Raw genomic sequence first — 56,010 nt, 5'->3', positions numbered from 1 at the left:
GTAGTATTACCAAGGCTTCAGAATCGTTGTTCTTAACACAACCTGCAGTGTCCATTCAGCTCAAAAAGTTTCAAGATCAATTCCCTTTACCGCTCACAGAAATTATCGGTCGTAAGCTATATGTTACCGATTTTGGGAAAGAAATTGCCGAAGCTGCACAAAAAATACTGGAAGAAGTATCCACTATAGATCATAAAATCAATCAATTCCAGGGAAAGTTAGCCGGTAAACTATCGATATCGGTAGTTTCGACAGGAAAATACGTGATGCCTTATTATCTATCCGATTTTGTAAATGCGCATCCGGGAATTGATTTTAAAATGGATGTGACTAATAAGTTAAAAGTGGTTGAAGATCTGGAGGAGAATAAGGTTGATTTTGCTTTGGTATCAGTCTTACCAGAACATCTCGATTTGGTAAAACTTCCACTGGTAGTCAATAGTTTATATTTGGTTGGTGGTGCAGAACGAGAAAAATTGAGGACGGGAAAAAAGGAACTCATTTTTACCGAGCAACCCCTATTGTACAGAGAACGAGGATCCGCAACACGTAAAGCAATGGAAGCTTTTATAGAAGGAAAAAATTTACCAGTAAAAAAGAAAATAGAACTCACATCTAACGAAGCTCTAAAACAATCTGTAATTGCTGGACTTGGTTATTCTATAATGCCAATGATTGGTATCAAAAATTCATTAAATAATGGAGACATTACCATAATTCCGTTTAAAGGATTACCCATACGCACACAATGGAACTTGGTATGGCTGAAAAGAAAAAACTATCTCCTGTGGCGCAGGCCTATATAGACTTTTTAGAGTCAGAAAAAGAAAATATTACTGCCAAGTACTTTGATTGGATTAAATAAAAAATCATTAGTCCATTATTGTTGACTAATGATTTGACACACTATAAAGCTGTATTGGTGGTTTTAATTTCCCAATACGACATATCAGAAAAATCCGTGCACTTCCGGGCCTTTTGTTGATTTTTCCAACGATCTATTTCGTTTCTTAGTTTTTTGGAGGTTTTGGTTTCTAATGCTATTCCGTTTTTGTAAGACATGGTGTTGCTTATTATTTTTGGCGATCTATTATTTGATTTTGTACTGTTCTTCGTTTTAGTTTTCTTAAAAAGCTTTTGCTTCCGAAATACTTCTTCTGCAATCCTGGCCTTTGTATTTTATTGTTCTTTTTCATTGGATAACTGTTTTAAAGGGTTAGAAATAAGACTACGGTGATAACATACAGGATCATCGAAGCCGCTACCATAATACCAATGGATTCAAACAATCTGTTTTTGAAATTTTTCATAATGTTTTGTATTTAGGTTTTAGGAAATAGTTTGTTTAATGAAATATTGAGGTCGCGTAATCGACCCCAATATTGTTATACTGTTTATAGAATTTGATAAGCCTCTACAGAAATTTTTTCTTTTTGACCATTGCTAAATGTAAGTTGATAGACTCCTTTTTGATCTATTAGTTGTTTGTTTTCTAATTGATTAGGGGTTATTCGATCTATTTTTTCAATTGTAGTATTTCTATGTTGTAAAGAAACTTCAAGTCCTTTTGCAGTAAATTGAAAATCGTAGAAATTGTTCTCTGGGCGATCATAATTCAGTGTAATTATTTGATCATATTGTTTATCCTGGTCGTTATCCAACATGACCACTTTGGTCACCTTTTCTTCGGCGTACACTTGATCCATTTTATTAGAGCTACGATTGTCGTTAGTTAATATCAGTGGTTGCATGGCAGACTCTACTTCAAATTGTTTATAAATAAATTCGTCACCATCCTTGACCACCATCTCCTTTTTTTCTCAGTTTCCAACGAAGTGCTTGTATGTTGGGCCTGTAAAAAGCTAAGAGGAATTGATAGTACTGTAATTAATATATAAGTGAATATTGTGTTCTTATAATCTATATTAAATTTCATTTGTTGTTGTTTTTATAATGTTATTATTGAATACGGTTTTCGTATTACTTTCAGTTTGTAACGAATGCTTCCAATTGGTTTAAGTTTTTTACAGAGTGCTGCGGACTAAAATGTAATGTCCTAATTGGAAAAGGAATAGTAATTCCCGCTGCATCATAAGCTTTCTTAAGTTCAATAATCGCCTTGCTTTTTGCCTTCAATCGATCTAATCCACTTGTACCTTCAATCCAAAACCTACAGAGGTAATTGATAGAACTGTCCTCAAATCCTGTATAATAGAATTCTATCTGTTTATCAATAGACTTCTGATCAAAAAACGTATGAATCGTTTTTGTTGTGAGCTTTTGTACCTCTTCTAGATCGGATTCGTAACCAACACCACATATAATCGATATTCTCATTTTGGTAGTTAGGGAATAATTCTTGAAAGGGTTTTCAAGTATTTGTTTATTAGGAATTACCACTACATTATTATCCGCTTCCTTTAATACAAAGTAGTTGAGATTAATGTCAATTACTTCTCCAGCAAACCCATTAGTTTCTATCCAATTCCCTACTTGTATATTATTTCTAAACGACAATACTATTCCTGATATCGTATTTGATAAAGTTCCTTGTAGTGCTAGACCAACTACTAATCCCGATACTCCAGCACCCGCCAAAATACTGGTCAATGCTTTTCCTAAGTTCAGTGCAGACAACGCTAGTACTAAACCTCCCAATACCACAAATACCGCAGTGCATCGAGCAACTAATTTTGAAATTGACGTTTGTTTTATTCTTTTGTGAGTAAGTTTCAAGGTTACTCGATAAACAAACCTGGATATAATATAGGATAGCAATAGTACAATAATGGCTACCAAAATGTTTGGAAGATTATTAATAAAACTATCTGCCCATGTTTGTAGTTTGTTGGTTACAATTCCTACTGAGGAATTTATTTCTGAATTCATAAGTATTGGTTTTGGTATTTGGATTATTATTAGGATTGTATCATGCTGGTATCCAAGTGTTCTTTGGGCTCTTTATTCCAGGCAGATAACATCCAACTATATTTTTCTAGTTCTCGAATATATCCTCCCATCATGTCCAAAGTACCTTCGTCTCCGGCGTTCTGCGCATGAGAAATTACAACTCGCATTTGGGTTAATATTTTGGAATGGTCTTTTATCAGTTCGCTTACCATTTCCTGATCCGTTTTTAAGGGAGATACCTCTTTTACGGTTGCTATTTGCAAGTAATCACTATACTTAGAGATGGGATGATATCGTAAAGTCAAAACACGCTCAGCAATTTCATCTATTTTGGCTCTGGCGTCTATGTATAACTCTTCAAATTTTTGGTGTAATTCAAAAAAGTTCTTTCCTAAAATATTCCAGTGAAAGTTTCTTAATTTTTGATAATACATATGGTAATCTGCCAACAAGGTGTTTAATTCCATGACAACAGGTAATAGTTTTTCATCATTCATTTTCAAATAATTCATTTGCTATGATTTTAAAGATTAGTAAAAAGATGTATTGAATCTCAACAGTTAAAAACTAATTGCAGGTACGCAATAGAAAAGAAATTGTTTTTTTAAAAGAATTCTGTTGTTCTAACATCAATACACTCTCAATATAAAGGCATAGGGAATTTTGTCAAGGCATTTAACGGGCTTTAACCTCGATTAAGAATCTTTAACATAAGAACTGTTAAACATCGGGGGTAAATGTTAAATATAGCATAATGGCCAATATTCAAAACAAGGTGATTTTACCCAAAAAACACTTAAAAACAAGTTGTTTTGTTGTAAAAAAGCACATTTTTCACCAAAAATGAGTGATTTTTTGTTTTTTCTAAAATGACCAAATTTCATAAAATAGATGTCAATAATGTTCATAATGTTACAGATATTTTAGGAGTACAACAAGTCTTAATAAAGATTTAAAAACGAAAAAATAGCTAACGAATTGATCCATTTTTTGTATACTAAGGTCAACTTATAATCAACAAAACATCCATGAATTCTTTATCCTTGCGACCTATTCGTTTTTTATTGACTTTACTCCTTTGTTACGCTTGTGTAAAACAAAATCCCAATAAAGTAGTTGAACAAGGAATATTGAAAGAAAATAAATTACCTCCTTCAGATGATGGTTTTTCATACCCTGTCCGGAAAGAGGTTTATGTTCCTATCTATTCTGACATATATAATAAGACAAAGGATTTTAGGTTTCAACTGACTGCAACTTTAAGTATTAGAAATACCAGCACCAAAGATTCATTATTTATCAAAAATGTAGATTATTACAATACTTCAGGGCATTTTGTCCGTTCATATATTCAATCTCCTATCTACTTGAAACCTCTTGAGTCTATAGAATATGTTATAGAAGAAGAAGACACTTCTGGGGGAAGCGGTGCTAATTTTTTGATAACCTGGGGAGCACAAAAAAACTTGAAACCTATTTTTCAAGGAGTAATGGTTGGAGTTTCTGGTCAACAAGGTTTTGCATTTACTACCGAAGGAAAAGTAATCTCAGAATAAAGTTCTATTTTTAGGATAAATATGAACTTGAAATGATTTTAAATAAAAGAATTCCTCTTAGCTATACTTTAAAAAAGATTAAATGGGACGTTGTTATAACTGCATTATTTGCTACCATCATTCATTTTTTTCAGTTCATATCATACCTCTTAACTTACCGATAGCTTTAGGTGCTTTTTTGGGAACATCTATTACACTTTTGTTATCGTTCAAATTAGCACAATCCTATGATCGTTGGTGGGAAGCAAGAAAAATATGGGGTAGTATTGTCAATGACTCCAGAACCCTAATCATACAAATACTCAATTTCTCGAAGGCAGATCATAATATACACCGAAAAATAGGCTTGAGGCAGATCGCTTGGTGTTATAGTCTTGGCCAATCTTTAAGAAAACAAGATCCTGCAGAAAATTTAGAACCTTTTATTTCAGAAGACGAATTGTTGCAAGTGAAAGCGTTAAAAAATGTTCCTCTTCATTTGATCAACCTACATGCAATGGATGTCAAATTTTTACTGGATCAAAATTACATCAATAGCTACCAGCAAATACAAATTGATCAAACCATAAGCCATTTAACTGCTGCTATGGGCATGGCAGAAAGGATTAAAAATACCGTTTTTCCTAAATCTTATCGATTGACACTGAAGTTTTTCATTTATCTGTTCTTGGTGCTTTTATCTTTGTCATTAACAGACTTGGCAGGATTTATAGAGGTTCCCCTCCTAGTAGCCATATCGCTTCCATTTTTCATGTTGGAGAAAATTGCTTTCAATATGCAAGACCCTTTTGAAAACAAGCCTACAGATACTGCTATGACCTCAATAGGAAGAACCATCGAAATTAATCTAAAAGAATTATTACGCGAACAGGAAATTCCTGAGCCCTTGACGACTAAAAAATACTACATTCTTTAGTAACAATATTATGTTTCTTCTTCGATGATAATCGGTTTTTTCCCTAATATTTCAATTCCCTTTTGCATCACCAAAGAGTTAGGAATGGTTACATTCTTGCCATCATCAGTTTTTAGGAAAAGATAAAAACCTGTAATATCAATAAGTTCTCCGGTCCAATCAAAATCCTTGTCCAAAATACGTATGCGATCTCCTATGCGTACTGGATGACTAAAAAATAGAATAACGCTGGCCGTTAGACTTGACAAGATAGACCATTGGGCAAAAAAACCAACTCCCAGCACAGCCAAAACTGATGAGATAAAAACAGCAAATTGCTTGTGATCTACCCCCCAAATAATAGCCAGTACCGAAATACTAATGATGTAGATCACCAGGTAACTCAAATTAAAGATCACCTTTCTACGATTAATCTCTATAGCTTTGATAAAACCAAATCGCCTAATCGCCCTTTTGGTTAGAAAAAGAACAATAGCCATGATGGCAACTAAAATAATACTGTAGAATATCTCTAACTTATATGCTAACATATAGAATAAGGTTTATAAATAGGCAAAGGTACTATTCAAATCTTACTACAACCACTTCTTTCGTTTAAAATAGAAAACTAAGCCAAAGAAAATAACAAACATGACCACCCACAAAATGTAATATCCATATTCATAATGAAGTTCTGGGATATTCTCGAAATTCATCCCATAAATACCCGCAATAAAAGTAAGTGGAATAAAAATAGTAGCAATAATAGTAAGCACTTTCATGACTTCATTCATTTTATTGCTAATCGTAGTCATATACATATCCATTAACCCCCAAATCATATCCCGATAAATTTCCACATTTTCATGCACCTGTATAATATGATCATATAAATCTCTTAAATATATCCTGGTCTTTTTATTAATCATTTTATGCTCACTTTTATCAAGCTTATTAACGACTTCTCGTAAAGGAAATATAGCACGACGTATTTTTAGGATTTCCTTTTTTAAACGTTGGATTTCGTGAGTAATATCGTCGTTAGAATGTTCTTCGAACAAATCGTCTTCTAACTCTTCGATTTTATCGCCCATCACCTCTATAATATTGAAATAATTATCCACCACGGCATCCATTAATACATATAACAAATAATCGGCCCCCATAGACCGTATTCTTCCTTTACTGTAGCGAATACGATTACGGATGGATTCAAAAACATCTCCATCCGCTTCTTGAAATGAAATAACGTATCCATCCCCTAGTACAAAACTAATATGCTCAATAAATAATTTATTGTTGTCATCGAAATATAACATTTTGAGTACTACAAAAAGGTAATCCTGATATTCATCAAGCTTAGGTCGCTGCTGTGTATTTGCAATATCTTCCAGGATGAGTGGATGTAGATTACAATGATTCCCCAACTTTTCTATAGCTTCGGTATGGTTTAATCCATTAATATTGATCCAGGTGATAGGTTTAGAATCTATATAGGAATAGGCTTCTTCTATTTGATTTAGTTCTTTTTCTTCAAAGAAATTTAAATCATAATCAAAAACGTCTACATATAAATTTCCGTGGTGTTTTTTACCCACATAGACCACAGATCCAGGAACCATGCCTAAGGTGTTTTGAAATGAGGGTGATTTATTTTCTTCCATTGTAAATTTTACCGTTTAAAAGTACAGACAAAGTATTAATTTTTTTGATCCCTGCAAAGTTCTTAAATCTGTAGTAAGGTTAGAATTTTAACCGAATCATAAAACTATTCAAACAATAGTTAATTTTTGTTTAATGTTCATTGTGATTAATTAAACAAGATGTATATTTATGGTATGAAATTTGAATTAAGATAATTGTTGATTTCAATTTTTTCTGAAACAACAATATTTTTAAAATTTTTTCTAACAATTATAAAAACATTACGAATGGAATTGATACAAGATGCATTGGAATTTGAAAATCGTAAGATGTCAAATATGTCAACCAGCGACAGAGTAGCCGCTTCCAGAGAAGCAAAGTCGCTCATATTAAGTATAAATGAGATTTATAAGAAAACAAAGGATGCAGATCTTATGGATTTGATGAAACGTCTTACAGAAAAAAAGCGAAAAATTGAAAAACGTTTAAAAGGATTGCCTGTGTAACCCAGCAGATATTTATTGTGTTTAGTGATTTTATCAATACCAGCAATGAGGAATGATGAATGCGTTTAGATGTTGGTTTGAATCGAGGAATACCCTGTCTTTTATGATTCTTAACAGGGTATTCTTTTTTAAAATAAAATAGTTATGATTTTAGAAACTACCTATAGCAGCAAGGAGAACAAAAAGATCATCAATGATTTGGTGGGGAAACCCTTTTCATTGATTCAATCATTTAAAATGAATGGTATCGGGTCTAAACGCATGATTATTGATGATGTGAGCCCAAATCTTAGTAAGTATCTAAATTCGGTATCAGATTTGAGTTATGGCAGCATTGAATTGAGACCCAACGGTATTTTACTAGCCATCAACAAAGGATTACGAAACTTTACCTGGATTATTCCTTACTATCAGTTTTATATGTATAAAACCAACGGAGTAAGTATACATGCGCAGGGTAAATTTGTACACTTCAAGAATAATAGAACACATAAAGAAAATAAGTCCTTTTTTGATAAACTTACTCATCTTAAAGCAGACTACGATATTAGATTTCCGCATGTAGATTCTATCTAATACTACAAACTAATTAACCTCTAAGTTATTTAAACTTAAAGGTTAATTAAATAATTATAAATATTTTTGAATCAGTGTTTTATGTTTTTAAATATTGCTTCATAATTCTTTTTCTAATTTGATCCAAAGTATCATCCACTTTTAGTTCTCCGTTGATAAAAACGGTTTGCAATACACCTTCTTTTTCTTCCTCTTTTGAAACTTGATCTTTAAAGTTTATGCTTCCGTTTTGTTGGTACAACTGGATCAAACCTTTTGCAGATTTTTTGGTACCATCATCGGTTACAGGATCTTTGAAGATTTCTCGTCCTTCTCCGTTTACTTCTACATAAGTAGCTTTCATAGCAAATCCAAAAGTATCTCTGGTATTGTATTGATACGTAAAGCTTCCGATACCTAATACCACATTGGTAGATGCAAATCCTTTTTGCTTAAGGCGTTCACAAATTTGAGTTGCTCTTTCTATAGTGATACTATCTCCATATATAGCACCTATTTTTGGATTTAGCACCTTATAACCTTGATCATTGATGGTTCCTCCAAATTCATCCCAAAGTAGTTCTATTACACCTTTGGCAACAATTGGGTTTTCGTGTTCACATCCGCAGATGATATCTACTGGGTCTCCAGAATCGGGACGAATCACTAGTTTCCCTTCGCGATCCAGTACTTCTTGCTTTAGTTCTGGAAGATATTCAGTCAATACTTTCCACAAATCCCAGGTATCCGACACTACTGACAATATCCCTGTTGGATAGGTTTCTAACAATCTTCTAAAGGTTCCAATCTCGTCATCCTTACTACCTGCACACATCACACTGTGTTCTGTTGCATTTACACTACCAATTACCAGTTCTTTGGTTACGTCGGTATTGTAATACGTTTCATATGCCTTAGCAACGGGTAAGGTATCACTACCCGAAAAAGCCAAAGCGTGCCCCATCCCACTCAAAATAGCCGATTCTGTACCCGACATACCACGCATCGAAAAGTCGTGACCTTGCCAAGTAACAAATTCTAAGTTATCCTTGTCGGTATCCAAAGCATATTGATTCAATATTTTTCGGTATTGTTTAGCAATCGTAGCCGAGGTACAAGGCTGCCAAATGATACTAGATAATAAGGTTTCCAGATAGTTTGTTAACCAGAAAAACTCAGGTTTGGTGTTTACCAAAGTAAACATAGGTACTCGAATAGGTACTTCTGTACCCTCAGGTATGGCTTTTATCTCTATAGGTAGATATCCCAGATCGTGTAAGGATTCAACATGCTGGATATCATAATCCACACCCAAGTAGTGATCTACATATTTTTTATATTCTGAAACTACTGCTTGTTTTGGTTGATTAAAGAAGTCTTCATTAAACCTCTTGATCAAATACTCCTTAATGAAGTATTGCAATCCGAAAAACACCACATTATTTACGCCTTCTACTCTACTCTTTCTTGGCGTCCAATTAGAATATACAAGGGTCGTTCCTTGTGGATATTGTTCTCTGTGGCCTAGTTTATATCCGTCTGTCAAAAGTAGTGGGTTCATAATTTATTATTTTGCGTTATATATACGCAAATATAAAACAGAAGTTTAATTCCCGCAAGTATTTTACTACTTTTCTCTCAAAATTATTTCTGAGGTGAGTGAGTGATTAGTTTCTACCCCGTTCTGTTGGATACAAAGTAAATACTGGATCACTCTGCCAAAACTCCTTGGTGTCTACATCAACTATACTCAGTTTACCTTTAAACGCAGCTCCTGTATCGATATTCCATACATTATACGCATTTAGCGGTTTAGTTTTACCATAATTCGTTGTAGGTGTATGGCCAATAAAGATTTCGTTGTAATGCGCAAAACGTTTTGGAGGGCTTTTAATCAGTTCATCAGCATCTACCTTGTCTGCCAATATTGCAGTTTCCCAAAGGGTTCTATCCCAATAATAATTAGAATCATATTCTTCATGCCCTACTCCTTTCATTGATGTGAAGCCTGCATGTACAAATAGTCTATTTTGCGCATCTAAATAATAATCTTGTAATCGATCAAAAAATGTCTTGTGGGCTTCGTCTAAAACGTGCCCGGATCGTATGTAGCTACTCATCGTTTCCTTTCCTCCATGCGCTAGCCAAATAGGATTGGTAGCTCCTTTTTCTAGCCATAATCCACACCACACATCATGATTACCTCTTATAAAAACACAGGTATTCGTTTGGGATAATTCTATTAGTTTTTGAACGGTTTCTGAAGATTCATTCCAACCATCTATATAATCTCCCAAAAAAATTAATGTATCTTTTGGAGTTACTCCTGCTCTATCTAAAACTTGTAACAGCGCTTTGCAACCGCCATGTATGTCACCTATGACTAAAGTTCTCATAATTCAAAATCAATATATTTTACAGGAACATGATCTGTTAACCATACCTGATTGTCCGATTGAAAAAATGGAATACCGTCACTATACATCTCACCAGCTCTCACTGTTAAAATAATAGGTTTGCCTCTACGAGCACCTACAGTTGAAGCCGTATCTAACTCTTCGCTAAGATGCACATGATGTCTATTCATTTTAAGCAATCCTTTTTCTTTGATAGCCCCTATAAATTTGTCCACTGTACCATGATACAACAATTCTGGTGGTTGTTTTGGTGCATAGTTTAAATCGATAGTAACAGAATGCCCTTGACTGGCTCTTATTTTTGTATGATTCTCATTAAAAGCAAATCGTTGCTTATCATTGGATGACACTATTTCTTGCAAAAGATTGAGATCCAGGCCAGAAAACTGCTTCTGTAATTTAGTTAACAAGGTTTGCACATCTGCCCAACCCTGATTATCCAATACTAATCCGATTTTTCCTGGATCATGCCTTAGAATCAAACTTAAAAATTTACTGATCTGTTTATGGTTTGGTTTCATTTCAATTGAAATCATATACATAAACATCTAACTCTTTTTGAATTAGTGTTTCTTGTATTATCGGTTCTATTTTTTCCCATTTACCTCCAGCAAGTCCGCACCCTATCCTTGGCATGTGAATGCTGGCAGAAAGCAGTTGAGCTTCTTTTGAAATCTTTTCTAAACATTCTCTCACCGCTTCATATCGTATAGGCACACCATTACTTCCTGTTTTTATTCCTTGTTGCGCTATCATATTCCCTACATAAATATAATCTGCAACCTGAATTACCTGAATAGCTCCTAATTCAAAATCGTTTTTTGCGCTATTTTGATGCCATTCTCTATACGATTTTTCAGGCTCTGACCATCTTTTGGAAATCGCAAGAACAAATCCTTTTCCCCAACCTCCAATATTGTTACATATATGCACAATGATCTTTGTTCCCTTAGCCTGTGGAACGGTAGCATCTCCTTTTAAATAAGTAATCTCTTTCATTTCAAATTATACTAGTTCATCCCTAACTTCCATCAAAGCAAATCCTAACAAATTCTGTCCTCTCCATAAATTAGGGTTTTCTGCCTTTTCATTATTTTGACTCATTCCTATTCCCCAAATGCGATCTCTTGGGCTAGCTTCCACCAATATTCGATTTTTTGTATTTGTTAGGAACTGTTTTAAATCTTCGTGTTGTGAAAATTTATAAAAGTTCCCTTGTTTCACAATTTCATATTTATGCTGATTCCAGATTTCGGGATCAAAATCTTTTACCTTTCTTCCTAATTTTTTGGCTTCCATAGGATGATTACAAACCAATATTTCTTTCAAAACAGTATTATCTTTAAATAATCTAGCTTTTTCTGCCATCATCCAATGCTCTGCAGTTTTATAAGTAAGGCCTTCAACCTGAAAAGGCGATTCCCACCACTGACTAAAACAGCTTTTACCTATGCTACCATCTTTATTGGGAGTGTGTCCCCAGAAGAATAGATACTTTATACTTTTGTCGGAATTAAATTCTTCTTGTATTTTCTGTAATGAATATTTCATTTCTTTCTCTTTTTAATCTCTTCAATCAATTCTTCTAATCGATCTACCTGTTGTACCCCATACCGTTTGCAAACGATATCTACATTTCCTTTTCTCCAAAAACCCTCTGGACAACATACGATTAGTTTCCCACTTTTGGCAAATAATCCCAATTCTAGTAATGAAATTGGAGACTTCGTCCCTTTATCAAAATACATAACTATCAGATCACATTGCTCCAAAGCATCCAATTCCCAGGTGACTTGCTCGTTAAACTGTGGATTTGTAATTTCTTGCTTCCAGCTAGTGTCCCAATTCAACCTTCGTGGATTAAGCAAGGTAACCTGATCTCCTTCTAACGCTTGAATCACTTTATCCTGCCATTTTTGGGCTGTATCCCCTTCGATACTGCCGGCCAGAAAAACAGAATAATCTTTGATATTTGTTACATCCTCTGGCGCTGTAATGACACGCACTTTATTTTGTATTCCCATAGTGTATTCCTGTATACTTTATATTCAAAAACCAAACTTTTTTTGTAGCTTCCTATCTAGTGTTACCAGATAATCTCTACCATACTTGCCATTTTCTAGCTCATCGTATAAAAAGGATGGTAAATCATTGACTACTCCCTTTTTTACACTCAAAATAGCCATAGACATTTCGGCAACGGTATCCGTATCGCCTCCATAATCTATTCCTTTTTGCAAACATGATCGCATACTAGTCGCTTCAATTACCCATGGAATCACAGCATTGGTAGTAGGATATGAATGCATGTCGATAGGACTAACAATTTGATAATTTCCTTTTTCTTGTATGGTTTCATCCAAAAACTCGATCAAAGAACCTTCATTTACATATAAATAGTAATGAACTGCCAAAGCAATGCGTAATGCCCCGGTAATTCCTTCTTGTGTATTGTGAGAGGTTTTAGCTTGAATTTCAACAAAAGCTTTCAATTGATCAATATCCCGAATATATCCCAAGGTATACGCTCGCATCGCAGCTCCGTTACCAGAACTCTGATCATTGATAGTTTTTAAAAAATCCTTTCCTGTTTTGCTGCTGTAAAGGGCATCATATACACGATTAGAATATCCTCTACGTATATCACGATGAAATACTTCTACAAACTTATCCGCTACCTTTTCTTGAGTCCAATCATCTTCTTCTACTAATAACTCTGCAATGGCAATAGCCATTTGTGTATCATCGGTATACTTTTTATAAATCTCGGTATATAAACCATGAGAATGATATGCGGTGAGTGTATTATTTGTTTTTATAAACGCATCTTTTCGGAACTCAAAACCCGCTCCATATGCGTCTCCTATTGCTGCTTCTATGATCATAATCCTAGTTTTTTAAAGTGGAAATTGATACAGTTTGTCATCATCAAAATCCTTGAATGAATTCGTGGTAAACACATAATCAAATTGCTCTGTCAACACCTCTACTCCTTTACTAAAAATCCCATGACTTACCACCAGACTTAATGCCCCAGCATTCTTTGCTTTAAGTTCCTCGGCAAGGCCTAAAAAAGTTCCTCCTCCGTCGCAAATGTCATCGACTATCATACAGTGCTTTCCTTTTAAATCATCTTCATACACTCTAAAACCGAATAATTGCCCTGTTTTTACATCTCTTTTTTTAGAACACTCAATAACTTCTACTCCACCCAGGTATTCCGAAACTTTATAGATTTTCTTCAACGCTCCTCCATCTGGAGAAATCAATACAACTTCTTCATTGATCTTCTCTATACATGTCTTCACAAATTCATAATTATAAATCACCTTTACATTATTCAATAATGCGGGTGTTACTTCAGAATGTGGATCAAATACGGTTACTTGATTGTATTTTTGCGCATTCATCATATCTGCATATACTTTTACACTCAAGGACTCTCCTGTTACCATCACTCTATCCTGTCTAGCTGCCGGGAAATAAGGAATAAAAGCATTGATATACCTTACTCCCATTCTACGAAGCGCATCTGTAGCAATGAGCAACAATCCCATATCGTTAAACGAAGAAATACGATGCGTAATAGTAACTGTATCCCCAATTTGTTGTTCTTTTATTTTGATATGAGGTTCTCCTCCATTGAAAACAAAAGCATCAAATTCGATAGAATTTTCATAAGGTGTGAACGAAGGGTCTAGATGTAAATACTTCATTATTGTGTTGTTTTTACGCAAATTTAAAACACCATAACGAATCCACCAAATATTTTGCGTAAAAATTACATTAAAAAGCTTTTGAAGTATTGAATAGTTATTTAATATCGAAGAGGAACCCTTCTTTTTGATGTTTGAAGTACTGTTTTTTGTTGAATTGAAATAAGTTAGCTGGTCTACCTCTACCTTCGGATACTTTCTCGTCCAATTCTTCCAAAATATCAAAACTCAGTATTTTCTTTCTGAAGTTACGTCGATCGATTTGTTTCTCGAGTATCGTCATATATAACTTTTCCAGGTCCGAAAACAAGAATTTATCATCCAACAAGTCAAATCCAATGGGTTCGTAGGTGAGTTTGTTCTGCAAGCGTTGTTTAGCTTTTTCCAGAATATGTTGATGATCAAATGCCAAATCTGGCAGCTTCTGGATATCAAACCAAGCCACATCCTGGGCATCTGTATCTGCTTTGATCTCATGATGTTCTGGTTTTACCAAGGCAAAATAAGTAATGCTTACTACCCTATTTCTAGGATCTCTACCAGGTGTACCAAACGAATATAGTTGCTCGAGATAATCTACTTTTACGTTGGTTTCTTCTTTGAGCTCCCGTTCTACTGCTTGCTCTAAACTTTCATTTTCTAACACCAATCCTCCCGGTAAAGCCCAGGAATCCTTAAAAGGAGCTATATCTCTTTTGATCAATAACACATTAAGCGTTTTGTCTTTGTATCCAAAGACCACCGCATCTACAGCTACTTTTATATTTTGGCGTATCATATACGCAAATTTATAAAATTAGAAGGTGTAAGACAATCAATTTATGCTCTTTTACAAAAAAAGCGCTAATCCCCTTGGATCAACGCTTTTCAAAAAAATTACTTATTCACAGAAAATATATCCTTCAATTGCTTGATCATACCTCCGTCTCCAGAGACACTAATCTCACCAATCTTGTCGGCGATCTTCTCTACATACTCCATTTCTTTAAGTTTGTAAAGCATCTCGTTTTCTTCCATAAGTTTTGCAGTGTTTAGCAAGCTACGTGTAGAAGCTGTTTCCTCACGACGTGTAATGATATTAGCTTGAGCTTTCTTTTGTGCAACCAATACTTGGTTCATGATCTCTTTCATATCTCCAGGAAGGATAATATCCCGGATTCCACAATTCAATACTCGCACACCTAGTTTAACTGCCTGGTTTTTTACGCTTTCCAGTACTGAGCTAGCCATACTTTCCTTACGCTCCAACAGTTCATCCAGGGTGTAGTTTCCTACGAAAGTTCTCAATGCTAATTGCATTGCGATATACAATTGCTTTTCGTAATCCTTGTTTTCCAAAAGCGCTTTTTCAATATCAATAACCTTATACTGCGTATAAAAGTTAATACGAACAGCCGCTTTATCTTTGGTCAACAATTCCTGACCAGCAATTTCTAATTGCAACTGACGCAAATCTGCTTTTGCAATCTTAATTGAGGTGTCATTTCTCCAGAAACGATAGGTACCGCTTTCCAAAGTTTTAGCATATACATCATCCACAATCAAGACGGCTTTTTCGTATGCAGCCACTTCAAAAGCTCTAATGTATTTGGTCAATGCATAGTGGTTGAACAATGACTTATCGATTTTTTCGGTAATGTAGATCTTACTTAGATCTGCTTTCTTAAATTCGTAATCCATCAATCCTTTCCAAAAAACGTATCGACCGGCTGCCAATATGTTTTTGAAATTACCATTTTCATACATCAATATGATCTCGTTATCTTTTACTTCAATCACATGTAGCATGGCCTCCAACGCTTTATCTTCTAGCAAGAGTTCTAGCGCTACAGGTGCGGCAAAAGGCTTGGTAAGATCATATTGAAGTGCTCTTTCGTTAAATCCTAACCAATGGATTCCCTTAGTGATTACACGTTGATAATCTCCCTTTTTGAAAACCAAACCTACTTTGCCCGCGTTGATTCTTACTCTTTTCATTTCTTCATTTTTTAATTAGACATTTATTAGATGACAATTCCTGTAACGGAGACCTTGTCTACTTCAATCCAGAGCTACGGGTATGGCGCTATCTCGAAGTATATTTTGGGCGTATCCCTTTGGGTCGGGCTATTCGTTTTATCTTTTTACATACTAGCCTTCGAGAGTCTCAGGCTTCTATATAAAAAGGATGCCACTGCTATCCCTTACGCAATTTTTAATTTCTAAGAAAAACAGTGAGAGCAAATCGTCTTTCCGGTACGGAAATATTGGTGTATTAGATCATCCAACAACCAGTTTTGTGAAAAGAGATCAAAGAAAAATCATCATAAAAGATCATTTGTTTCTAAAACCTGAATCCAAAAAAGTAGCTATTTCAAATACTAACAATTCCAATAGTTCAAAGTACGTTCCAGACTGTTGTTTTGGTATGAATACTTTAACAACTGATTTGCCATCACCATTTTTGTCCTATTTAACAGCAAGACAGCTGGGGCCATTTTTAAAAGTTAGCCTAGCTTTATAACCTACATTATGAGTGTAGTGCTCTAGCCACTGAGCTACGAAACCTAAAAAAGTGGTCTCGACAGGAATCGAACCTGTGCAAATAAAAGAGGCATTAAAGTGCCTGTTTCGCTAGATTTTCAGTCTAGTGCGTTTACCAATTCCGCCATATCCATAAAGGATAGTGGGACTCGAACCCACAGAAACGATCTATTGCTCTAACCAACTGAGCTACAATAGCCACTGAAGATTTACTTCAAGCTAAAGACGGGAATCGAACCCGCGACCCATAGAATGGTGGACTATTTTTGGTGATAGTCGAACCTTCAAGTCAAGTTGCATATGAAGTGATCATACAAATCATGCAATACTTCATACAATGGTGCTATACAGAAACACACAACAAGACCAGCTTGATATTTTTAAATAATTCAATACTTTCTTTTTTCGTTGCGTAATAATTAAATATAGTGCTATGCATATGTTCTGATTTTGATACTTCAATAAATTGAATTGCTGTATTTAAATCATCTAATATTCTATTTGAATCAAAAGATTCAATGATTTCTTTAATAGCTTCTTTAGAGAAATCATATGCGTCTATACCACAACATTCTGCTACACATTCTGTTTCTAATGCCGACCAGAACTCTCTATTGTTTTCCAAAAACTTATCTAGATTATTATCTTCAAGTAATGAATTTGTCATAATTTTTCATTTTAATAATTAAAAGGTAACCATCAGCGCTGAGTCTTGAGCTAAAGAGGCGCTTTGTCCTAGCCCAACTACCTACTCCAAAATGGTAGTAGGGCGATTACAGTAAACTTCTAACGCTTCCCTTAACATTTGTTTTTCCGTTTACATTGATAGGACAAAAATGTACTGATACTACGCAATTATTTTGCGTAGATAATAAAAGTGCTGTTACAACCTTTGTTTTTGGGTGTACCCCGGGACTCGAACCCTGTTCTTCCCATTCACAGTGGGATGCTTTACCAGATAAGCTAGAGATACCATTTGATGACCTGAAAGGATTTGAACCTTTACACCAAAAGTCAAAGTCTTGGATGCTACCATTACATCACAGGTCAATGTACAAGGAGAGAGATTCGAACTCTCAAAATCCTGATTCTAAATCAGGCGCGTATTCCGGTTCCGCCATCCTTGCGTTTGATATTTTGAAGTATTTACAGTACTTCATCTAGCACTCTGTAGGGGAATCGAACCCCTATTTCCTGATAGAAAGTCAGGTGTACTAAACCATTATACGAACAGAGCAATTTGTCTGGGGAACAGGACTCGAACCTATAACCTCCCGCGTCCAAGGCGGGTAAACTACCATTGTTATACCCCCAGATAAGTATCGCATTACCGACGAGATTTCCTTCGATCTAAATTGTCCAAACTTGTTAAGGAACTCAGGATAAACTTCTCATCCCATCGTTATGCTTTGCAGTACCGACGGGATTCGAACCCGCGACCTTCCGAGAGACAGTCGGGTGCACTAGCCGTTGTGCTACGGTACTATATTTCCCAATGGGGAAATCTTTTAAATCGTGGAAGCAGTAGGACTCGAACCTACACGCTCCGAAGAGACCGAATTTACAGTCCGGGGAGCCAACCAATTGCTCAATACTTCCTTTTGAAATAAATGTGATACTATTGATCATTGAGACAAGGATGAAATTGCTACGCTTTCTCATCAAGTCATAAAGTGGATTATCTTAGTACACAAACAAGTTTGATACTATTCTAGTCATTGAGACAAGGATGAGATTCGAACTCATAAATAACAGAGTTGCAGTCTGTAACCTTAACCTTTCAGCCACCTTGTCTTTGCGATACTGGTAGGACTCGAACCTACATCTTGAGAGTTAACAGCTCATCGGCGATAACCATTAAGCTACAGTATCTTTATTTCGGAGGGCAAAGGAATCGAACCTTCATAACGTAATAAACGAAATCCCGCTTAGCAGGCGAGCGTAACAAACCAGTATTTACCTACCCTCCATAATGAGCGGAAGGAGTGGGAATCGAACCCACACGAGTCATTATCTCCTAACAGTTTTCAAGACTGCGGCCACCACCTATTGGCTTGCCCTTCCATTAATGTTGACGTAGTAGGACTTGAACCTACATCACCTCGGTTAAAAGCCGAGTGCTTTCTCCAATTAAGCTACACGTCAATGTGTTTGGTTTTCAATATGTCAATGAACGATATGCATAAAAAAAGGCGCCTTATTTGGGCGCCTCTTTTATATATAAATGTTTTAATAAGCTATATCCTTATTATCATCTTTTCTATAAAATAGACACCTATTCTGTTTGCATCAGAACAATACTCTCTTTTCTCAACAAAGAGTGGATTTAAAATATGTTGCGAACTACTCGGTATCATTTTCTTGTTTTTTAAAATTGTTTTATTGTTAAGCAATCTTACTACTTATTTCTTGTTTTGATTGCGATGCAAAGATGAGAACTTTTTTTATATCTCCAAATATTTTTTAGATTTATTTTATTGATTATCAATTACTTATACTTAAAACAAGGTGTAGAAATCCCTGTCCGTTTTTCAACGGATTTTGGATATTTTTGCAATAGTCTGTCTCCCTGATGCTTACTTTCCAAAGGCTAATTTTTATGTGCTAATTAACTTTTATTCATTTTGCTAAAAAAATTCATAAAAAAAGCGCCCAATTTCTTGGACGCCTGTAGTTATATCTAGTTTTTACTTTAAATCACTTCATAAAAATGGTCAAAATTGGCTACATAACGTCCTGTTTCGAATGGATAATTCATTAATCCTTCGATAATCACACTGACTAAACAGTGATTTCGGTGCGATATGTATGTTATTTTGTGTCATTTTGTGGTGCAAAGAAATGTTTTTTATGGGGTATATTCCAAATTTATTTTCAAACTCCCAACTAAATACAGTCTCTTTCCATCTGAAAAAAATACATGATTCTCCTTATTCAACGTTCTCTTTTCTATAGGCAGAAGGTGTCACACCTTCGAATTTTTTAAAAGCAGCATTAAATGAAGACAAACTACTAAACCCTACATCAAAGGCAATAGAAGCTATTTTAAACAGTTGATTCTTATCCTTTTTCAACAAGCTTTTAGCTTCTTGTACACGATAATAATTAATAAAATCATTAAAATTCTGATTCCCATATTGGTTAATGATTTCTGAAGTTTTCTGAGTGCTCTTCCCTATCGATTTACTTAAAACGGATAATGAAAAATCTGGTTCGAGATACCTTTTTTCTTTCACTACAAATTGTGATAGTTGATCAAATAACTGAATATCCTTGTTTTCTTTAAACACATTTCCGTCTACATCGGTTGTTTTTAACTGAAAAGCTTTATAACTTAAAAAATAGATCACCAAAGAATACATAATAGGTCCAACAATATAAGGAACTGTATTCTCTATGATATTTAAGACATAAGAAATCCAAATAATAACAAAACCAACAATCAATAAAGATAACCATTGAAGTATTGATTTTTGAAATTTAGTGAGTAAAGTATGCTGATGTCTTTTCTTCATTTGCCTTATCAATATAGCCGAAGCAATAATATAAAATGCAAAGTGCAGATAGATACTTATAAGCACACTTCCAAATACGATAACTGCAGTTCTGTTATTTTCATCAAACCAACTATTGGTGACCATAAAGCTAGAAACAAACACCAATACAAACGGAATCAGTTCTAGAAAATAGGCTTTGGGAAGCAAAAAATTGGGACGAGTCATTGCAATTACATACCAACGCAACAAAGGACCTATTAGTAATAAGAAAGCCAGACCGATAAAAATAAATATGGGTTCCAGATCATCTCCAAAATGGAGCAGCACTGATTTTCCGATCCTAAACGCCATAAAAACCAACAACAGCCCAAGTAATAGATTGGCTGTTGTCTTCTTTTTTTGAAAAAGGATAAGTATACGGCAAAGGACAGACCGTGTAAAAGTCCTGCACTGCTAATGATGATAAGGAGAATATCTAAGAAATCCAATAGATCGTTTTTATCAAATGTACTTATATTTTGTTAGTTTTTGCTTCACATTTTTTAGCATACGATACCAAATTCAATAGGTTATAAAAATTCCCTACCTCTCCTTTCATAGCTGCCAAAATGCTATGCTTAGCAATCAAAACTCGATTTACAGGCTTCTGTTTTGACACTATAAGCGTGTTTATTTTTTCCTTAGCCTTTTGTTTTCCATTTGTATGATAAGCTAATAATACCTGGACCGCATATTCTTCATCTGTAATTTGTCTGTACTTTGGGGTATATCCCATTTGTTGAATCATAGTTTCTGCAAGTGTCCAGGTAGACCATGGATTCTGTCCTGTAATCAAATTACCTGAATGACTAACGTTATCCAAATACATAACTCCTTCTTCAAAATTTGCTCCTTGTTCCTCAATTTTATCTTGTAGAAGAAATGGAAAAATAGTTTTTGCATCAGAAATCAATAGTAATTCTTCATCGTTGGTAAACCCACTTACCTCTTTACCTTTCAATAAGGATTCACCATTATCCAGGGTAACATTTACCAATGCTGCTGGTCCGTGGCACACGGCTCCAACCACTTTGTCTGATTGATAATATTCACTAACTATAGATTGGATATAGGGATTATCAGGAAAATCATACATAGCCCCCTTTCCTCCTGCAAAAAAGATGGCTTCATAATCTTCTGGCACCACCCTTTCTATAGGGATCGTATTACTTGTTTTGTACTGTGCGATAGAATCGTTTAGAAAAGCATAATCATATGCTCCCATATCTTCATCGTCTATAATTACCGGAGGTTTCCCTCCTAATGTACTAGCAATGTCCACTTCAAAACCATTCGCAGTAAATACATAATAAGCTCTGGAAAGTTCGCTTAATTCGTATCCAGTTTCTTTTTCAGTAGTTCCCATTTTGTCTATACTGGTAACCACTGCCAAAATCTTCCCTCTTTTTGGGATTACATTTTCTGAAAGGTATGCTAAATCACTAACATTGGTGGTTTTCAAATTTTGATCTCTGGGTGGAATTAGTCCTTTGAACCAGAAACCAAAACTAACCAAAATAATAACTAGACCTAGGATAGTAACTCCTACCCACTTTAATATTTTATACACTTTTTTCATCGTACTTCGTTTTATGATTATTGAGCGAAATACGTTAAAAACTAAGGCAATTAATGTCGAAATGATCATTCCGTCAGACTAAAAAATCAAACGGTATCCTGAAAATGATATAAAATAATTAAGTAATTACAATCTGTTTAAATACTCATTTATTTTGGTAGTTCCTTTTCAATTTTAATTGTATTTTTAAGTACATCTAAAAACCTATCCATGGAACAACCCAACCTTTCTGAAATCCAAAAATTATCTGGTGGTGATCCAGTCTTTGAAGAAAAAATTTTCAGTGTTATCAAAAGAGAATTCCCCGTAGAAAAAGAACAATATTTTCTCAACTTAGCAGCAGGAAACACTACAAAAGCTGCAGAAGATGTGCATAAATTGAAGCATAAAATTGGTTTCTTGGGTTTAGAAAAAGGGTACAACATAGCAACTGATTACGAAAATCATTTAAAGGAAAACAGTTATGAACTACAAGATGACTTTGAAAATATCTTGAAAGTGATCACAGAGTATCTAAAAACTATATAACTTTATTTGTTAGGTAGCGGGAATGATGACCGTTTTTGTTTTAAAATTATAGTAATATGCTATTTGAGCTAATTGCCCAACAATCTTAACAGAATCTTTCATAGATAATTTTGATCCATCCGCATGTATCCATCTTTTTAAAGGTTGCTCGCAGATATATGAAATCGCTTTGTCCTTACCATAGTACTTTCTCATCTTCATAAAGATTTCTACATCAAAAAGCCATTTGGTGATAAATTTTTCCCTAAACATTTCGCTTACGATTTCCCGCTCCATAATCTTGGCTCCACATTGGGTGTCATTAAAAGACATCCCCAAGATATTTCGAATGATCAAATTAATGGTCTTGCTTATGATTTTTCTAGCCGATTCTTTGGTTATATTGGCTCCCATTCTACTCATCCGAGATCCGCTAACAATTTTAAAATCTGAAGTCTCTATCGTTTTTACCAGATCATCAAAATCCTGAAAATCAGTAGATAAATCGGCATCCAAATATCCTATATAATCTAATTGCGTGTCTTGAGAAAGGTGCAATACGCCTTGTCGTACAGCTTCTCCTTTACCCCCATTCTTTTCACAGTTATATACACTGATATGATCCTCTCTACCTTTTGCCAAATTTTGAAGTACTTCTAGGGTATTATCTGTACTTCCATCGTTCACAAAACAAAGGTGATATCCTAAATTACTATGTACAAAGTCGGTAAACTCCTTACTCAAAATACGAGTTTCTTCGTTATAACAAGGAATTACCACACCAACGCATCTTCTTTGTAACATTTTCCCTTTAGCATGTGATTCTGATTTTTTCTGAAGTTTTATACCAAGGATTCTCGAAATTCTAGCCGACATTTCGTTGAGAGATAATGGTTTTTTCATGTAATCATCAATACCTAAATCAAATCCATCTATAATCGTATCTTCATTGGTATTACCAGAAAGTACTAGTACTTTAACATCTGAGTTTTTATCGTGCCTTATATTTTTGATCACCTCCAAACCAGACATTCCATCCATATTAATGTCTACAATGACCATATCAGGGTCGAAAGTATCAAAAATTTGTAAGCCTTCTTCACCACTGCTTGCGCACTGAATGCTAAAACCTAAATCGGTCAAATGTTTCTCAAGGGATAATAAAATAAGTTGCTGATCGTCAATAGCTAAAATCTTCTTCATATATAAGTAGGTTTAAAAACTTTAAAAAACTTAATTGGGGTAATTTTAAGCTTGACGATATGAAGTTTGAACTCAAAATGAGGGGCTTAAGATTCACTTATATTGTTCAATATGTACTAAAAATAGTAAATTATTAATAAATCTGGCATAATTATACCTAAAAACCTCTAGATCAATTTTACAACTCCCAATAACTTTTTCGTTTTTTTAAAGGAATAATTATGAGGATTTTGGCAATAATGCAATGTTAATTATGATGAGTTTAAGAAAGTTTATTGTACTTTATATCAACAATTTAACACATGTTTCAGCACATCAAAATATCATTCCTTTTTTGCTTTCTTAGTTTGTTTCTTCTACATAGATGTATTCGAGATATGAATACAGCTGATACAGAACCAGTTTTGGTTACTATTCCTGCAAAAACTGAGACTATCGAGACCAACAACGGTTCTTTCGAAGAGTGTTCAGAAGTCACTCGTAAGGTTTTAATTACCTTTTGTGGTAGTTGTCATCAAAGTTCACTCGAAACTCATAAACCAGCAGCAATTGCTATTTTTGATCTAGACAAAGGGGAAGATTGGCATAAAACATTAGTTAAGCATCACATAAAAGGGATTGAGAATAGAATACAAAACAAGAACCCAATAACAGAAGAGCAACAAAAAGCTATTATTGCATTTCTTGAATTAAAAGAATCTCAATTATAACTACACTTTTCTATCATTTTGATATTTTTCCATTCTACACCTATTTGTTAACCGTAAATAGTTGGCTATTACACTATAAACTAATATATTACAATGCGTAAACACAACGTCTCATTTTTATTAATTCACACACCAAGAGCTATGAAAAAAATTAATGGAGACGTTTTAAAAATCATTACTACCGTAATTTTCGTTTTGTTTTTTATCGCCCTGTATCTTTTAGAAGAAATGGGTTGAAACCAAATCGAATGATTTTAGTAAAATAAATGGATGAAGAGGTAACTCATACGTTTTCATCCATTTTATTTGCGCTCTTTAGAAATATAGCAGACATCTTCTCGTAGCTATATAATAAGAATAGCTTAAGAATAAAACAATATTCGTACATTTAACACCAATGACTATACAAGATCTTATTAATTGGTTTTCTGATAATCCCAACTTAGTATTGGGTTATTTTATCACTCTTATTGCACTTTCTCTTATTGGTTCACTTTTTGTAAATCGACAAAACTTTAAACCTCCTGTGAATTACATCTATGGAGGACTTGTATATCTAGTAACCATACCAGGACTTTTATCTCTTGTCTTATTATTGTATAGCTTTTTCTTTTTAAGAACGAATGTACTCCAATTAGACTTGGTTTCGTATTTCGTACCGTTAATAGGGATGATTCTTACGCTAGTTATTATTCATAAAACGGTCCCTATGTCCTCAATACCTGGATTTGGTCGACTCTCCGGGCTTTTTATTATCATTGTTATCACTTTTGTGATCACCTATATATTACAAAGGATGTTTTTTGGTGTTTTCTTTGTGGGGAAATTCCAATATTTAATCATGTTTTTCCTGGTCTTACTCATAGGGTTAAAGATTGCATGGGATAAAATTGTCAAATAGATGGTGTGTAACGTTTTTATACCATAAGACACATATAATATAAAAGGTGTTAAGGTTTAATTTCACCTTACTATGAGATACAATACTTATTTTTTTAAATTTGTTCAAATTCACTAACCATGCTAAAAAATCTGAAGTCTTTATTTATAGTTGAAGATACCGAAGAGGGGAAACCAAAAGAGGTAGAATCAAAACAAGAAAAGGGCACAAAAACAAATAGTGCTAGTTCTGCGGATACTCCTCCTCCACTTCCAAAAAAACCAACCAATGCAGAAGGCGTTGTAGATTCTAAAATCATTGAGAAATTACTAGAGGCCATTGAAAAAAACAACCTTGAAGGTTTTGACTATTTAGAGTATAAAAAATCCTTAAAGGCACTTGAGAAAATGCCAATGGATGAAGCGACCAAGTATAGATCTGCTTTTGCTACAGCTTCTACTTTGGGAGTTACTCTAGATAAACTCATGCAAACCACTAATTTTTATATTGGTGTTCTGGATAAAGAGAATGAGCAGTTTTTGGGAGCTTTTAAATCTCAATTTGATGATAAAGTTTCCGGAAGAGAAAGAGAGATCGCTCAGTTTGAAACTATCATCAAGGAAAAATCTGCTGAAATAAAGAAACTTACCGATGAGATTACCAAACATCAAAATCAAATTGCAGATCTAAAAGGTAAAATAGAAGAAAGTAATGCTAAGATTAGCAAGACTCAAAATGATTTTAAAATATCCTATACACATTTAAAAAATCAGTTTGAGGAAGATAAAGTAAAAATGGAAAAATATTTAAAATAGATGGAGAACTCGATAAAACCAAAATCTTTCTGGAAAAAACCCGAAGGTAAAACCGGGATGCTATTTATGGGCCTTCTGGGTGCTGGTGGGCTATATGGCTTATATAAAGTCCTTCCGTTTTTGATTACTATAGTAGAAAATACATTATATCTAGGGGTATTATTAGCTGTATTAGGTGCTTTGATCTATATCGTTTTGGACCCAAAGATGCGAAACCTGATTTTCTATATGTATAAGTCTTTTATGCGTTGGCTTACCGGGTTATTCATTCAAATAGATCCTATTGGGATTCTTAAAAGTTATATCGATGACTTAAAAGATAATCTCAAAAAAATGAATAAGCAGATTGCTGTACTTAAAGGTCAAATGAAACGCTTACAACAAATTATGTATGATAACAAGAAGAGTATCAACAATAATTTGAAGTTGGCCAGTGCTGCAAAAGAAAAAGATAAGAAGGGAATTATGATTCTGAAGTCTCGAAAAGCTGGAAGACTTAAGGAATCCAATATGAAACTCGATGAACTCTACAAAAAAATGGAAATTTTGTATCGAGTTCTGGTAAAAATGTATGAGAACTCTGAAATATTGTTAGAGGATATTGAAGATCAGGTAATGGTCAAAGAGCAGGAAAGAAAAGCGGTTCGAGCGGGTCACTCAGCAATGAAATCGGCGATGAATATTATTGCTGGTAACAACGATAAAAAAGAAATGTTTGATCGCGCATTAGAAGCTATCGCTGATGATGTGAGCATGAAAATTGGAGAAATGGAACGCTTTATGGAAATGTCTACCAACTTCATGGATTCTATCGATCTTCAAAATGGAATTTTTGAAGAAGAAGGCCTTGAATTACTCGAAAAATGGGAAAATGAAGGTGTTTCCTTAATATTAGGAAATCAAAAAGATTTATTGGTACATGATCAGCATAGTGTAGATCTTGATGCTCCTATTGCAAAATCAAAACCACACAACAATCAATACTCAGATTTATTCAATTTTGAGGACTAAAAAATAAAACCAATCAATTATTATGGCAAAGAGAAGATTAACACCGTTTTCAAAAATTCTAATTGTAGTAGTCATCATCGGTGGGCTATACTTTTTATTAAATAAACTTAGAGATCCTGCTGTAAAGGACAAGATTGAAGAGGTTACAGCGACCGACAAAACTAAAGATGGGTATAAGGATGTGATTAATGTTGGTGTGGTTACCTGGGGTGGATACGCTGGAGGACAGTATTTTAATGAAGGTTTTAAAGCGAATACTGAGTCGAGATTCTACAAAGACTATGGATTTAAAGTAAATTTTGAAGTGATCGACGATTTTGATGCTTCCAGAGATGCTTTTAAAAATGGTTCAATTGACCTAATGTGGGCTACTATTGATGCATTCCCAACAGAGGTTGAAGGTTTATCGCAATACCAACCACAAGTTGTATTTCAGGCCGACTGGAGCCGTGGTGGAGATGCAATAGTGGCACGAAGAGGAATTAATAAAGTAAGTGATCTAAGAGGAAAGAAAATCGCTGTCGCTCCTATGACACCTTCTCACTCTTTCTTGATCTGGTTATTAGAAGCTGGAGATATGAGTACAAAAGATGTACAAATTGTAGAAGTTCCCAGTGCAATAGATGCAGCAGATGCTTTCAAAAGTAATACAGTAGACGCAGCGGTTGTATGGAGTCCAGACGATGCAGATTGTGTGAGCAAAGTAGCTGGATCCAAAGTATTGGAAAGTACCAAAAATGCAACACATATCATTGCAGATGTTTTTGTGGCTAAAAAAGAATTTATCGAAACTCATAAAGATCAGCTTAAAGATCTATATGAAGGATGGATGATTGGAGCTTCAGAATTAAATAACTCTGACAGTAACAAAAGAAAAGCTGCAAAAATTTTGGCAGAAGGATTGGCACAACCAGAAGATTTCTGTTATGATGCGATCAATAATGTAAGATTAGCTACACATGGTGATAATATGAACTTCTTTGGATTGAATTCAGCTTATAATGGAGTTACTGGAGAAGACCTATACAACAAGATGAAGGTAAAATACAATGATCTTGGTTATAGTACAGCTGGAGCAAAAGCTGGAGATTACTATCTACCAAAGACTTAGTATCAAAAACATCATTATCCGGTCCTAGTCATATCGCCGAAAAACAAAAAGAATTTACAGCTGTAGATGAAAGCTTAGCTCAGAAGGAGTCGTTATCTTCAAAGAAAGTAAGTATTAGTTTCAGAACTGGAGAGTTTAAATTGGGTGAGAATGCGAAGCAATTAATTGATATTCAATTTACACCTATTGCAAAAGCTTTTGCTAATGCTCGTATCAGAATTGAAGGAAATACGGATAATGTAGGGAATCGAAATTCAAATATTACACTTTCGCAAAAAAGAGCGCAATCAGTAGCAGATTATCTGATTCAGGAACACAATATGCCAACCAATAGATTTATTATTTTAGGTAATGGTCCAGATAAGCCTGTTCCTGGGTGTGAAAGAAATCAAAATGCCGATTGTAAATCCAAAAACAGAAGAACTGACTTTGAATTAGTAGTTGACTAATGGTAGGGATACAAAAGCTATTTGAATTAAGAGGAAACCTTGAATCCAAAGATAAGGTTGTACTAACCGTTGTTGGAGCGATCATAGTAATTGGGCTATGGTTTCTTCTTGCTGAATTTTTATCCAAATCAGTGATTACTCAGGACGAATCTGTTAACCTTACTTCGCTCCCACAAGAGCAAAGGGTGTATTACGAAAGTGACTCTTTGTTAATTGCTAATTACGATAAGCTGGAACAATTAAGTATAGAAGAATTGCAATCCTTCGGATTGAAGAAAAACAAGGTGTTCCCACTTCTACCCTCACCGATCAAAGTGGTAAAAGCATTTCCTGATTTGAATCAACAGGATGATGTAATTGGTAATACCTTCTATTCTATTAAGCTCAATTTCCTAGGGTATATTTTAGCTATTTTAGTTTCTATTCCGATTGGGTTTATCCTTGGGCTTATTCCTCTGTTTAGAGGGCTTTTTAGTCAGATCATCAACTCCTATCGTTTTATACCGCTAACTGCTGTTACCGGAATTTTTATCATGTGGTTGGGCTTAGGCAGCGAAATGAAAGTTTCTTTTCTTGCTTTTGGTATCATTGTTTATCTCATACCTGTAGTTATCCAAAGGATTGATGAAGTGCAAAATGTATATCTCAATACAGTATTTACTTTGGGAGCAACTTCATGGCAAACGATACGAACGGTTTATATGCCTTATGTATTCTCAAAAATCATAGATGATATAAGAGTGTTAACCGCAATTTCCTGGACCTACATCACTATTGTTGAAATGCTTAACAAAGGTGGTGGTATAGGAGAATTGATTTGGACTGCAAAACGACAAAGCCGAATAGATAAAGCATTTGCTATACTTATTATCATTGTAGTGATAGGAATTTTGCAAGACCGACTTTTTGTAATGATCGATAGGATACTATATCCATATAAGCATATTAATAAAGGCAATAAACATTGATATGGTAGAATTTAGTGATAACACTAGTGCTGAGAATATAATAGAATTACGTGGTATATCTCAATCTTATGATGGAGGAAAAACCAATATTATTGAAAATCTGGATTTATTGATAGAAGATAAACCCATGCAAGGACAGTTTACTGTCATTTTAGGAATGTCTGGATGTGGTAAATCTACTTTATTAAGATATATTGCTGGATTACAATCGCCTACTTCAGGTACAGTGCTGGTTAAAGGACAACCGGTTAGTAAGGCCAATAGAGTGAGCATGGTATTTCAACAATATTCTTCTTTGCCTTGGATGACGGTATTAGATAATGTTGGACTTGGGCTCCGTTTTAAAGGTGTTTCCAAAAAGGAACGGGATGAAAAAGCCATGGAAATGATCCAATTGGTTGGGCTAGATGGGCATCAAAAAAAATATGCTCAATACCCTACGCTTTCTGGAGGCCAATTACAAAGAGTTGCTATAGCTAGAAGTTTGATGTCTAATCCTGAAATATTATTGATGGATGAGCCATTTGGAGCGTTGGATGTAAAGACTCGTTTACAAATGCAAGATTTATTAATCGGTATTTGGGAGAAATTTAGTCCCACGATCCTATTTGTAACCCACGATATCCAAGAGGCTGTATATCTCGCGGATGATATTTATATCATGAAACATGCGCCTTCGAAGTTCGTGAAACACATTAATATTGATCTTCCGTTTAATAGAACTCGAGAAACTAAGCGATTACCTCATTTTGATGAATTAGTACATGCTGTTGAGGATTCTATGATGGAAATTGATTCGGGAAGCTGAAATTTTCTAACGGATGGAATTAGACAAAGAAGGTTGTAAAAAAACACTGGTATCTATGATCATTTGGTTTTCCAGCGGTTTTGTTAACCTGATCATTTTCAGATTGTTCTCAGATGCTAATATCGTCTTGTTCAATTTCATTTATTTTTTTGCATCTCCTTTGGCACTCTTCGCAACCATGCACTGGATTGGGTTGGGGAATTCATTGCGAAATATCAAAAGTGATTTTAGAAATAAGCCTATTAGTGATAAAGAAATTGCCAAACGCCAAAAACGACATGGGCGATCCGCCATTTGGGTTTCAATAGCTATTTTTTTCTAGTCGGAGTAATTACTTCTTTTTGGTCAAAAAGTTATTCCACCCACCTTCTGTTTTGCATGTTTATTGGCTTGCTTTGGGGAATTTTATGGCGCTATTTAATACGAAAAGAATATTTTACCTCAGATAGTTTTGATGGAGAATATTGATGATATGCAAGCAAAAAATTTAGATCTTCTAAAAAATAAAAAGTACTAATGACGAATCGAAAATACGATAAAGCAGTAACACAGTTTTTTTCCAATTTAAAAAAAGAGGATGCCTCCTTTTTCTTTAAAGGGAAATTTATTAATCCACTGAAAATATTAACAGTATCTGCTGCTTTTCCATCTTTGCGAATCAAGGATGAAGATTTACTACTACTCTACTCTTCCTCAGAAACTTTAGAAAATCTTGATCTCGCCATTACCACAAAAAATGTACATACCAAGACAAGTAAAGTAGCGCTAGGTAAAGATATTTTCAAATCTGATGAATTTAAAACTATCAATGTGCAACACATTGAATTGCTAAACAATTTTGTTGATGATCTTACCTTGCTCAAAAAAGATGAAAAAAAGAGCTTAGAGGATTTTACGAATAAGTTCAAGGATTTTGTCAATCAAAAAGAAGACACAAAACAAGAATTTGACATCGATTATGAATTTCTGAAAATTCTTGAAAAGGAAGGTGATAAAGTATTAGGGTTGGCCGAGGACTTGAACCAAAACAAACAATTCTCAAATACGATTAATGCCATCGTTCACAAAACAGACGATGCGCTAGAGTTTAAAGCTGAACATGTGATTCTTCAGGATATCATCCATGTTTTTAACCTGATTTATCCTCTTAGTGATAAAGAAAACGACATTGCCGATTCAAAAATCAAATTTTTGTTGGCTTTTATGTTCGAGAAGCTTCAGGGCAATGATATTATAGCTTCTATATCTATAGAACGCATCAACACCTTTGTAAAATCTGAAAAATTCGAAGAAAATATAGAGGTCATCAAAACCGCTAGCCTTTTTGATCTGGGTGAAGCGTATAAAAAAGAGTTTTTATTACCTTCAATTTTAAAGCGTTTGGATAGTAAGCATTTTGTGAACTCTGGAGCATTTTTATACCGAATAGCTTCTTTAATTGCAAAGGCCGACGGGACGATTTCAGAACAAGAAAAAGAAATACTCAAAAAGATCAACGATAAATTGTCTAATCCCAAAGAAAAGCTGGAAGGTGTCAAACAAACCGAAATCGATGAAAACGAATCGTTGGATGACGTACTGGATGAATTAAATGAACTTATAGGGTTAACCAATATCAAGACCGCGGTACAGGAATTGTCTAACTTTCTTACCGTTCAAAAGATAAGAGAAGAAAAAGGGCTTAAAAACGTCAATAATTCATTACACTCCGTTTTTATGGGACCGCCTGGAACAGGAAAAACTACAGTAGCTCGTTTGGTTTCACGCATCTATAAACATCTGGGATATCTCGAAAAAGGACATTTGGTAGAGACTGATCGTACTGGTATGGTTGCAGGCTATGTAGGCCAAACTGCGATCAAGGTTGAAGAAGTCGTAAAAACTTCTATAGATGGTGTACTTTTTATTGATGAAGCCTATTCGTTAGCTAAGGATAATAAGAAAGACTTTGGTAACGAAGCCATAGAGGTATTACTAAAGAAAATGGAAGATCACCGCGATCAATTAGTAGTAATTGTAGCAGGTTATCCTGATGAGATGGAAGAATTTATAGAATCCAACCCTGGATTGCAATCCAGATTTAATAGATACTTTACTTTTGACCACTATAAACCCAAAGAACTAATCGCCATTTTTGAATTGTTCTGCAACAAAAATGATTTTGTACTAGCCGAAGATGCTAAAGAAAAAATGCAGTTCATCTTTGAGAAACTCTATGAAAAAAGGCATAAAAGCTTTGGTAATGCTCGCGTTGCACGAAATTTGTTTGAAAAAATCATCGAATACCAAGCAAATCGAATCGTATCGATTACTCCTCTTACCGAAGAACTTTTAAAAACTATCGTAGAAGAAGATATTCCTCCTGTTAACCAAACTGTAGAAGATTATTTGAGGTTTCAGGATGAAGAGGAACAAAACCAGTAACGACTATTTTGTTGTATGCATATAGAAAAAGTACTATCCTACTATCAAGATTGCTATAAGCAAGAATTCAGAGATAACGATATTCTCAATTTTTTAGGCAATAAAGTAGATAAACGGTTTTTCCTAAAAGAGATTGATGCCTTATACCGGGAAACGGATACTCCATTAATGACTACTGATTTTGGAGATGAACTGTACAAATACCTCGAAATTCATAAAAAAGAAAAGACATTTATTGCTTGTAGTTTTTTTGTGACTGGGAAACTTACGTTTTTGGGTAGAAAACGAACTATTTGCGCTCCACTGATGGTAACACCAGTCACTATTAATATCAACGATCAGGCATTGTATCATTTGGAGTATAATTTTTCGGAAAACAGAAGCAATGATGCTTTGCTTAATCTGTTCAAAAAGAATTTTGATCTCGACGATTCTTTTGTTTTAGAAATGAAAGCCCTGATTAATGATCAGGATTTTGCTTCTCAAGATGTATCTGCCATTTGTAAAAAGTTAAAAGCTCATATTGATATTGATGTCAAATCAATGAAGGGGCTATCAACATTAATGCCAGGGGATTTAATTAGAAGTCATGCAAATTCCGCAAAATTAAGACTGCTTCCTGTGATAGCTCTTGGAATTGTTGAAAAATCAAAGTCTAGCAGAGATGTATTACATGAAATTGACGTTATCAAAGAAGGGCACTTGTACAATGATACGCTTCAACATTTCTTTTCTAGAAGAAAGCCAGAGATCAAATCTGAAAAAGATACAACTCATGAAATTTATGTCCCTTCCAATTTAAGTCAGGCCCAACTAGACATTATATATGCAGCAAAATCTAATGACTTAAGTGTTGTGATTGGACCTCCTGGTACAGGTAAATCCTATACCATAGCTTCATTAGCTATTGATCAAATCTATCATAATAAAAGTGTTTTGATTTGTTCCAAATCTGATCAAGCGGTTGATGTACTGCAGCATAAGATCATTAATGACCTTGGCGTAAAAGGGCTCTCTATTAGAGCTGGATCTGGAAGAGGACACCGGGCAAAACTGAGAAAAAAATACAATCGATTACTCGTTTTAGAAAAGCAGGTGGTGATTACTATATCCCAAAAAAGCAAAAGGAAATAGACTATGCTCGAAGTAAAATCCAAGAAATAAACGAGGAGATTAAAGAACGGGAACGCAAGGAAATAAAAAACGCTGAACTCTTCCTTGATCATAACCCCTCATTTTTTAAACGGTTAAAGAGAAACTATGTATCCAGAAAAGTATTAAAAGAATATCCTTTCTGGGAACTGATAGACTTGCTTCAGCATTATATTCATCAAAAGAATAGGCTCATCAAAGAAATTATCTCTTTGCAGTATCAACATCGAGTCGCAGATTTATTAGCCAGGGATAGGACATTTCCAGAACTATTAAAATTAATTGCAACCAAGGATGCTGCAGAACGTGAGTCCTTATTTCAGTCCATAGATTTTTCTTCGGTATTACAGTGTTTACCCATTTGGATTACAAAATCTACAGATGTAAGTGATGTCTTTCCATTAGAGAATGACATTTTTGATATGGTAATTATAGATGAGGCTTCTCAATGTGATATTGCTACAATGATCCCTGTTTTGGCAAGGGCAAAAAAAGTAGTTGTGGTAGGAGACCCCAAGCAATTACGTCATGTCTCATTTTTGTCAAAACATATCATGGAAAAAACAGCCGAAACCCATGGTGTACTTCAGAATATAGATGTTTTTAACTATAGAGAAACGAGTTTTTTGGACTACGCTATGGAACGTTTGCCCAATCCTGGGAGTATTCATTTCCTGGATGAGCACTACCGAAGTGTTCCCGATATCATTCGATACAGTAATCAAAAATTTTATTTCGATAAGTTACTGGTAATGTCTGATTTACAAATACATCACAAATCCCCAGCGATACATTGGATTTTTTGTAAAGGAGAAAAGCAAAAAGATGGAGTGAATCAATTAGAAGCGCACAAAATTCTTGAAGACATCCTAAAAACAATCGAAAAAGAGGAATCAGTTGCTCCGGAAGCCTCCTCCTCTATTGGTATTCTATCTCCATTTCGGGATCAGGTAAATTATCTCAAAAATAAAATTCAGGAATTAGATCTATCTGCCATAAAAAAACATAAGATTGCCGTTGGAACTCCTTTTGAATTTCAGGGAGAAGAACGAGATCAAATGTTTATTACCTTTACTATCGATAATAATACAAGTCCATCAGTATTTCAGTATTTAGACAGAGAAGATGTTTTTAACGTCAGCATTACCCGAGCAAAACAAAAACAGTATTTGTACTATTCTTTTGAGGCTAAAAACTTCAAAAACAAACATTTGCTTATTGATTATCAGTCGGAGACAAAAATAAAGTATACCAAGAGTAGTGAATCTGATTATCAGGATAAATTTGCTAATGAAGTACATGAAGAATTGATCCAATTAGGGATTGCTGAAGAAGACATTCTGATCAATTATCAACTGGCAGGGTACATAAAGGATATTTTGCTTACTCATAATGGTAAAACCATTTGTATTGATCTTGTAGGATATCCGGGAACATTAGAAAAATCATTCTCTGTTGACCAATACAGGACTTTATTTAGAACCAACATTCCTATCATAACTATACCATATTCCTATTGGTTGTTTAATAAGGAAGCTTGTTTACATCAAATTGCCAAAAAAGTAAGAATAAAAAGATGATTACAGAAAAGGACATATCCAAATTAGTAGGACGTACTATCAAATCCCCAATTCGTGTAGGTAGTATTAAAGACTTAGGAATGAAAACTGGATCTTTCTTAAACTTTTTCCAGCCTTTTTTTGAAAACTTGCAGGATGATCAGTATCTGGTTCGCGAGAAACAAATAGGGTTTTTAAAGAAAACATTTCCTGAAGATTTGGAGGTGCTCAAAACACTACATAAGCGTTATTTTGAAGGTGCGATTACTATTGATCATCTAGACCAGTGGGTACAGCGATTATCCGAGGAACAGCAAACTACTTTTAAAGAATTGTCTACGATTACTCGTCAACGCAACATCTCAACATTTGAAGTAGAAATTTGGGATAATGAAATGTTTGTAGAAAGAATACATCAGCAAGGGTTTGAACAAAATGTTGATGATTTTAGGGTGTGGAAACGTGTTTTTGCTCAGGCAAAAAGTGAAGTTGTAGAAAACGAGTTGTTTTTTAGTCTTTTGAAAAAAATAACAGGCCTCGTTCAACGCATTCATCCAGAGATTAGAAAAGTACAAATCACCAGTCATTTTATGCGAACCATTGCCACAACACAAATTAAAGGCGAGAATGCTCCAGAAGGTGTACACGAAGATGGTGCTCAATATATCATGTCTGCCCTGGTAATCAATCGTAGTAATATTACGGGTGCCGAGAGCCAAATTTACGAAAAGACAGCTCAAAACGAATTGATTTACCAAAAGGAACTACAACCAGGAGAGTTTGTTTTTCAGGCAGATACGGGAGAAGAGTTTACCTTTGGTAATGACCTTTGGCACTATGTTACTCCTATACAAGCGATAGAAAAAACATCTCCAGGGATTCGAGATATTATAGGGTTTGATATTGATATTATGCACTAAGAAAGCACACAACTAATATCATCGAGAGAAGATCCATAATCAAAATAAAAATCGATATGCACCAAATCTCCTGCTTTTACCTCCTGCGTATTGGTAGTTTTTAATACGGTAGGAGGCATTAGACTATCCGTTCCGGTAAAATTAGACCCTTCAGTAATCTCTACATAAGATTCTAGATACAAAGCATTTACCGTTCCAGAAAATAGAACTGGTACAGAAAAACTTAATTTAACTCCTTGCTTCTTTTCTTTTAATAGTTCTATTTCATTAACCAGAAACTGCTGAGTTAAAAACATAGGCTGATGTCTTGTGAACATTACCGGATAATGATGTACATCCTCTTCAATTTCAGCTTCGCATAGTCGAGCAAAATTCACAATCCTATTCGGAAAAAGCTTCCCTCCTGGTTTCAAAAAATCTCTCATATGCTGAAAAATCTGTACCTGAAACTCATTGGCACAATAAATACTCATCAATTCTCCAACCACATAATCCACTTTTTCTGGTAATTCTACCGTCAATGCATCTGCATAGATCACTTCTACCTTATGCGCCCAAGGGTATTTTGCTATTTCGGCATCGATAAACGGAATTAAATCCGGATTGTTCTCTATCAAATACGCCTTCTTTACATGGGGCATGTATAACTTGGTAAGCGGCAGTGTACCCACCCCTATCTCACATACAACAGCATCTTTGAAGTTGTTATTTAATTGAAATGCCTTATGAAAAGCATCTACTCGTTGTTTGTCGGTCTCCATTATTTTGTAATAAATCTCAGGAAAACCAAAATGAGACTCATCAAAAGTCTGAGCATGTAACAACTTGTATTTTAACTCATCATAGTTATCAATAATTTCTTCGAATAATTTGTCGTGCATTGGTTAAAGTTTTTTCTAAATATACTAAATACTATTTGTGAATTTAGTCACTAATTCCTTTCCCTTTTTGATTGAGATGTAAAACGAAAATCGCATTAAACCCAAACGTTAAATTTCCATCATTGAAATTGAAGTTATTGGGGGTTTGAGTAATAAATGCTTCTTCAGAAAAGAACCAAGTATTGGTGAGTTTAAATTGTAACATCACATCACTTAATTCCCAGTTGACTCCCAGAGCAAAAGCATCATAAGTAGTGATGGATTCTAAAGGGTTGATCAAATAGTAATATTCTGAAACAATAGAAACATGTCCGCCTATTTTATATCGTCCTCCTACTCCAATCGCAAATTGATTATTTGGATCGTCTGCAAAAGCCGAAGAACTTCTATGGATATAAGTAGGTGATATTTGTGCAGAAAATTGAGGAGTAAATTTTCTGGCTAACAATAATTGTGTTGTAAAGCTTAGTTGGTCCTGAAAATCATCAAAACGATTGATATCAACAAGTGGTGGATTACGTTCACTTCTGTAAGCAATATTCTGAAACAAAGAGAGACTCACTGGTGCTCCTTTGCCATCACTGCGTTGTCTGATCAGTTTGTATTTCAAAAAACTATCAAAAATACCGTCCAACGTACTCCAACCACCACCAAAAGTCAGCTTATCCGAAATACCATACTCTACCCCTATTCGAGCCCCCATTTTGTCAGCTACAAAACTTTGACCGCTAGAGTTTGGGATATTCCAGTATCGTGTAAAAGCCTGCAGCTCTAGCACGCCCTTTTTTCTGGTTTCTACAGAATGTCCAATAGAAATACGACTCGCTTTAAACGTTGCCAATTGATATTGAGGAGTATTCGGATATTCCTGTTCTAGTTTATCCAATAAATCCTGTGCCTGGATAGATACATTCAAACAGAACAGTAAACATATATGGATGGAAAAAAGAACTTTATTTCTCATAATGTTGATATTCAAATTTGAATTTAATGGATATAACTTTTGCTATATTAGGTGCTAAGATTGGAGGAATTTTGATATCAAAATCCTTGACCGTAACTTCAAAATCCCCATTCAAAACAAACGAACCGTTAACTTGCTCGATAGTAGTTTTAATTTCTACCTCTTTAGTAATACCATGAATGGTTAATTTCCCTTTAACCATTCTCGTTTGTATATCAGTTGCAGAGGGATCAAAGTCTATGATATTTCCTTCAAAAGTAGCTTTAGGATACAAATCTGATTCGATATAGCTCTCGTTAAAATGTTCATGCATCAGTGATTTTTTAAATACGAATGCATTCATCAGCATACTAACTGCTATTTCATTTTTAGAAATATCAATTATACTCAGTACCTGGTTGTTCTTTGCTTCTATATCTTCTACGGAAGTATAGGAGAAAAAAGAAACCTGCCCCTGTCTTGTTATAAATTGATCAGACTTGGTGTCATCGTCTGTAAAGTTGATCAATAAGAATATCAGAATGATCAGTTTATTCATTGATTTGTTGTGTTAATCAGCATACAATTAAGTAAAATAGCATCTTTCAGAAATCCCTTGCAAACTCCCTTTATTTTTATTTTTTGCCCCTTTTTTAAATCTTTAATTTCATTTTCTTGATTCGGAAACATATCACAAATAACACTAGAATACTTATTGTCCCCGTACAAAAAAACTGTATTTCGATTATTTAGAAACGTAACATCTTTTACAATCCCCTCTACTTCTATTACTTTTCCTCTATACATTGAATTTGCCGAACGTTCATCAACCATGAAGGATGAAACTAATTCTTCTGAGCTTATCGTTATATCCGCAGAAACAGCATTCATCTCCATATAAGAGTCTTTCGAGTTTGCAAAAACCAGATACAATATCAGTAACAAGAGAAGTCCTGAAATAAAACCAATAATACTTAGCTTTCTATTCATCGAAGGATATAAGGTCGATTCTACCAGTAAAATTACGATAATGTACTACTAAAATATAATTTAGCAGCATATAAATTAAGGAAGGGTAACAAAGAGGTGTGGATTTCATACGATTAGCTTATAATTAAAAATTCTACTTTGAGTACAAAGGAACAATCCAGAACGTATGGTGGTGTTATAAACTTTTGTCAAGTAGAAAAAATCCTTTTAAAAAAGGAAAAAAGGTCATTAAGCCAAATACAATTATTTGACGTTTAGAAAAAACACCTGAAAAATTATACTATTTTAGTTACCTGAATAAAAAGCTAAACCGGACCGTCAGGATATTACCCCTGATTAGCAAACCTGACAGATGAGAAAAGATAAATTATATTTTTTAACCTTTGTATCGATATCGGTCATTTTCCTGATCATTGCTTCGTTAAGCATCAAATACTTTATAAAAGTAAGTGCAAATCAATTGATAGAAGTTCAATTAGAGTCCAGTAAACGGGAAGCAAACGAAATTTCAAAATTGATCAACTATCAACTTGCAGGTGGTATTGATCAAAATGTGGTGATCAACAATATTCAAAACACTATAGAAAACACTCATACCGAAGCTTCTTTTATATGTGTTTTTAATTGGTCTGGTAAAGAAGTATGTAATCCTGATAAAACCAGGGTTGGACAAAAAGTAAACTCGGATCAGTCACTTTTGAATTCATTGAATGAAGAAAATAGTTCTGATAAGCTATATGAGTTACTTACCAATATTAAAAACGACAATAAAGAAGCTGGGAATAGCTTTAATTCTGAAATCGTATATATTTCTCCGGTAAAAGATTCTGATTTAATAGTGGCGGCACATGTAAATCTTAACGAGATCTCTACGCAAATAAAAAAACTCAAAACCAGTTTCTATACCATATTTGCTATTATGGGGGGACTGATTATCTTATCTTCCTTCTTTGCTGTCCGTATGATTGGTAGTTATTATGAAAAGCAGTTGGAGGAGAAAAACACCAATTTAGAAAGTGAGTTGGTGAATCTTTCTAAGCTGAATAGTGATCTGGTAGCCTACCAACGTAAAATAGAAGAAACCGATGATGACACTCAGGAATCGCCTGATATCACATTGGAAACGGGTAAAAAGAGAATCCTAACCTATTTAAGAAATGAACTGATCCCGACAGCTATCAATGAAATCTCTTATATCTATACCGAAAATACCATTACCTATGTAATTTGCTTTGACGGGAAAAAATCTACCAGCAATACAAGTTTGGATGATATGTTTTCCAGCCTTGATGCTTCTTTATTTTTTAGAGCTAACCGACAATTTATTATCAGCATTGCTGCCATCGAAAAGATTATTAAATACGGTAATAGTCAACTCAAAATTTTGATCCGAGATGCAGATGTAGAAATTGTGATTAGCAAAAACAAAGCAGCAGAATTTAGACAATGGTTAAGTATCTAACCAAATTTCTTTTCGGGTTCTCTTTTTCTTTATTTCAATTTTAATCAATTCCCTTCATTTATTACAAAAAGGAAAAAACAGCATTTTATTCAACCTTTTTTTTCCTTTTTCAACGCCAAATTTTCCCTTTCGCATATATTATTTTGAATATAGGGCCAGTGTTTACGGTACTTTGCTGAACAAAATCTTTAAAACTCGAATAAAAATGAAAAATCGTATTTTAGTATTGTTCACTTCAATTTCTGTACTATTTAGTTGTACCAGTGATGACTCTGATGAGCAACCAAATCCACCTGCACAACAAAATGCAGTACGACTTGCAACCGATGCAACTTTTGGAAACATTCTTACCGATTCTGAAGGTATGTCATTATACTTCTTCTCCAGAGATGTAAAAGGAGATTCCAGATGTTTGGATGGTTGTTTGGCAGCATGGCCAATTTTTTATGCAGCGGATTTAACTCTTGATGATGGTCTGGAAGCTTCAGACTTTGGGGAAATCACCAGAGAAGATGGAGAAAAGCAAACTACGTTCAAAGGGTGGCCATTATACTATTTTGCAAATGATAATGCCGCCGGAGATACCAACGGAGATCAAGTAGGTAACAATTGGTATATCGCAAAACCTGATTATTCTCTGATGTACGCCGAAGCTCAATTGGTAGGAAGAGATAGTGATGGGAATTTGATCAACTTCACAAGTGACTATACTCCTGGTGATGGACTTACCTTTTACATGACCAATTTCACAGGAAGAACAATATATACATTTATGAATGACACCAATGGTGTTAATAATTTCACGGCCCAAGATTTTTCAAACAATGCTGTATGGCCGATCATTAACATCGACATTGATAGATTACCAAGTATTCTAAATGCTGACGATTTTGGAACCATAGATGTTCACGGTTCTCAGCAAATAACATATAAAGGATGGCCATTATACTACTTTGGGCAGGATGTGACCAGGGGGGATAATTTTGGAATCAATTTTCCTGCCCCAGGGGTATGGCCTATCGCAAACACGGATACTCCTACCGCACCAGCAAATTAAGAAGAGTTCATATTTAGTTTAGTAGTTAGTTAGTTGATTAGAAAGAGGAAGAACGAGTTTTTTTCTTCCTCTTTTTCTTAAATCTTAATCATGAAAAATTATTTACAAATAAATAGACTGCTATTGGCAGTACTCACTAGTCTTATTCTAGTTTCCTGTGATAATAATGTAGAAGAGGAAATTACAGAAACAATAGTTGAATGTAATCCAGATACATCATTTGCTACGCAGGTAAAACCAATAATAGATAACAACTGTATTGAATGCCATAACGGAAATCAATTTCCTGATCTACGCAACTTTGAAGGTATTAGAAATAATGCTTCACGAGTAAGAGCACAAGTAGTGAGCAGACGAATGCCCATCGGCGGTTCTTTAAGTAATGAGGAAATAGAAATTATTAGATGCTGGATTGATAGCGGTGCATTAAACAATTAAAAGAAATCAATATGATAAGTAAGGGAAAAGTTCTTTTAGGTGTAACTCTTTTTATAACCGCGATTGGAATTGTTGTCAGCATCTCTATGTTTTCCAAGCCTCACTTGGATATTAGTAATGTGGATGCACAAATTGTAATCGACTCTAATGATTTGTTCAAAGATTATTTGACCAATGAAACCGAAGCCAATACCAAATATTTGGAGCAAGTTATTCAGGTAACCGGTACTATAGAAGATATAAACATCGTAAAAGACAAAAGTATAATAGCACTAACCAGTGAAGATACTTTTGGTAGTGTCCTTTGTCATTTGGACGCTGATAAAGATCATAAAATTGCACAATTACAAAAAGGACAATCCATACAAATCAAAGGTGTTTGTACCGGATTTTTGATGGACGTCATTCTTGTCAAAAGTGTCATTATTAATTAAAACCAACATTCACAACAAATGAAATCAATTATAACAACCATAGCATGCCTTATCCTTTCAGTAATGAGTTACGGGCAAGAAAAGTTCCTTACAAAAAGTGGACATGTTTCTTTCTTCTCCCACTCTCCTATAGAAGATATCGAGGCAGAAAACGACCAGGTACTTAGTATTATAGACACCAATAATGGAGCAATCGCTATCTCCATACTAATGAAATCTTTCCTGTTCGAGAAGGCATTAATGCAAGAACACTTTAATGAAAACTATGTAGAATCTGATAGATATCCTAAAGCTACTTTCAAAGGAGAGATTCTAAATTTCAATGCTCTTGAAAATAGTACAGAAGTCACTATCAAAGGGAATTTAACCATTCATGGCGTGACCAAACCGATAGAAACCAAGGCGAAAATTAAAAGAACAGAAGGAAATATTTCTCTGGAGGGTGATTTTCCTGTAAAAGTAGCAGATTTCAATATTGAAATTCCATCGGTTGTAGTGAACAACATTGCAAAAACAATAAAAGTAAGCTTCAATCTAGATCATCAACCGTATACCAAATAATATGAAAAAACTAATTATATTTTTTACCATTCTAAGTATTGGTAATACGATGTATTCACAGGACCTCTTTGACATACTTGATGAAGAGACTCCGCAAACCAAAGAGTATGTTACCGCCACATTTAAAGGCACTAGAATACTTAACGGACATTCTGTTGAGAATAGAAAGAAAGGTGTTCTAGAATTCATCATATCTCACCGTTTTGGAAGAGTAAATTCAGGTTTTGATGAATTGTTTGGTTTGGATCAATCTAATATACGCTTTGGCTTTGAGTATGGTCTTACAGACGATTTAATGATAGGAGTTGGTAGAAGCAGTTTTGAAAAGGCTTATGATGCATTTTTCAAATACAAACTCCTTAAGCAAGGAATTGGTAAAAACGCTTTCCCGCTTTCGGTATCTGTATTTGGGAGTGTTGTATACAGAAGTGTAGACGATTTTGAACCAGGAAACGAACCTAGCGAGACTGATCGTTTGTTTTATACCTCTCAGCTTCTTTTTGCAAGAAAATTTAGTCCTGAATTTTCTTTACAAATTATGCCAAGCTTCATCTATAGAAACTCAGTAGCTATACAAGAAGATCCTCATGGTATTTTTGCAGTCGGAATTGGCGGACGTGTTAAGTTAACCAAAAGAATTTCTCTAAATGGTGAATATCACTATACTGTTAATCCTCTGGAGTCTATCGATGCCACTAATTCATTGGCATTTGGAATAGATATAGAGACTGGTGGACACGTATTTCAAATCATTCTCTCCAATTCTATTACTATGATCGAGAAAAGTTTTATTACCGAATCTACAGATGATTTTTTTGAGGGAGATGTGCATCTAGGTTTTAATATTTCCAGAGCTTTTCAGTTCGGAAAAAACAAGAAAAAGAAACTGAAAGCAATCCAAGAATCTAATGAGTAAAACCATCTATTATGATCAGAAAAAAATACAAAGTAACGGGAAAAGATGTAGACGATTTTATGATCATGCATGGTGGTGCTTATCAAGCTTATATATATGCTATTCTGGATAGCTTTCTATTCGAAAAAGGATATTCTAAAAGAAAACTAGATCATCTGAAAGTCAGACTTCAAAAATGTAAAGAAGAATTTACCTATCAAAAACATCTCATGTTTACTCAGGACTTTTTCTAAATATGGAATTTTTGAGTACTGCTGAAGATCTATCAAAAATTTATGTAAGGAGTCGCTTTTTTAATTCGAACAACGAACTATGTGCTGTATCGAATACAGAATTGTACTGGTTTGATTACCATCAAAAGATGGCTGTAGCTCCACCAAAAGATATATTTGGGAGATCCTAGAAGTAAGGGCTTGTTTGCCCCTTTACCTGTACGGATATGTGCTAGTGATCTTAAATATCCGTGCTGAACCATAAAGCCTCGACAATGTCGAGGCTTTATTTCGTTAATATTTTGAGGAGGATTCTATTGTATCTATGATTGAGAAAATTAATTCACCACAACACCAGAAGGATCAGTAAACTTACCGGTTACCAGCCAACCTCCAAAATCTTCGGAAACTGCCAGTAGAAGAATATTTTTTCCTTTTTTTAGGTTTAGATATACTGCATCAAAAAGACCAATAGTTCCTAGATATCGGTAATCTCTTGAACGCCATCTGTTGTTTCCTTTATAAATAGGTTGATCGTTGAGTATGACCACTGCCCTATCACTATATCCAAATTCGAATAGTTTGGTTTGCTCTTTATCTGAGTCGATCACCAGTTTTGCAAAAACTGTATTCTTTTTGGTCCCATCTCTCAGTAATACTTTTCTTGCGATGTTGGCAGCGGTACCCTCTTCAATTTGTACTTTTCCTAACCACTTTCGAGAAGTTATCAATCCCTTTATGTTAGCTAAATTGCGCAACTGTGTTTCTTCAAACTTATCCGAAATTTCCCATGCCGATACCAATCCATCTATAGGTTTTCTTTCATGTACTTTAAAATCCACTAGTTGAGTAGCGGTCTTGTCAATAGTAAAATTGGCATAATGCATAGGATTCGGCCCACCTCCACTGATAGCTATCCTTCCTTCTTTGGGTTCTCTGACCAAATTCCAGCATAAATGAGGTTTTTCTGAATAGTCAAAAAACACTTGTGCTCTTTTTCCATTAACTACCAATTTTACATGAGTCCAATCGTCATAATTATAATCGTAGGGTACAGAATAACTCGGACCAAAATACAATTGCCAGGGAGAAAGCCCATTTATTACAGGAGTTCCCTGATTAGCATCTGGTTTACCAGGTAGGTGCGCTCGTATATAAAAAGACTCCATATTATTGGCATCCACCGCTCGAAATCGAACTCCCGGAAAACCTTGACGTTCGTTGAGAAACACGTCAAATTCTATTGTACCATTCAAAAAAGTAACATCCTTCAGTGCAGCCATACCCCGTTGCATGTATAATGCATCTTTTCCTTTATAGCTTTCTAGCACATAAGATTGAGCATTAATTTCCCATTGTACAGTATCCAAAGGAAATTTCTGCTGTGCATATATGTTGAAAGAAAAGAAAGTACTTAAAATCAAAATTGAAATTGCTCGTATCATCATTTTTTGTTGTTTGTTGATCTCAAAATTCGAAGATTAGATGTAGACCACGAAAACAAGTTCATACAAGTTCATACAAGTTCGTTCAATGTTGTTCAAGTCATAAATTTTGATCAATTTTGTTAGTGTCTATGAATAGGTATCCAGAATATCATTTAGTACAGCAATGTCTGCTAGAGATTGAGAATCGTCTTGATTGGGGATCTTCAGATTCTTGGCATAATGATGTATTTATTGAATTGAGTGAGCATATTCAAAAAGAGACTCAGGTTAACCTTAGCACAACCACTTTAAAGCGGGTTTGGGGTAAAGTAAAGTACCAAAATGCTCCTAGTATTAGTACACTTAATACCTTATCTAAGTTTGCGGGTTATGAAAACTGGAGAGACTTTAAAAACAAGAAAGAGCCAAAGAAGAAATCCTCCTTGATAAAAGATAAGGTGTTTCAAAATATGGGAATTATTGTTGCAGCTGCAGGGATTATGACCTTTGCCTTCATTTCGTTCTTCTCCATGGTGAGTACCAAAAATGATAATATCCAACCATTAGACCTTTCAAAAATTCAATTCAAAAGCAGACCTATTTCCAAAGGGCTGCCTAATTCTGTGGTATTTGATCTGAATTTGGATAAAATCACATCGGATAGTATTTATATTCAACAGTTTTGGGATAGAACCAAAACTGTAAAAATAAAACCTAAACAAAAACAAGCCACAGGGATCTATTATTATCCAGGGTATTTTAGAGCGAAATTACTAGTCGATGGAAAAATTATTAAAGAACATGATTTGTTCATCGCTTCGGATGAATGGATGGGGACGATTGATTACGAACCCATTCCTAAATATATCAATGTTAACGATACAATGAATGGTCCTTTATCATTTTCAGATACTTTTATTAATGAAATAAGGGGAAATAAGGATCCAATCGTCTCTACCTTCCACCTGGTTAAAGATTTTAATATGTCAGGAGATGATATGACTATTGAAACTACAGTAAAAAATATTTACAACGAAAAGTGGGCCGTTTGTCAAACTCTTCGAATTGTAGTCTTAGGAAGTTCTGGCGCTATGATAATTCCTTTTTCAATACCTGGTTGTGTGTCTGATATTAATCTTATGCTCAACGATGTTTATGTAACAGGAAAAGAACATGATTTATCTTCGTTAGGAACAGATTTATCCGATTTCAAAAAACTAAAAATAAACGTTGAAAATAATAAGGTAACTGTATACATTGAAGATCAGGAAGTATATAGTAATAACTATCATCAGTCTATAGGGAAATTTGTGGGTATCCGATATCGTTTTTTAGGAGCGGGATCGATAAAAGGACTTACGATAACCGATCGAAAAACCAATCAAATCGTTTTAAAAGATCATTTTTCTAAAATATAAGTCATCTGATTTCTAAATTTTTATACTGTAAATCCACAAAAGATTGGCGGTTTCTACTCTTTTATTTTTCCTGTTAAAATCGTAAATTTGCAACATAAAATTTAGAACAAATGTATCCATTATTTCTTGATTCTATTTTGTTCCATCCTTTCTTCAGGGCATAGTTCCAAAGTGCCCATTTTTAGAAGGGTACGATCAAAATTCATTGCTATAAATTATCTAAAAAACCAATTGTTTTGTATGCTCTATAGTGAGCAAAAAAGTACGATTCACAAGTTGATATTAGATAAACCATTCAAAATTAAGAAATTAACAATTTACACCCCTAAATAAATTGTGATTTTCGGCACAAGATTTGCTCTAAAAAAAGGAATATTAATTTTTAAAAGTTTAATCATGTACAAACCAATCTTACATACTAAACTAGGTGATGATCCTGGGACGTTGGCAGTACATCAGTCATTGACTGTTTCAATTTACCGTACCGTCTGGCGAAGGATTATTAATACCCTTATGACAGAAAAGTTTACAGATTTGGTAAAGAGAAGTTTAATGACCATTGGTGGCCACGTAAGTTTGTATTTGAGTTGGTTTGCTTTATGTTCCGTCTCGCTCAGGACGTAAAACAGGAGTAATTAAGGCGAGCCAACCAAGTATTGTAAACAAGACTCAAATAGTATAGTATTCTTTTATAAAAGTAGTGCCAAAATCGGTTATTTTATAATACGAGAGTTGTTCTACCTTAGTTTTGGTAAGGATACCTAAGGCTTCCAATTCATGGATAACACGTACAACATTTTTTCTTCGTTCTATTTTAGAGCGTTCGTATACTTGTTTAATAGTTAATCCTAATTCTTCAGTATGCATTCTAAAAACAGAAATAACACTGGCTCTTACTAGTGCTGCTTGATATTCTTCTAATGAAGGAAGATTATCAACGATCGGAGAAGAAGAATCATTTGTAGGAAGTGACAATACTCTTTTTACTTCTTGAGTTACCTTTACAAAAAGTGCATCTCTTTGACCATCATCCATAGCAACCAAAGGTTCTGTTGGAGGATTAACGGTCTGAAATTTTGATATAGCATCTATATCAGAAAACATACAATGACTAATAATGATGGGAAATATATAAGCCCCCTCCTGCTCTGCTGCAGTCAGTAATGCAGGAAGCTCTTCATTATTTATAAAATCGGAAGCAATAAAATTAGCGCTTACCATAAGTATGGCTATTTTGGTATTGCTAAGTGCTTTGTATATTTCATCCCGCCAATCCGCACCAACTTCAATTTTGGAATCTTCCCAAATCGTAAATTGATACTCTCGTTCCAGATAACTAAGATGTACCCTAAGTAGGTCGAGCCATTTTGCATCTTTTTTGCTGTAACTAATAAAAACACCTTGCCTATTGCTCATTATGATTTTGTATGGTTAATAATTTGGACACTATACAGTATCCATAAATATTTAAAAGTTATTACAATGACTGACGATATGAGTAGTTAAAAGTAACTAGATTTCTGTTAAAATAAAACAAAACAAATCATCGATAATAACCTTATATTTATATTTTAATTTTTCTTAAAAACAAACCTCTTAAAACCTAGATATGAACCAAGAAGAATATATTGAACAACGAATTGATAATCAATTGCATTGGTATAGCGCAAAAAGCATGATCAATAAAAAAATGCATTTAGGAACTCGTGGATTGGTTATCATTTTTTCTGCATTTATTCCTTTTGCAGCAGGTTTTTCTGAAACGCATCCGGATCACCTGTATTTGAATTATCTGATTGGAGTATTAGGAATGTTGGTGGCTATTATTGCGGGAGTATCTGCTTTAATGAAATATCAGGAAAAGTGGGTCAAATACCGTTCTACAGCTGAAGCACTGAACCGCGAAAAATATATGTTTATGACCTTATCCGGAAATTATCGTGATGAGAAAGATCCTTTTCATCTATTGGTGACCAGAGTCGAAAACATAATTGCTTTGGAAAACACCATGTGGAGTGAATTTATGAACGAAGATGAAAAAATATAATTATCGAGCCAGTGTGATCCCAAAACTTATTGCATTGTTACGCCTAAATAATGGTTCTTCCTGACCATTAAAGTAGGTAACATTCAACCCTATATTCGGAGTTACATACACGTCAAATTTACTACTAAAATAGAAATACGTATCATCTTCTGAAGCCAGTAAATCATCAGCATATACGTGATTAAATTTAAAAGTACTGATCCAACTGATCCTTTTGTATTTTCGATCTTTTGGTGAAACTGCATTCCAAAAATTAGCCCTCAAAAATAAGGGTAAAGTTATCCTGCCATACTGTTCACTATCTACCTCTATTTGATTTCTAAATCCATTCGCATTGGTAACTCCAGCCAGGAAATTGATCAAAATAGCATCATTTAGAAATTCATATTTGACATATGCATTTAAGGAAAGATAATGCAAATTGTTTTTAAAGCTCTTGTCGGCTATCATTTCTGGCGCTCCTTCAAGATATAATGAAAACAAACCAATTGCAGTTTTTTTGAAATCATACACCAAACCTACCGGGATTCCCAAAGAAACATTATTTGGAGCACTAGAGATACCACTTCCGATATTTACATCTATAGAAGGTTTGATATAATATCCCCAGCCTTTTTCACCTAAAACTTCGTTTACAAAATAATACCCTCCTGCTCTTTCACTTTGACCAGGAATTCTATTTAGGTCTAGTGTTAAACTCACCGTAGTAGAATCATTAGACACAAAAGTTTTACCATACCCTAAGGAAAAAAGGCGTTCTTGTCCATAGGTGCTCGCAATACATCCAAGTGCAAACAATATCAAAATCGATTTTATGATTTTCATAATTAATTAGAGTATGCGTTAATTCTGGTTACTATATCCTGTATTCTTTTCAGAACAGTAAATAAATCATTGGTGAGTTCTGTAGTTTTTACTTGCGTAAACTTTCGTTTTAACTCTCTAGCTAAACGATCTGCCATAAATGAAGAAATAAACTTATCGATTGGATCCGTTAATTCTATCTCATCAAAAGCATATCGGCTATTTTGGGCAATAACTTCTTTTACTCCTTTCTCTACGATATCCATGGTTAATAAATAATATGTGTGAACTTATATTGATCATTTCTTAGTTACCTAAAAGTATCAATTCATTAATGCTTCAGCAAATTAATTAGCATAAAAAAAAGGAAAACAACGGGGAGTCATTTTCCTTAGAATATAGGTTAGTTCAGGGTATTAATTATATTGTTAGTTCCCAGCTAATAACACATAAGAATCGGTTACAGGTGAGATCGTATAGTCTTTTACCTTTCTTTCTTTTTTCAAATACTTATCAGCCTCTTCAAAAGCTGCTTCTAAAGCACTTATCTCAGAGTTTTCATCTACAGAAATCGTTTTCGAGATCACTCCTCCATTAGTATACTCAATACTTATTTTCCACTTTTTAACAGAGTGTGCATTTTTCTTTCTGTAGCTATCTTCTCCTTCATTCTTTTTACGTTCCGTCTTCTCTTTCTCATTTTCAGTATTTGATGCAAATACATTTCCAAAAGTCAAGCAAAATAGCGCAATAGTTAGTACAAGTTTCATAGTTGTGATGATTTGAATTTCTATGTTTCAAATATACAAATATTATTTGAATAATCAAATATTTTTTTAATAAAAATTTATTTGTATATTTGATTCCTTTTATCATATATAATAATGGCTAACAAAAAATTAAATAAACTGCTTAAAAGAAGTAAGGGTTCAAAAACTGTTTACGGAATTTCGAAGGCACTTGGTGTAAGTCCTCAAGCTGGAGACTATGTTGTAAAGCGAAAAGACCTAGCCAAAGATTTTGCTCGTCTTAAAAGAATTGCAGATTATATGGAGGTAGATATTAAAGACATTATAGATTTTAAAGAGCAATAGATCTCTTCGGTATTTCTTCTCTAATTTGATCTATATTTTACTGTACCGTACTCCTATTCATACAGTAACCTGTTGGTTTTAAGATATATTTAATACTACTGCAAAGCGTTTTTTGGTATTTCTTTAACTCTAGCCACAATTCATTTTATATACTTTTAGAGAAATTCGTCACTCTCTAATTACTATATCATGAAAACATTACTCGTCATTATTATCTCCTTATTACTTTCTATTACTTCTATTTTTGCAAATGAAACCTCTCCTTTAAAAGTTGGTTTCACAGCGGGAAATCCAGAAGTAACTTCTATCAATGCCATGACTTTTGGTCCTGAAGGAATTTTATTTATTGGAGATAGTAAATCTGCTCAGGTAGTCGCTATAGATCTTAGCGCACACGCAATGACAGATAATTCTAAAGTAAGAATAGACAAACTTGATAAGCAAATAGCAGACATGCTGGGTGCGGCTATAGATCAGGTACAAATCACCGATATGGTGGTTAATCCAGAAAACAACAACATTTACATTTCTGTAATGCATGGATCAGGAAACCCTCTACTTCTAAAAGTTGAAAACAATGAATTAAAAGCGGTTGCTTTGGACAATGTGTCTTTTACCAAATCTGAAATTACAGATCCTGTATCTAATGAAGCAAAAGATCGTCGCGGACGGCAACTTCGCAGATGGGCAGTAGCCGATATCAAGTATACCAACGGAAAAGTATTGTTATCCGGACTAAGCAACAAGGAATTTGCTTCTACGTTTCGCTCTATTGATTTTCCTTTTAACAAAAAGCAGAACTACGGTTCTTTAGAAATTTATCACGCAGCACATGGAAAGTATGAAACCCACGCTCCTATCAAAACATTTTTGACTGCTGATATTGCTGGAGTTCCACATATCGTTGCAGCTTACACTTGCACACCTCTTGTAGTTTTCCCTATGAGTGATGTTAAGCCAGGACAACACACCAAAGGAAGAACAATTGCCGAATTAGGTAGCGGAAACTCTCCTTTAGATATTGTTGAAGTAAAAAGTGATAATGCCCATTATCTATTGATCTCTAATTCGAATAGACCTTTAATGCGGTTAGATTTTGATGATTTAGAATCTTTTAAGGCTTCTTTGACAGAGCCAGTAACCATAAAAGGAGCTGCAGTAGGTGTAGATTATGTAAATATGCCGTTTGTTAATGTACAGCAATTAGATGCCTACGATAAGGGATTTGTTATGATTCAAAGAGAGTCTTCGGGCAACTTAGCGCTAAAACATGGGAGTCCTTGGTGGTTATCAAAATAAAAACGCCAATGAGAACTCATTTTAAAAAAGCATTACTTCTATTGTTATTTATAATCTGTTCTATTCCGGAGATGTTTTCTCAAGCATCTCCGGAATTTAGTTTTAGCAGAGATCATATTATCATAAAGGAAATTGATGAACCCAACAAAGTGCTAAAAGTATATCGCGGTCATCTTCTAGGAGATGAAATAACGAAGACCAGGACAACTATTTTGGGCAAAACTATCCAAGAAAAAGGTCAAATTCGCTTTACTCCTTTTGTGCCATTCAATTGGGAACAAGATTACACCCTTGTATATAATGGAATCTGTGCATATTTTCATCTGAAAATCCCGGATGACTATCAATTTCTATCTGTAAAAGGTGTTTATCCATCAGCCGATGAAGTACCTGCTAATCTTTTGAAATGGTACGTTCAGTTTTCAAAACCCATTAATGAAACCGCTATCTATGATCATATTCATTTTTTAAATAGATCTGGAGATACGATACCAAGAGCGGTATTAGGGTTTACCAATGCGTTGATAAGTGAAGATAGTAAACTTCTTACCGTTTGGATAGAGCCAGGCAGGCAAAAACGAGATCTAATCCCTAATCAAGAATTGGGTCCTGTCTTTGTAGAGGGCAAAACGTACACACTAGTCATTTCCGGAATAAAAGATCAAGCTGGAGTACAAATGAAAGATCATTTTACTAAACAATTTCAAGTTGTTAAAGCGGATCGCCAACAACCTGATATTCATAGCTGGAAAATTACTCCTCCAAAGCGCAACACGCGGTCGCAATTAATCATTGATTGTAAAGAATCTCTTGATTACCGAAGTACCATAGAAAGCATGCAAATTGTAGATAGCAACAATAATCAAATCGAAGGAAATTGGGAATTTTCAAACAAAGAATCCACATTATCTTTCAATCCTTTAAAAAATTGGAATAAAGAAAGTTACACTGTTTTATTCAATCCTAAACTAGAAGATCTTGCAGGAAATAATTTGGATCGATTATTTGATCGAAAAGTAGGAGAATTATCTTCTTCGGCAGTTAACGAATACTCGTTGAATTTTAAGGTTCAATAAAAAACGAGCTTTGAAGAATTATCAAAGCCCGTTTTCTACATGATTATATTGCTCGTTACATTTTAATAAATCGATTCGTCCATTTATTTTTTTCCTTATTGATTTCGATAACGTATAATCCATTAGGCAATGTGGATACGTCTATCTGTTTCACTTCCATCATTCGACCTTGTAGTACATTTTGCCCCACATAATTAAATATTTGATAATTCGCATCCTTTAACTGCTGTAAACCTCCAATATGTAGAGTATTACCATAGATTGGGTTTGGGTAAAGATTAACCTTATTTGATAAAGGTATTTGCGCGATGTCATTTTCTTTAGACACCACACCACCAATATTTACGGTGTAATCCTCTACTTCTCCATAAGTAAAGGTTTCGCATGGCCCTTGTGCTGAATTGTATTTCATAGACACACGCATCCTGGTATTACCCGATAATGCCGTTGTTGGTACTGAGAACGTATAGGTTTGATCAGCGCTGCTATTAGTAGATTCTGATACTACTTGTTCTGCAGCATCAAAGGTGCCATCTTTATTATAGTCAATCCAAACACTCCAAAACTCAGTGTAGGCAGTATTCACAAAATCAACACTCAAAGTAATTGAATTAGAACCATAGGGTACATCTGCTATTTGAGCAGTGAAATCCGCATATCCTCCATTTGCTCCCGTAGGATTATTAATTTGATTTAAGGCCACCAAATCTATATATTCATAGTTTACATTATTCCCTTGTGAGTTACAATATGTAATTCCACCATCGATCGTGGTCGCGTTAATGACATTACTCGAAGGAGAACTATTTCCTGCTCCATCTTTGGCAATAACAGAAAAGCTATAAGCAGTATTTGGGGTCAATCCACTGGCAATATGAACAAGACCATCCACGGTAGCGATTAAATTGGCTCCCTGATATACTTCGTAGGCGGTAACACCAATATTATCTGTAGCTGCCTCCCAAGATAAGGTAACACTATTGGAAGTGATATTGGAAGAAACTAGGTTTGTTGGTGCAGTTGGTGCTTCGGTATCCACTGTAGAAGATATAACACGAATATTATCGATAGCCATATCACTACGCCAACTTGATCCTGTTACTCCTTTAAACTGAACCTTTACCACAGATCCCGTATATGATGAAATATCTAATGAAGCCTGGTTCCATGAATTACCTAAATTTCCATTTTGGGACCATAATGAGGTATAATTTGCTCCGTCATCATTGCTAATCAATACTTCAAGACTTCCCATGGTCGCTCCATACATATGATATCCAAATTCTAAAGTCGCTCCCGATAAGCTGGATAAATCTATACAGGGGCTATTCAAAATTGCTGTTTTATTAGGGCTTCCTGGCGGAGATACATTGGTAGAGGCCTCCAGATACAAATAAAAACTACCATCCTGAGCAGAAGACGGTCCTGTGGTTTGAGAAGGTGTTCCTCCAGAATCTCTGGTCCAATTAATATCATCTCCAGTTGCATTGGTCCACACCCCTAGGTCGGTTTCAAAGCTTTCTGTATAAGGAAAAACACTAACCCCAGCACAGGTTGGAACATCGGTAGTAGTAAATGTAACAGAAGCACTGTAAGGTGAACTCACTCCTCCAGAACAATTACTTCGTACCTGAGCCTCATAATCTGTAATTGCATTCAAATTAGTTAAAGCCAAACTATTTGTAGCTGTAGCAACTGTAGTCCAGTTTGTGGTTCCTACTTCTCGATATCTTACATCGTAGGTAGCACCAGTGCTAGAATTCCAGTTTAAAGTTGCTGTAGAAGTTTGGATACTGGTTGCTTGTAAACCATCTGGAGCTTGCCCCGCAATAGGATTCAATTGTACATCTTGCACTACAGTTGCAAAATCGGCTATAGTAACCCCAGTAACGGTAAGAGGCTCATAACAATCTGCTTCGTATTTAATATCATAAGTCCCTGCTTTTATAGGTCGATAATAATCTCCTTCTGGCATTTCTGTAGGAACCCAAGATTCGAAACCTTCCTTTCCGATTACCGTCACCTTAGCATCTACAGGTTGGTTGGTAATCGCATCGGTGACTACTCCACGAATTCCGTAGGTAACCTGTTTTAAGTATGCAATAAGTGCGTCTTCATTATAATTCCAAAAGTTCACCAGTTGACTGGCTGGAGGGGTCTTGGCATTGGATAACTCGACCGTCACCTCTCTACCTTTTTTAAAATAAATTTGATAATCTTGTCGGCCTCCTTGCACCTCGTACCAATCATATCCATTGGTAATTCCATTATTTAGCGCATCAAAATATCCTGCAGGGCTATTTGCTTGGCATAAATCTCTATACTCTTCTGAAATATGCACAAAATAATCCTCATCTGGATGTGCTCCTGCAAAAGTATCCCAAGGATAATTTACCAGTTCTATTCCTCCATGAAAATTAGCGGACAAGACAAAATGCTTAGCGTCTGCTAAATTCATAAACGCCAAGGTTTCGACTTGATAGGCGTTCCCATCCGGATTCGGACCATCATCCGGATCTGGATAATTCCTATTAAGGTCTACATTATTTGCATTACCTCTGGTAGCATTGGCAACAGACGTATTGGTTGGACTATTA

General features: G+C 34.7%; 63 protein-coding genes and 13 tRNA genes (2 of these 76 running past the window's edge). 32 read left to right on the top strand and 44 right to left on the bottom strand.

The window, feature by feature from the left end; genetic code table 11:
• Nucleotides 1–806 carry the 3' portion of a LysR substrate-binding domain-containing protein gene (locus tag AC0L3Q_RS12835; protein ID WP_473279780.1) on the top strand. 52 nt of this gene lie to the left of the window's left edge, so 806 of the gene's 858 nt are visible here — the last part of the coding sequence; its start codon lies off the left edge, out of view; its stop codon occupies nt 804–806.
• A gap of 100 nt (nt 807–906) precedes the next feature.
• Here the strand turns inward: AC0L3Q_RS12835 and AC0L3Q_RS12830 are convergent, their stop codons facing one another.
• From AC0L3Q_RS12830 to AC0L3Q_RS12810, 5 genes are all read right to left on the bottom strand, one after another.
• Entirely contained in the window at nt 907–1,062 is a 156-nt protein-coding gene (locus tag AC0L3Q_RS12830; RefSeq protein ID WP_170864535.1) for a hypothetical protein, read from the bottom strand.
• Nucleotides 1,063–1,073: 11 nt separating this feature from the next.
• A complete protein-coding gene (locus AC0L3Q_RS12825; protein WP_280174014.1) occupies nt 1,074–1,196 on the bottom strand; it encodes a hypothetical protein in 123 nt (40 codons plus the stop codon).
• Nucleotides 1,197–1,394: 198 nt separating this feature from the next.
• A complete protein-coding gene (locus AC0L3Q_RS12820) occupies nt 1,395–1,808 on the bottom strand; it encodes a hypothetical protein (RefSeq protein ID WP_473279778.1) in 414 nt (137 codons plus the stop codon).
• 178 nt (nt 1,809–1,986) lie between these two features.
• A complete protein-coding gene (locus AC0L3Q_RS12815) occupies nt 1,987–2,889 on the bottom strand; it encodes a mechanosensitive ion channel family protein (protein ID WP_473279776.1) in 903 nt (300 codons plus the stop codon).
• 29 nt (nt 2,890–2,918) lie between these two features.
• Nucleotides 2,919–3,422: a Dps family protein gene (locus AC0L3Q_RS12810; protein ID WP_473279774.1), complete on the bottom strand. Its 504-nt coding sequence runs from the start codon at nt 3,420–3,422 to the stop codon at nt 2,919–2,921.
• Between the two features lie 516 nt (nt 3,423–3,938).
• Here AC0L3Q_RS12810 and AC0L3Q_RS12805 point away from each other — a divergent pair.
• Together AC0L3Q_RS12805 and AC0L3Q_RS12800 are read left to right on the top strand one after the other, a co-directional pair.
• Nucleotides 3,939–4,466, top strand: a complete 528-nt coding sequence (locus AC0L3Q_RS12805) for a DUF3124 domain-containing protein (protein ID WP_473279772.1) — start codon at nt 3,939–3,941, stop codon at nt 4,464–4,466.
• Nucleotides 4,467–4,548: 82 nt separating this feature from the next.
• On the top strand, nt 4,549–5,382 hold the full coding sequence (locus AC0L3Q_RS12800) for a bestrophin family protein (protein WP_473279770.1): 834 nt from the start codon (nt 4,549–4,551) through the stop codon (nt 5,380–5,382).
• Nucleotides 5,383–5,390: 8 nt separating this feature from the next.
• Here AC0L3Q_RS12800 and AC0L3Q_RS12795 read toward each other — a convergent pair whose 3' ends face one another.
• Complete coding sequence (locus AC0L3Q_RS12795; protein WP_473279768.1) at nt 5,391–5,912, bottom strand: mechanosensitive ion channel domain-containing protein; 522 nt, start codon at nt 5,910–5,912, stop codon at nt 5,391–5,393.
• A gap of 45 nt (nt 5,913–5,957) precedes the next feature.
• Complete coding sequence (gene corA / locus AC0L3Q_RS12790) at nt 5,958–7,025, bottom strand: magnesium/cobalt transporter CorA (protein WP_473279766.1); 1,068 nt, start codon at nt 7,023–7,025, stop codon at nt 5,958–5,960.
• Nucleotides 7,026–7,292: 267 nt separating this feature from the next.
• On the opposite strand from corA, the gene AC0L3Q_RS12785 reads away from it, so the two are divergent.
• Nucleotides 7,293–7,511 (top strand): hypothetical protein, encoded by a 219-nt coding sequence (locus AC0L3Q_RS12785; protein ID WP_473279764.1) that lies wholly within the window; start codon nt 7,293–7,295, stop codon nt 7,509–7,511.
• Between the two features lie 144 nt (nt 7,512–7,655).
• The gene (locus AC0L3Q_RS12780) at nt 7,656–8,087 is read left to right on the top strand and encodes a hypothetical protein (protein ID WP_473279762.1); all 432 of its coding nucleotides are present in this window, start codon (nt 7,656–7,658) and stop codon (nt 8,085–8,087) included.
• 79 nt (nt 8,088–8,166) lie between these two features.
• Here AC0L3Q_RS12780 and AC0L3Q_RS12775 read toward each other — a convergent pair whose 3' ends face one another.
• The 10 genes from AC0L3Q_RS12775 to AC0L3Q_RS12730 form a co-directional block, all read right to left on the bottom strand.
• On the bottom strand, nt 8,167–9,627 hold the full coding sequence (locus AC0L3Q_RS12775; protein WP_473279760.1) for a nicotinate phosphoribosyltransferase: 1,461 nt from the start codon (nt 9,625–9,627) through the stop codon (nt 8,167–8,169).
• 106 nt (nt 9,628–9,733) lie between these two features.
• Nucleotides 9,734–10,462 carry a metallophosphoesterase family protein gene (locus AC0L3Q_RS12770; RefSeq protein WP_473279758.1) on the bottom strand — a complete coding sequence of 243 codons (729 nt, stop codon included), beginning with the start codon at nt 10,460–10,462 and terminating at the stop codon, nt 9,734–9,736.
• On the bottom strand, nt 10,459–11,004 hold the full coding sequence (locus AC0L3Q_RS12765) for an RNA 2'-phosphotransferase (protein WP_473279756.1): 546 nt from the start codon (nt 11,002–11,004) through the stop codon (nt 10,459–10,461). Before AC0L3Q_RS12765 ends, AC0L3Q_RS12770 begins: the two co-directional genes overlap by 4 nt.
• Before the next feature lies 1 nt (nt 11,005).
• Nucleotides 11,006–11,482 carry a macro domain-containing protein gene (locus AC0L3Q_RS12760; protein WP_473279754.1) on the bottom strand — a complete coding sequence of 159 codons (477 nt, stop codon included), beginning with the start codon at nt 11,480–11,482 and terminating at the stop codon, nt 11,006–11,008.
• A gap of 6 nt (nt 11,483–11,488) precedes the next feature.
• The gene (locus tag AC0L3Q_RS12755; protein WP_473279752.1) at nt 11,489–12,034 is read right to left on the bottom strand and encodes an NADAR family protein; all 546 of its coding nucleotides are present in this window, start codon (nt 12,032–12,034) and stop codon (nt 11,489–11,491) included.
• A complete protein-coding gene (locus tag AC0L3Q_RS12750) occupies nt 12,031–12,507 on the bottom strand; it encodes a nucleoside 2-deoxyribosyltransferase domain-containing protein (protein ID WP_473279750.1) in 477 nt (158 codons plus the stop codon). The genes AC0L3Q_RS12755 and AC0L3Q_RS12750 overlap by 4 nt, the downstream gene beginning before the upstream one ends.
• Before the next feature lie 24 nt (nt 12,508–12,531).
• Nucleotides 12,532–13,368, bottom strand: coding sequence for an ADP-ribosylglycohydrolase family protein (locus AC0L3Q_RS12745; protein WP_473279748.1), 837 nt, complete (start codon nt 13,366–13,368; stop codon nt 12,532–12,534).
• Nucleotides 13,369–13,380: 12 nt separating this feature from the next.
• The gene (gene prs, locus AC0L3Q_RS12740; RefSeq protein WP_473279746.1) at nt 13,381–14,199 is read right to left on the bottom strand and encodes a ribose-phosphate diphosphokinase; all 819 of its coding nucleotides are present in this window, start codon (nt 14,197–14,199) and stop codon (nt 13,381–13,383) included.
• A 97-nt stretch (nt 14,200–14,296) separates the two neighbouring features.
• Nucleotides 14,297–14,977, bottom strand: coding sequence for an NUDIX hydrolase (locus AC0L3Q_RS12735; RefSeq protein ID WP_473279745.1), 681 nt, complete (start codon nt 14,975–14,977; stop codon nt 14,297–14,299).
• A 98-nt stretch (nt 14,978–15,075) separates the two neighbouring features.
• Entirely contained in the window at nt 15,076–16,176 is a 1,101-nt protein-coding gene (locus tag AC0L3Q_RS12730; protein ID WP_473279743.1) for a slipin family protein, read from the bottom strand.
• Between the two features lie 301 nt (nt 16,177–16,477).
• On the opposite strand from AC0L3Q_RS12730, the gene AC0L3Q_RS12725 reads away from it, so the two are divergent.
• Entirely contained in the window at nt 16,478–16,702 is a 225-nt protein-coding gene (locus AC0L3Q_RS12725; protein ID WP_473279741.1) for a hypothetical protein, read from the top strand.
• A 52-nt stretch (nt 16,703–16,754) separates the two neighbouring features.
• Here the strand turns inward: AC0L3Q_RS12725 and AC0L3Q_RS12720 are convergent.
• From AC0L3Q_RS12720 to AC0L3Q_RS12645, 16 genes are all read right to left on the bottom strand, one after another.
• Nucleotides 16,755–16,848, bottom strand: a tRNA-Phe gene (locus tag AC0L3Q_RS12720).
• A gap of 217 nt (nt 16,849–17,065) precedes the next feature.
• A complete protein-coding gene (locus tag AC0L3Q_RS12715) occupies nt 17,066–17,389 on the bottom strand; it encodes a DUF6331 family protein (protein ID WP_473279739.1) in 324 nt (107 codons plus the stop codon).
• A 236-nt stretch (nt 17,390–17,625) separates the two neighbouring features.
• Nucleotides 17,626–17,695, bottom strand: a tRNA-His gene (locus tag AC0L3Q_RS12710).
• 6 nt (nt 17,696–17,701) lie between these two features.
• Nucleotides 17,702–17,772: transfer RNA gene (locus AC0L3Q_RS12705), tRNA-Gln, on the bottom strand.
• Between the two features lie 3 nt (nt 17,773–17,775).
• A tRNA-Leu gene (locus AC0L3Q_RS12700) sits at nt 17,776–17,849 on the bottom strand.
• Between the two features lie 37 nt (nt 17,850–17,886).
• A tRNA-Glu gene (locus AC0L3Q_RS12695) sits at nt 17,887–17,959 on the bottom strand.
• Between the two features lie 6 nt (nt 17,960–17,965).
• Nucleotides 17,966–18,037 (bottom strand) — tRNA-Pro (locus AC0L3Q_RS12690).
• Between the two features lie 97 nt (nt 18,038–18,134).
• Nucleotides 18,135–18,207, bottom strand: a tRNA-Asp gene (locus AC0L3Q_RS12685).
• A 31-nt stretch (nt 18,208–18,238) separates the two neighbouring features.
• Nucleotides 18,239–18,321: transfer RNA gene (locus tag AC0L3Q_RS12680), tRNA-Tyr, on the bottom strand.
• A 122-nt stretch (nt 18,322–18,443) separates the two neighbouring features.
• Nucleotides 18,444–18,516 (bottom strand) — tRNA-Cys (locus AC0L3Q_RS12675).
• Nucleotides 18,517–18,520: 4 nt separating this feature from the next.
• Nucleotides 18,521–18,594, bottom strand: a tRNA-Asn gene (locus AC0L3Q_RS12670).
• Between the two features lie 7 nt (nt 18,595–18,601).
• Nucleotides 18,602–18,691, bottom strand: a tRNA-Ser gene (locus AC0L3Q_RS12665).
• Between the two features lie 8 nt (nt 18,692–18,699).
• A tRNA-Ser gene (locus tag AC0L3Q_RS12660) sits at nt 18,700–18,786 on the bottom strand.
• A 7-nt stretch (nt 18,787–18,793) separates the two neighbouring features.
• A tRNA-Lys gene (locus AC0L3Q_RS12655) sits at nt 18,794–18,867 on the bottom strand.
• Nucleotides 18,868–19,652: 785 nt separating this feature from the next.
• Entirely contained in the window at nt 19,653–20,570 is a 918-nt protein-coding gene (locus AC0L3Q_RS12650) for a helix-turn-helix domain-containing protein (protein WP_473279737.1), read from the bottom strand.
• Between the two features lie 160 nt (nt 20,571–20,730).
• Nucleotides 20,731–21,837 carry a type 1 glutamine amidotransferase domain-containing protein gene (locus tag AC0L3Q_RS12645; protein WP_473279735.1) on the bottom strand — a complete coding sequence of 369 codons (1,107 nt, stop codon included), beginning with the start codon at nt 21,835–21,837 and terminating at the stop codon, nt 20,731–20,733.
• A 210-nt stretch (nt 21,838–22,047) separates the two neighbouring features.
• Here AC0L3Q_RS12645 and AC0L3Q_RS12640 point away from each other — a divergent pair, with 210 nt between their 5' ends.
• Entirely contained in the window at nt 22,048–22,365 is a 318-nt protein-coding gene (locus tag AC0L3Q_RS12640) for an Hpt domain-containing protein (protein WP_473279733.1), read from the top strand.
• A gap of 9 nt (nt 22,366–22,374) precedes the next feature.
• Here the strand turns inward: AC0L3Q_RS12640 and AC0L3Q_RS12635 are convergent, their stop codons facing one another.
• Nucleotides 22,375–23,547 (bottom strand): response regulator, encoded by a 1,173-nt coding sequence (locus AC0L3Q_RS12635; RefSeq protein ID WP_473279731.1) that lies wholly within the window; start codon nt 23,545–23,547, stop codon nt 22,375–22,377.
• Nucleotides 23,548–23,924: 377 nt separating this feature from the next.
• On the opposite strand from AC0L3Q_RS12635, the gene AC0L3Q_RS12630 reads away from it, so the two are divergent.
• The 13 genes from AC0L3Q_RS12630 (at nt 23,925) to AC0L3Q_RS12570 (ending at nt 36,354) form a co-directional block, all read left to right on the top strand.
• Nucleotides 23,925–24,257: a hypothetical protein gene (locus AC0L3Q_RS12630; RefSeq protein ID WP_473279729.1), complete on the top strand. Its 333-nt coding sequence runs from the start codon at nt 23,925–23,927 to the stop codon at nt 24,255–24,257.
• Between the two features lie 397 nt (nt 24,258–24,654).
• Entirely contained in the window at nt 24,655–25,158 is a 504-nt protein-coding gene (locus tag AC0L3Q_RS12625; protein WP_473279727.1) for a hypothetical protein, read from the top strand.
• A 119-nt stretch (nt 25,159–25,277) separates the two neighbouring features.
• Entirely contained in the window at nt 25,278–25,952 is a 675-nt protein-coding gene (locus AC0L3Q_RS12620) for a hypothetical protein (RefSeq protein WP_473279725.1), read from the top strand.
• Entirely contained in the window at nt 25,953–26,963 is a 1,011-nt protein-coding gene (locus AC0L3Q_RS12615) for a PspA/IM30 family protein (protein WP_473279723.1), read from the top strand.
• 22 nt (nt 26,964–26,985) lie between these two features.
• Nucleotides 26,986–28,074 carry an ABC transporter substrate-binding protein gene (locus AC0L3Q_RS12610; protein ID WP_473279721.1) on the top strand — a complete coding sequence of 363 codons (1,089 nt, stop codon included), beginning with the start codon at nt 26,986–26,988 and terminating at the stop codon, nt 28,072–28,074.
• Nucleotides 28,075–28,106: 32 nt separating this feature from the next.
• Nucleotides 28,107–28,523, top strand: coding sequence for an OmpA family protein (locus tag AC0L3Q_RS12605; RefSeq protein WP_473286941.1), 417 nt, complete (start codon nt 28,107–28,109; stop codon nt 28,521–28,523).
• Nucleotides 28,523–29,491 (top strand): ABC transporter permease, encoded by a 969-nt coding sequence (locus AC0L3Q_RS12600; RefSeq protein ID WP_473279719.1) that lies wholly within the window; start codon nt 28,523–28,525, stop codon nt 29,489–29,491. The genes AC0L3Q_RS12605 and AC0L3Q_RS12600 overlap by 1 nt, the downstream gene beginning before the upstream one ends.
• Nucleotide 29,492: 1 nt before the next feature.
• Entirely contained in the window at nt 29,493–30,299 is an 807-nt protein-coding gene (locus tag AC0L3Q_RS12595) for an ABC transporter ATP-binding protein (protein ID WP_473279717.1), read from the top strand.
• A 13-nt stretch (nt 30,300–30,312) separates the two neighbouring features.
• Nucleotides 30,313–30,621: a hypothetical protein gene (locus tag AC0L3Q_RS12590; protein ID WP_473279715.1), complete on the top strand. Its 309-nt coding sequence runs from the start codon at nt 30,313–30,315 to the stop codon at nt 30,619–30,621.
• Between the two features lie 194 nt (nt 30,622–30,815).
• The gene (locus tag AC0L3Q_RS12585; RefSeq protein WP_473279713.1) at nt 30,816–32,723 is read left to right on the top strand and encodes an AAA family ATPase; all 1,908 of its coding nucleotides are present in this window, start codon (nt 30,816–30,818) and stop codon (nt 32,721–32,723) included.
• A gap of 15 nt (nt 32,724–32,738) precedes the next feature.
• Nucleotides 32,739–33,857, top strand: coding sequence for an AAA domain-containing protein (locus tag AC0L3Q_RS12580; protein ID WP_473279711.1), 1,119 nt, complete (start codon nt 32,739–32,741; stop codon nt 33,855–33,857).
• 176 nt (nt 33,858–34,033) lie between these two features.
• Nucleotides 34,034–35,455, top strand: coding sequence for a DEAD/DEAH box helicase (locus tag AC0L3Q_RS12575; RefSeq protein WP_473279709.1), 1,422 nt, complete (start codon nt 34,034–34,036; stop codon nt 35,453–35,455).
• Complete coding sequence (locus AC0L3Q_RS12570) at nt 35,452–36,354, top strand: 2OG-Fe dioxygenase family protein (RefSeq protein ID WP_473279707.1); 903 nt, start codon at nt 35,452–35,454, stop codon at nt 36,352–36,354. The genes AC0L3Q_RS12575 and AC0L3Q_RS12570 overlap by 4 nt, the downstream gene beginning before the upstream one ends.
• Here AC0L3Q_RS12570 and AC0L3Q_RS12565 read toward each other — a convergent pair.
• The 4 genes from AC0L3Q_RS12565 to AC0L3Q_RS12550 are packed head-to-tail and all read right to left on the bottom strand — an operon-like array spanning nt 36,351 to nt 39,168.
• Nucleotides 36,351–37,235 (bottom strand): SAM-dependent methyltransferase, encoded by an 885-nt coding sequence (locus AC0L3Q_RS12565; RefSeq protein ID WP_473279705.1) that lies wholly within the window; start codon nt 37,233–37,235, stop codon nt 36,351–36,353. The two genes, AC0L3Q_RS12570 and AC0L3Q_RS12565, sit on opposite strands and share 4 nt — an antisense overlap.
• Before the next feature lie 43 nt (nt 37,236–37,278).
• Nucleotides 37,279–38,199, bottom strand: coding sequence for a DUF5777 family beta-barrel protein (locus tag AC0L3Q_RS12560; protein ID WP_473279703.1), 921 nt, complete (start codon nt 38,197–38,199; stop codon nt 37,279–37,281).
• The gene (locus AC0L3Q_RS12555; protein WP_473279702.1) at nt 38,189–38,737 is read right to left on the bottom strand and encodes a YceI family protein; all 549 of its coding nucleotides are present in this window, start codon (nt 38,735–38,737) and stop codon (nt 38,189–38,191) included. Before AC0L3Q_RS12555 ends, AC0L3Q_RS12560 begins: the two co-directional genes overlap by 11 nt.
• Nucleotides 38,734–39,168, bottom strand: a complete 435-nt coding sequence (locus AC0L3Q_RS12550) for an OB-fold protein (protein WP_473279700.1) — start codon at nt 39,166–39,168, stop codon at nt 38,734–38,736. Before AC0L3Q_RS12550 ends, AC0L3Q_RS12555 begins: the two co-directional genes overlap by 4 nt.
• 352 nt (nt 39,169–39,520) lie before the next feature.
• On the opposite strand from AC0L3Q_RS12550, the gene AC0L3Q_RS12545 reads away from it, so the two are divergent.
• The 7 genes from AC0L3Q_RS12545 (at nt 39,521) to AC0L3Q_RS12515 (ending at nt 44,269) form a co-directional block, all read left to right on the top strand.
• Nucleotides 39,521–40,630: a LytR/AlgR family response regulator transcription factor gene (locus AC0L3Q_RS12545; RefSeq protein ID WP_473279698.1), complete on the top strand. Its 1,110-nt coding sequence runs from the start codon at nt 39,521–39,523 to the stop codon at nt 40,628–40,630.
• A 205-nt stretch (nt 40,631–40,835) separates the two neighbouring features.
• Nucleotides 40,836–41,687, top strand: a complete 852-nt coding sequence (locus tag AC0L3Q_RS12540; protein ID WP_473279696.1) for a hypothetical protein — start codon at nt 40,836–40,838, stop codon at nt 41,685–41,687.
• Nucleotides 41,688–41,810: 123 nt separating this feature from the next.
• Nucleotides 41,811–42,125: a cytochrome c family protein gene (locus tag AC0L3Q_RS12535; RefSeq protein WP_473279694.1), complete on the top strand. Its 315-nt coding sequence runs from the start codon at nt 41,811–41,813 to the stop codon at nt 42,123–42,125.
• An 11-nt stretch (nt 42,126–42,136) separates the two neighbouring features.
• On the top strand, nt 42,137–42,559 hold the full coding sequence (locus AC0L3Q_RS12530; protein WP_073313589.1) for an OB-fold protein: 423 nt from the start codon (nt 42,137–42,139) through the stop codon (nt 42,557–42,559).
• An 18-nt stretch (nt 42,560–42,577) separates the two neighbouring features.
• The gene (locus AC0L3Q_RS12525) at nt 42,578–43,120 is read left to right on the top strand and encodes a YceI family protein (protein ID WP_473279692.1); all 543 of its coding nucleotides are present in this window, start codon (nt 42,578–42,580) and stop codon (nt 43,118–43,120) included.
• A 1-nt stretch (nt 43,121) separates the two neighbouring features.
• Nucleotides 43,122–44,036, top strand: coding sequence for a DUF5777 family beta-barrel protein (locus AC0L3Q_RS12520; protein ID WP_473279690.1), 915 nt, complete (start codon nt 43,122–43,124; stop codon nt 44,034–44,036).
• A gap of 11 nt (nt 44,037–44,047) precedes the next feature.
• Nucleotides 44,048–44,269, top strand: coding sequence for a hypothetical protein (locus AC0L3Q_RS12515; protein WP_473279688.1), 222 nt, complete (start codon nt 44,048–44,050; stop codon nt 44,267–44,269).
• 317 nt (nt 44,270–44,586) lie between these two features.
• Here the strand turns inward: AC0L3Q_RS12515 and AC0L3Q_RS12510 are convergent, their stop codons facing one another.
• Nucleotides 44,587–45,696, bottom strand: a complete 1,110-nt coding sequence (locus AC0L3Q_RS12510; RefSeq protein ID WP_473279686.1) for a LamG domain-containing protein — start codon at nt 45,694–45,696, stop codon at nt 44,587–44,589.
• Nucleotides 45,697–45,824: 128 nt separating this feature from the next.
• Between AC0L3Q_RS12510 and AC0L3Q_RS12505 the strand changes: the two genes are divergently transcribed.
• A complete protein-coding gene (locus AC0L3Q_RS12505) occupies nt 45,825–47,093 on the top strand; it encodes a hypothetical protein (RefSeq protein ID WP_473279684.1) in 1,269 nt (422 codons plus the stop codon).
• Nucleotides 47,094–47,762: 669 nt separating this feature from the next.
• On the opposite strand, the gene AC0L3Q_RS12500 is transcribed toward AC0L3Q_RS12505, so the two are convergent.
• Nucleotides 47,763–48,509: a toll/interleukin-1 receptor domain-containing protein gene (locus tag AC0L3Q_RS12500; RefSeq protein ID WP_473279682.1), complete on the bottom strand. Its 747-nt coding sequence runs from the start codon at nt 48,507–48,509 to the stop codon at nt 47,763–47,765.
• Nucleotides 48,510–48,702: 193 nt separating this feature from the next.
• Here AC0L3Q_RS12500 and AC0L3Q_RS12495 point away from each other — a divergent pair, with 193 nt between their 5' ends.
• Nucleotides 48,703–49,140: a DUF4231 domain-containing protein gene (locus AC0L3Q_RS12495; RefSeq protein WP_473279680.1), complete on the top strand. Its 438-nt coding sequence runs from the start codon at nt 48,703–48,705 to the stop codon at nt 49,138–49,140.
• On the opposite strand, the gene AC0L3Q_RS12490 is transcribed toward AC0L3Q_RS12495, so the two are convergent.
• From AC0L3Q_RS12490 to AC0L3Q_RS12480, 3 genes are all read right to left on the bottom strand, one after another.
• Nucleotides 49,141–49,965, bottom strand: a complete 825-nt coding sequence (locus AC0L3Q_RS12490; RefSeq protein ID WP_473279678.1) for a hypothetical protein — start codon at nt 49,963–49,965, stop codon at nt 49,141–49,143.
• 2 nt (nt 49,966–49,967) lie between these two features.
• A complete protein-coding gene (locus AC0L3Q_RS12485; protein WP_473279676.1) occupies nt 49,968–50,210 on the bottom strand; it encodes a hypothetical protein in 243 nt (80 codons plus the stop codon).
• Nucleotides 50,211–50,372: 162 nt separating this feature from the next.
• On the bottom strand, nt 50,373–50,714 hold the full coding sequence (locus AC0L3Q_RS12480) for a hypothetical protein (RefSeq protein ID WP_473279674.1): 342 nt from the start codon (nt 50,712–50,714) through the stop codon (nt 50,373–50,375).
• Nucleotides 50,715–50,828: 114 nt separating this feature from the next.
• Here AC0L3Q_RS12480 and AC0L3Q_RS12475 point away from each other — a divergent pair, with 114 nt between their 5' ends.
• The 3 genes from AC0L3Q_RS12475 (at nt 50,829) to AC0L3Q_RS12465 (ending at nt 53,413) form a co-directional block, all read left to right on the top strand.
• Nucleotides 50,829–51,038, top strand: a complete 210-nt coding sequence (locus tag AC0L3Q_RS12475; protein ID WP_073313560.1) for a hypothetical protein — start codon at nt 50,829–50,831, stop codon at nt 51,036–51,038.
• A gap of 189 nt (nt 51,039–51,227) precedes the next feature.
• A complete protein-coding gene (locus tag AC0L3Q_RS12470; RefSeq protein ID WP_473279672.1) occupies nt 51,228–52,337 on the top strand; it encodes a hypothetical protein in 1,110 nt (369 codons plus the stop codon).
• Between the two features lie 8 nt (nt 52,338–52,345).
• Entirely contained in the window at nt 52,346–53,413 is a 1,068-nt protein-coding gene (locus AC0L3Q_RS12465) for an Ig-like domain-containing protein (RefSeq protein ID WP_473279670.1), read from the top strand.
• Nucleotides 53,414–53,468: 55 nt separating this feature from the next.
• On the opposite strand, the gene AC0L3Q_RS12460 is transcribed toward AC0L3Q_RS12465, so the two are convergent.
• A protein-coding gene (locus tag AC0L3Q_RS12460; protein WP_473279668.1) for a M14 family zinc carboxypeptidase crosses the window boundary here: on the bottom strand, nt 53,469–56,010 show its 3' portion. The gene runs 701 nt beyond the window's last position; 2,542 of the gene's 3,243 nt are visible here — the last part of the coding sequence; the start codon falls outside the window, past its right edge; the stop codon is at nt 53,469–53,471.

It is taken from the genome of Aquimarina sp. KJ22-3 (genome assembly GCF_055808215.1).
This window is presented reverse-complemented; position numbering and strand designations above follow the sequence as displayed.

Bases quoted from the DNA above. Each gene is read 5' to 3' on its own strand.
- AC0L3Q_RS12830 (WP_170864535.1), bottom strand. From the start codon at position 1,062: ATGTCTTACAAAAACGGAATAGCATTAGAAACCAAAACCTCCAAAAAA.
- AC0L3Q_RS12825 (WP_280174014.1), bottom strand. From the start codon at position 1,196: ATGAAAAAGAACAATAAAATACAAAGGCCAGGATTGCAGAAGAAGTAT.
- AC0L3Q_RS12820 (WP_473279778.1), bottom strand. From the start codon at position 1,808: ATGGTGGTCAAGGATGGTGACGAATTTATTTATAAACAATTTGAAGTA.
- AC0L3Q_RS12815 (WP_473279776.1), bottom strand. From the start codon at position 2,889: ATGAATTCAGAAATAAATTCCTCAGTAGGAATTGTAACCAACAAACTA.
- AC0L3Q_RS12810 (WP_473279774.1), bottom strand. From the start codon at position 3,422: ATGAATTATTTGAAAATGAATGATGAAAAACTATTACCTGTTGTCATG.
- AC0L3Q_RS12805 (WP_473279772.1), top strand. From the start codon at position 3,939: ATGAATTCTTTATCCTTGCGACCTATTCGTTTTTTATTGACTTTACTC.
- AC0L3Q_RS12800 (WP_473279770.1), top strand. From the start codon at position 4,549: ATGGGACGTTGTTATAACTGCATTATTTGCTACCATCATTCATTTTTT.
- AC0L3Q_RS12795 (WP_473279768.1), bottom strand. From the start codon at position 5,912: ATGTTAGCATATAAGTTAGAGATATTCTACAGTATTATTTTAGTTGCC.
- corA (WP_473279766.1), bottom strand. From the start codon at position 7,025: ATGGAAGAAAATAAATCACCCTCATTTCAAAACACCTTAGGCATGGTT.
- AC0L3Q_RS12785 (WP_473279764.1), top strand. From the start codon at position 7,293: ATGGAATTGATACAAGATGCATTGGAATTTGAAAATCGTAAGATGTCA.
- AC0L3Q_RS12780 (WP_473279762.1), top strand. From the start codon at position 7,656: ATGATTTTAGAAACTACCTATAGCAGCAAGGAGAACAAAAAGATCATC.
- AC0L3Q_RS12775 (WP_473279760.1), bottom strand. From the start codon at position 9,627: ATGAACCCACTACTTTTGACAGACGGATATAAACTAGGCCACAGAGAA.
- AC0L3Q_RS12770 (WP_473279758.1), bottom strand. From the start codon at position 10,462: ATGAGAACTTTAGTCATAGGTGACATACATGGCGGTTGCAAAGCGCTG.
- AC0L3Q_RS12765 (WP_473279756.1), bottom strand. From the start codon at position 11,004: ATGAAACCAAACCATAAACAGATCAGTAAATTTTTAAGTTTGATTCTA.
- AC0L3Q_RS12760 (WP_473279754.1), bottom strand. From the start codon at position 11,482: ATGAAAGAGATTACTTATTTAAAAGGAGATGCTACCGTTCCACAGGCT.
- AC0L3Q_RS12755 (WP_473279752.1), bottom strand. From the start codon at position 12,034: ATGAAATATTCATTACAGAAAATACAAGAAGAATTTAATTCCGACAAA.
- AC0L3Q_RS12750 (WP_473279750.1), bottom strand. From the start codon at position 12,507: ATGGGAATACAAAATAAAGTGCGTGTCATTACAGCGCCAGAGGATGTA.
- AC0L3Q_RS12745 (WP_473279748.1), bottom strand. From the start codon at position 13,368: ATGATCATAGAAGCAGCAATAGGAGACGCATATGGAGCGGGTTTTGAG.
- prs (WP_473279746.1), bottom strand. From the start codon at position 14,199: ATGAAGTATTTACATCTAGACCCTTCGTTCACACCTTATGAAAATTCT.
- AC0L3Q_RS12735 (WP_473279745.1), bottom strand. From the start codon at position 14,977: ATGATACGCCAAAATATAAAAGTAGCTGTAGATGCGGTGGTCTTTGGA.
- AC0L3Q_RS12730 (WP_473279743.1), bottom strand. From the start codon at position 16,176: ATGAAAAGAGTAAGAATCAACGCGGGCAAAGTAGGTTTGGTTTTCAAA.
- AC0L3Q_RS12715 (WP_473279739.1), bottom strand. From the start codon at position 17,389: ATGACAAATTCATTACTTGAAGATAATAATCTAGATAAGTTTTTGGAA.
- AC0L3Q_RS12650 (WP_473279737.1), bottom strand. From the start codon at position 20,570: ATGGCGTTTAGGATCGGAAAATCAGTGCTGCTCCATTTTGGAGATGAT.
- AC0L3Q_RS12645 (WP_473279735.1), bottom strand. From the start codon at position 21,837: ATGAAAAAAGTGTATAAAATATTAAAGTGGGTAGGAGTTACTATCCTA.
- AC0L3Q_RS12640 (WP_473279733.1), top strand. From the start codon at position 22,048: ATGGAACAACCCAACCTTTCTGAAATCCAAAAATTATCTGGTGGTGAT.
- AC0L3Q_RS12635 (WP_473279731.1), bottom strand. From the start codon at position 23,547: ATGAAGAAGATTTTAGCTATTGACGATCAGCAACTTATTTTATTATCC.
- AC0L3Q_RS12630 (WP_473279729.1), top strand. From the start codon at position 23,925: ATGAATACAGCTGATACAGAACCAGTTTTGGTTACTATTCCTGCAAAA.
- AC0L3Q_RS12625 (WP_473279727.1), top strand. From the start codon at position 24,655: ATGACTATACAAGATCTTATTAATTGGTTTTCTGATAATCCCAACTTA.
- AC0L3Q_RS12620 (WP_473279725.1), top strand. From the start codon at position 25,278: ATGCTAAAAAATCTGAAGTCTTTATTTATAGTTGAAGATACCGAAGAG.
- AC0L3Q_RS12615 (WP_473279723.1), top strand. From the start codon at position 25,953: ATGGAGAACTCGATAAAACCAAAATCTTTCTGGAAAAAACCCGAAGGT.
- AC0L3Q_RS12610 (WP_473279721.1), top strand. From the start codon at position 26,986: ATGGCAAAGAGAAGATTAACACCGTTTTCAAAAATTCTAATTGTAGTA.
- AC0L3Q_RS12600 (WP_473279719.1), top strand. From the start codon at position 28,523: ATGGTAGGGATACAAAAGCTATTTGAATTAAGAGGAAACCTTGAATCC.
- AC0L3Q_RS12595 (WP_473279717.1), top strand. From the start codon at position 29,493: ATGGTAGAATTTAGTGATAACACTAGTGCTGAGAATATAATAGAATTA.
- AC0L3Q_RS12590 (WP_473279715.1), top strand. From the start codon at position 30,313: ATGGAATTAGACAAAGAAGGTTGTAAAAAAACACTGGTATCTATGATC.
- AC0L3Q_RS12585 (WP_473279713.1), top strand. From the start codon at position 30,816: ATGACGAATCGAAAATACGATAAAGCAGTAACACAGTTTTTTTCCAAT.
- AC0L3Q_RS12580 (WP_473279711.1), top strand. From the start codon at position 32,739: ATGCATATAGAAAAAGTACTATCCTACTATCAAGATTGCTATAAGCAA.
- AC0L3Q_RS12570 (WP_473279707.1), top strand. From the start codon at position 35,452: ATGATTACAGAAAAGGACATATCCAAATTAGTAGGACGTACTATCAAA.
- AC0L3Q_RS12565 (WP_473279705.1), bottom strand. From the start codon at position 37,235: ATGCACGACAAATTATTCGAAGAAATTATTGATAACTATGATGAGTTA.
- AC0L3Q_RS12560 (WP_473279703.1), bottom strand. From the start codon at position 38,199: ATGAGAAATAAAGTTCTTTTTTCCATCCATATATGTTTACTGTTCTGT.
- AC0L3Q_RS12555 (WP_473279702.1), bottom strand. From the start codon at position 38,737: ATGAATAAACTGATCATTCTGATATTCTTATTGATCAACTTTACAGAC.
- AC0L3Q_RS12550 (WP_473279700.1), bottom strand. From the start codon at position 39,168: ATGAATAGAAAGCTAAGTATTATTGGTTTTATTTCAGGACTTCTCTTG.
- AC0L3Q_RS12545 (WP_473279698.1), top strand. From the start codon at position 39,521: ATGAGAAAAGATAAATTATATTTTTTAACCTTTGTATCGATATCGGTC.
- AC0L3Q_RS12540 (WP_473279696.1), top strand. From the start codon at position 40,836: ATGAAAAATCGTATTTTAGTATTGTTCACTTCAATTTCTGTACTATTT.
- AC0L3Q_RS12530 (WP_073313589.1), top strand. From the start codon at position 42,137: ATGATAAGTAAGGGAAAAGTTCTTTTAGGTGTAACTCTTTTTATAACC.
- AC0L3Q_RS12525 (WP_473279692.1), top strand. From the start codon at position 42,578: ATGAAATCAATTATAACAACCATAGCATGCCTTATCCTTTCAGTAATG.
- AC0L3Q_RS12520 (WP_473279690.1), top strand. From the start codon at position 43,122: ATGAAAAAACTAATTATATTTTTTACCATTCTAAGTATTGGTAATACG.
- AC0L3Q_RS12515 (WP_473279688.1), top strand. From the start codon at position 44,048: ATGATCAGAAAAAAATACAAAGTAACGGGAAAAGATGTAGACGATTTT.
- AC0L3Q_RS12510 (WP_473279686.1), bottom strand. From the start codon at position 45,696: ATGATGATACGAGCAATTTCAATTTTGATTTTAAGTACTTTCTTTTCT.
- AC0L3Q_RS12505 (WP_473279684.1), top strand. From the start codon at position 45,825: ATGAATAGGTATCCAGAATATCATTTAGTACAGCAATGTCTGCTAGAG.
- AC0L3Q_RS12500 (WP_473279682.1), bottom strand. From the start codon at position 48,509: ATGAGCAATAGGCAAGGTGTTTTTATTAGTTACAGCAAAAAAGATGCA.
- AC0L3Q_RS12495 (WP_473279680.1), top strand. From the start codon at position 48,703: ATGAACCAAGAAGAATATATTGAACAACGAATTGATAATCAATTGCAT.
- AC0L3Q_RS12490 (WP_473279678.1), bottom strand. From the start codon at position 49,965: ATGAAAATCATAAAATCGATTTTGATATTGTTTGCACTTGGATGTATT.
- AC0L3Q_RS12485 (WP_473279676.1), bottom strand. From the start codon at position 50,210: ATGGATATCGTAGAGAAAGGAGTAAAAGAAGTTATTGCCCAAAATAGC.
- AC0L3Q_RS12480 (WP_473279674.1), bottom strand. From the start codon at position 50,714: ATGAAACTTGTACTAACTATTGCGCTATTTTGCTTGACTTTTGGAAAT.
- AC0L3Q_RS12475 (WP_073313560.1), top strand. From the start codon at position 50,829: ATGGCTAACAAAAAATTAAATAAACTGCTTAAAAGAAGTAAGGGTTCA.
- AC0L3Q_RS12470 (WP_473279672.1), top strand. From the start codon at position 51,228: ATGAAAACATTACTCGTCATTATTATCTCCTTATTACTTTCTATTACT.
- AC0L3Q_RS12465 (WP_473279670.1), top strand. From the start codon at position 52,346: ATGAGAACTCATTTTAAAAAAGCATTACTTCTATTGTTATTTATAATC.